Source organism: Streptomyces flavotricini (genome assembly GCF_020639365.1).
In the GTDB taxonomy this organism is placed as follows: Bacteria; Actinomycetota; Actinomycetes; order Streptomycetales; family Streptomycetaceae; genus Streptomyces; species Streptomyces flavotricini.
Window position 1 is genome coordinate 355,772 of the sequence record NZ_JAINUL010000001.1, and the last position, 54,709, is coordinate 410,480.

At 72.4% G+C, this 54,709-nt stretch carries 54 protein-coding genes and 3 pseudogenes (2 of these 57 cut by a window edge); 30 read left to right on the forward strand and 27 right to left on the reverse strand.

Annotated elements, in window-relative coordinates:
* Positions 1-1,440, forward strand: the 3' portion of a protein-coding gene (locus K7B10_RS01865; protein WP_372481350.1) for an FMN-binding glutamate synthase family protein. 144 nt of this gene lie to the left of the window's left edge; 1,440 of the gene's 1,584 nt are visible here — the last part of the coding sequence; its start codon lies off the left edge, out of view; it ends in the stop codon at positions 1,438-1,440.
* A gap of 48 nt (positions 1,441-1,488) precedes the next feature.
* Positions 1,489-3,216: a thiamine pyrophosphate-dependent enzyme gene (locus K7B10_RS01870; protein WP_229334198.1), complete on the forward strand. Its 1,728-nt coding sequence runs from the start codon at positions 1,489-1,491 to the stop codon at positions 3,214-3,216.
* Positions 3,217-3,256: 40 nt separating this feature from the next.
* Here K7B10_RS01870 and K7B10_RS01875 read toward each other — a convergent pair whose 3' ends face one another.
* The 5 genes from K7B10_RS01875 to K7B10_RS01895 form a co-directional block, all read right to left on the reverse strand.
* Complete coding sequence (locus K7B10_RS01875; protein WP_229334199.1) at positions 3,257-3,934, reverse strand: HAD family hydrolase; 678 nt, start codon at positions 3,932-3,934, stop codon at positions 3,257-3,259.
* A 159-nt stretch (positions 3,935-4,093) separates the two neighbouring features.
* On the reverse strand, positions 4,094-5,059 hold the full coding sequence (locus tag K7B10_RS01880) for an LLM class F420-dependent oxidoreductase (protein ID WP_229334200.1): 966 nt from the start codon (positions 5,057-5,059) through the stop codon (positions 4,094-4,096).
* Positions 5,060-5,123: 64 nt separating this feature from the next.
* Positions 5,124-5,612, reverse strand: coding sequence for a flavin reductase family protein (locus tag K7B10_RS01885; protein WP_229334201.1), 489 nt, complete (start codon positions 5,610-5,612; stop codon positions 5,124-5,126).
* A gap of 21 nt (positions 5,613-5,633) precedes the next feature.
* Positions 5,634-5,807, reverse strand: coding sequence for a hypothetical protein (locus tag K7B10_RS01890; protein WP_229334202.1), 174 nt, complete (start codon positions 5,805-5,807; stop codon positions 5,634-5,636).
* Positions 5,808-5,951: 144 nt separating this feature from the next.
* Positions 5,952-6,161 (reverse strand): hypothetical protein, encoded by a 210-nt coding sequence (locus K7B10_RS01895; RefSeq protein WP_229334203.1) that lies wholly within the window; start codon positions 6,159-6,161, stop codon positions 5,952-5,954.
* A 237-nt stretch (positions 6,162-6,398) separates the two neighbouring features.
* On the opposite strand from K7B10_RS01895, the gene K7B10_RS01900 reads away from it, so the two are divergent.
* A complete protein-coding gene (locus K7B10_RS01900; protein ID WP_267501611.1) occupies positions 6,399-7,226 on the forward strand; it encodes a YhjD/YihY/BrkB family envelope integrity protein in 828 nt (275 codons plus the stop codon).
* Between the two features lie 100 nt (positions 7,227-7,326).
* On the opposite strand, the gene K7B10_RS01905 is transcribed toward K7B10_RS01900, so the two are convergent.
* Positions 7,327-7,830, reverse strand: a complete 504-nt coding sequence (locus tag K7B10_RS01905) for a hemerythrin domain-containing protein (protein ID WP_229334204.1) — start codon at positions 7,828-7,830, stop codon at positions 7,327-7,329.
* Between the two features lie 198 nt (positions 7,831-8,028).
* On the opposite strand from K7B10_RS01905, the gene K7B10_RS01910 reads away from it, so the two are divergent.
* The 5 genes from K7B10_RS01910 to K7B10_RS01930 all read left to right on the forward strand — a co-directional run bounded on the left by K7B10_RS01910 (position 8,029) and on the right by K7B10_RS01930 (position 12,554).
* Complete coding sequence (locus K7B10_RS01910) at positions 8,029-8,571, forward strand: hypothetical protein (protein ID WP_229334205.1); 543 nt, start codon at positions 8,029-8,031, stop codon at positions 8,569-8,571.
* 1 nt (position 8,572) lies between these two features.
* Entirely contained in the window at positions 8,573-9,052 is a 480-nt protein-coding gene (locus tag K7B10_RS01915) for a hypothetical protein (protein WP_229334206.1), read from the forward strand.
* Between the two features lie 89 nt (positions 9,053-9,141).
* Positions 9,142-11,565 carry a SpoIIE family protein phosphatase gene (locus tag K7B10_RS01920; protein WP_229334207.1) on the forward strand — a complete coding sequence of 808 codons (2,424 nt, stop codon included), beginning with the start codon at positions 9,142-9,144 and terminating at the stop codon, positions 11,563-11,565.
* Between the two features lie 180 nt (positions 11,566-11,745).
* On the forward strand, positions 11,746-12,108 hold the full coding sequence (locus K7B10_RS01925) for an STAS domain-containing protein (protein WP_229344698.1): 363 nt from the start codon (positions 11,746-11,748) through the stop codon (positions 12,106-12,108).
* Between the two features lie 14 nt (positions 12,109-12,122).
* Positions 12,123-12,554, forward strand: coding sequence for an ATP-binding protein (locus K7B10_RS01930; RefSeq protein ID WP_229334208.1), 432 nt, complete (start codon positions 12,123-12,125; stop codon positions 12,552-12,554).
* Positions 12,555-12,601: 47 nt separating this feature from the next.
* On the opposite strand, the gene K7B10_RS01935 is transcribed toward K7B10_RS01930, so the two are convergent.
* Positions 12,602-13,087 carry a DUF6328 family protein gene (locus tag K7B10_RS01935; protein ID WP_229334209.1) on the reverse strand — a complete coding sequence of 162 codons (486 nt, stop codon included), beginning with the start codon at positions 13,085-13,087 and terminating at the stop codon, positions 12,602-12,604.
* A gap of 303 nt (positions 13,088-13,390) precedes the next feature.
* On the opposite strand from K7B10_RS01935, the gene K7B10_RS01940 reads away from it, so the two are divergent.
* From K7B10_RS01940 to K7B10_RS01960, 5 genes are all read left to right on the forward strand, one after another.
* Complete coding sequence (locus K7B10_RS01940; protein WP_229334210.1) at positions 13,391-13,723, forward strand: hypothetical protein; 333 nt, start codon at positions 13,391-13,393, stop codon at positions 13,721-13,723.
* Positions 13,724-13,816: 93 nt separating this feature from the next.
* Positions 13,817-14,572, forward strand: a complete 756-nt coding sequence (locus tag K7B10_RS01945) for a TetR/AcrR family transcriptional regulator (protein WP_229334211.1) — start codon at positions 13,817-13,819, stop codon at positions 14,570-14,572.
* Positions 14,573-14,723: 151 nt separating this feature from the next.
* The gene (locus tag K7B10_RS01950) at positions 14,724-15,038 is read left to right on the forward strand and encodes a hypothetical protein (RefSeq protein WP_229334212.1); all 315 of its coding nucleotides are present in this window, start codon (positions 14,724-14,726) and stop codon (positions 15,036-15,038) included.
* 10 nt (positions 15,039-15,048) lie between these two features.
* On the forward strand, positions 15,049-16,122 hold the full coding sequence (locus tag K7B10_RS01955; RefSeq protein ID WP_229334213.1) for a M14 family metallopeptidase: 1,074 nt from the start codon (positions 15,049-15,051) through the stop codon (positions 16,120-16,122).
* Positions 16,123-16,202: 80 nt separating this feature from the next.
* A complete protein-coding gene (locus tag K7B10_RS01960; RefSeq protein ID WP_229334214.1) occupies positions 16,203-17,201 on the forward strand; it encodes an endonuclease/exonuclease/phosphatase family protein in 999 nt (332 codons plus the stop codon).
* Positions 17,202-17,335: 134 nt separating this feature from the next.
* Here the strand turns inward: K7B10_RS01960 and K7B10_RS01965 are convergent, their stop codons facing one another.
* Both K7B10_RS01965 and K7B10_RS01970 read right to left on the reverse strand, forming a co-directional pair.
* Positions 17,336-18,193, reverse strand: a complete 858-nt coding sequence (locus K7B10_RS01965; RefSeq protein WP_229334215.1) for an SGNH/GDSL hydrolase family protein — start codon at positions 18,191-18,193, stop codon at positions 17,336-17,338.
* 5 nt (positions 18,194-18,198) lie between these two features.
* Entirely contained in the window at positions 18,199-18,930 is a 732-nt protein-coding gene (locus K7B10_RS01970; protein ID WP_229334216.1) for a hypothetical protein, read from the reverse strand.
* A gap of 68 nt (positions 18,931-18,998) precedes the next feature.
* Here K7B10_RS01970 and K7B10_RS01975 point away from each other — a divergent pair, with 68 nt between their 5' ends.
* A complete protein-coding gene (locus K7B10_RS01975) occupies positions 18,999-19,499 on the forward strand; it encodes a MarR family winged helix-turn-helix transcriptional regulator (RefSeq protein WP_229334217.1) in 501 nt (166 codons plus the stop codon).
* Between the two features lie 138 nt (positions 19,500-19,637).
* Here the strand turns inward: K7B10_RS01975 and K7B10_RS01980 are convergent, their stop codons facing one another.
* Positions 19,638-20,027 carry a hypothetical protein gene (locus K7B10_RS01980; protein WP_229334218.1) on the reverse strand — a complete coding sequence of 130 codons (390 nt, stop codon included), beginning with the start codon at positions 20,025-20,027 and terminating at the stop codon, positions 19,638-19,640.
* A 256-nt stretch (positions 20,028-20,283) separates the two neighbouring features.
* A complete protein-coding gene (locus K7B10_RS01985) occupies positions 20,284-20,469 on the reverse strand; it encodes a hypothetical protein (RefSeq protein WP_229334219.1) in 186 nt (61 codons plus the stop codon).
* Positions 20,470-20,981: 512 nt separating this feature from the next.
* On the opposite strand from K7B10_RS01985, the gene K7B10_RS01990 reads away from it, so the two are divergent.
* The 3 genes from K7B10_RS01990 to K7B10_RS02000 all read left to right on the forward strand — a co-directional run bounded on the left by K7B10_RS01990 (position 20,982) and on the right by K7B10_RS02000 (position 24,061).
* Positions 20,982-21,599, forward strand: a complete 618-nt coding sequence (locus K7B10_RS01990; RefSeq protein ID WP_229334220.1) for a hypothetical protein — start codon at positions 20,982-20,984, stop codon at positions 21,597-21,599.
* Positions 21,600-22,013: 414 nt separating this feature from the next.
* Entirely contained in the window at positions 22,014-23,384 is a 1,371-nt protein-coding gene (locus K7B10_RS01995; RefSeq protein WP_229334221.1) for an MFS transporter, read from the forward strand.
* A gap of 176 nt (positions 23,385-23,560) precedes the next feature.
* Positions 23,561-24,061 carry a hypothetical protein gene (locus K7B10_RS02000; protein WP_229334222.1) on the forward strand — a complete coding sequence of 167 codons (501 nt, stop codon included), beginning with the start codon at positions 23,561-23,563 and terminating at the stop codon, positions 24,059-24,061.
* Between the two features lie 18 nt (positions 24,062-24,079).
* Here the strand turns inward: K7B10_RS02000 and K7B10_RS02005 are convergent, their stop codons facing one another.
* The 4 genes and pseudogenes from K7B10_RS02005 to K7B10_RS02020 form a co-directional block, all read right to left on the reverse strand.
* On the reverse strand, positions 24,080-24,901 hold the full coding sequence (locus tag K7B10_RS02005) for a DUF1295 domain-containing protein (protein WP_229334223.1): 822 nt from the start codon (positions 24,899-24,901) through the stop codon (positions 24,080-24,082).
* The gene (locus K7B10_RS02010; RefSeq protein ID WP_372481351.1) at positions 24,898-26,271 is read right to left on the reverse strand and encodes a class I SAM-dependent methyltransferase; all 1,374 of its coding nucleotides are present in this window, start codon (positions 26,269-26,271) and stop codon (positions 24,898-24,900) included. Before K7B10_RS02010 ends, K7B10_RS02005 begins: the two co-directional genes overlap by 4 nt.
* Positions 26,268-27,011, reverse strand: a complete 744-nt coding sequence (locus tag K7B10_RS02015) for a DUF1365 domain-containing protein (RefSeq protein WP_229334224.1) — start codon at positions 27,009-27,011, stop codon at positions 26,268-26,270. The genes K7B10_RS02010 and K7B10_RS02015 overlap by 4 nt, the downstream gene beginning before the upstream one ends.
* Positions 27,012-27,109: 98 nt before the next feature.
* Positions 27,110-27,535: pseudogene (locus K7B10_RS02020) on the reverse strand (FAD-dependent oxidoreductase); the annotation flags it as partial.
* Positions 27,536-27,712: 177 nt separating this feature from the next.
* On the opposite strand from K7B10_RS02020, the gene K7B10_RS02025 reads away from it, so the two are divergent.
* The 3 genes from K7B10_RS02025 to K7B10_RS02035 all read left to right on the forward strand — a co-directional run bounded on the left by K7B10_RS02025 (position 27,713) and on the right by K7B10_RS02035 (position 29,606).
* Positions 27,713-28,636: an oxygenase MpaB family protein gene (locus tag K7B10_RS02025; RefSeq protein WP_229334225.1), complete on the forward strand. Its 924-nt coding sequence runs from the start codon at positions 27,713-27,715 to the stop codon at positions 28,634-28,636.
* Positions 28,637-28,664: 28 nt separating this feature from the next.
* Positions 28,665-29,021, forward strand: coding sequence for a UBP-type zinc finger domain-containing protein (locus tag K7B10_RS02030; RefSeq protein ID WP_229334226.1), 357 nt, complete (start codon positions 28,665-28,667; stop codon positions 29,019-29,021).
* A gap of 87 nt (positions 29,022-29,108) precedes the next feature.
* Positions 29,109-29,606 carry a DUF427 domain-containing protein gene (locus K7B10_RS02035; protein WP_229334227.1) on the forward strand — a complete coding sequence of 166 codons (498 nt, stop codon included), beginning with the start codon at positions 29,109-29,111 and terminating at the stop codon, positions 29,604-29,606.
* Between the two features lie 395 nt (positions 29,607-30,001).
* Here the strand turns inward: K7B10_RS02035 and K7B10_RS02040 are convergent, their stop codons facing one another.
* Positions 30,002-30,973: an L-threonylcarbamoyladenylate synthase gene (locus tag K7B10_RS02040; RefSeq protein ID WP_229334228.1), complete on the reverse strand. Its 972-nt coding sequence runs from the start codon at positions 30,971-30,973 to the stop codon at positions 30,002-30,004.
* Positions 30,974-31,488: 515 nt separating this feature from the next.
* On the opposite strand from K7B10_RS02040, the gene K7B10_RS02045 reads away from it, so the two are divergent.
* The 4 genes from K7B10_RS02045 to K7B10_RS02060 all read left to right on the forward strand — a co-directional run bounded on the left by K7B10_RS02045 (position 31,489) and on the right by K7B10_RS02060 (position 37,720).
* On the forward strand, positions 31,489-33,012 hold the full coding sequence (locus K7B10_RS02045; protein ID WP_229334229.1) for a xanthine dehydrogenase small subunit: 1,524 nt from the start codon (positions 31,489-31,491) through the stop codon (positions 33,010-33,012).
* A complete protein-coding gene (gene xdhB / locus K7B10_RS02050; protein ID WP_229334230.1) occupies positions 33,009-35,408 on the forward strand; it encodes a xanthine dehydrogenase molybdopterin binding subunit in 2,400 nt (799 codons plus the stop codon). The genes K7B10_RS02045 and xdhB overlap by 4 nt, the downstream gene beginning before the upstream one ends.
* A gap of 1 nt (position 35,409) precedes the next feature.
* Positions 35,410-36,219, forward strand: coding sequence for a xanthine dehydrogenase accessory protein XdhC (gene xdhC, locus K7B10_RS02055; protein ID WP_229344700.1), 810 nt, complete (start codon positions 35,410-35,412; stop codon positions 36,217-36,219).
* 85 nt (positions 36,220-36,304) lie between these two features.
* Positions 36,305-37,720, forward strand: a complete 1,416-nt coding sequence (locus K7B10_RS02060; protein ID WP_229334231.1) for an amidase — start codon at positions 36,305-36,307, stop codon at positions 37,718-37,720.
* 15 nt (positions 37,721-37,735) lie between these two features.
* Here K7B10_RS02060 and K7B10_RS02065 read toward each other — a convergent pair whose 3' ends face one another.
* Together K7B10_RS02065 and K7B10_RS02070 are read right to left on the reverse strand one after the other, a co-directional pair.
* On the reverse strand, positions 37,736-38,788 hold the full coding sequence (locus K7B10_RS02065; protein ID WP_229344701.1) for an aldo/keto reductase: 1,053 nt from the start codon (positions 38,786-38,788) through the stop codon (positions 37,736-37,738).
* 206 nt (positions 38,789-38,994) lie between these two features.
* Positions 38,995-39,735 (reverse strand): dienelactone hydrolase family protein, encoded by a 741-nt coding sequence (locus K7B10_RS02070; protein WP_229334232.1) that lies wholly within the window; start codon positions 39,733-39,735, stop codon positions 38,995-38,997.
* Between the two features lie 243 nt (positions 39,736-39,978).
* Between K7B10_RS02070 and K7B10_RS02075 the strand changes: the two genes are divergently transcribed.
* Positions 39,979-40,839, forward strand: coding sequence for an MBL fold metallo-hydrolase (locus K7B10_RS02075; RefSeq protein WP_229334233.1), 861 nt, complete (start codon positions 39,979-39,981; stop codon positions 40,837-40,839).
* Here K7B10_RS02075 and K7B10_RS02080 read toward each other — a convergent pair.
* Both K7B10_RS02080 and K7B10_RS02085 read right to left on the reverse strand, forming a co-directional pair.
* A pseudogene (locus tag K7B10_RS02080) lies at positions 40,736-41,965 on the reverse strand (hypothetical protein); the annotation flags it as partial. The gene K7B10_RS02075 and the pseudogene K7B10_RS02080 sit on opposite strands and share 104 nt — an antisense overlap.
* 153 nt (positions 41,966-42,118) lie before the next feature.
* A complete protein-coding gene (locus K7B10_RS02085) occupies positions 42,119-43,099 on the reverse strand; it encodes an IPT/TIG domain-containing protein (protein ID WP_229334234.1) in 981 nt (326 codons plus the stop codon).
* Between K7B10_RS02085 and K7B10_RS41510 the strand changes: the two are divergent.
* A pseudogene (locus K7B10_RS41510) lies at positions 43,091-43,303 on the forward strand (ATP-binding cassette domain-containing protein); the annotation flags it as partial. The gene K7B10_RS02085 and the pseudogene K7B10_RS41510 sit on opposite strands and share 9 nt — an antisense overlap.
* A gap of 90 nt (positions 43,304-43,393) precedes the next feature.
* On the opposite strand, the gene K7B10_RS02095 reads toward K7B10_RS41510, so the two are convergent.
* The 3 genes from K7B10_RS02095 to K7B10_RS02105 are packed head-to-tail and all read right to left on the reverse strand — an operon-like array spanning position 43,394 to position 45,784.
* The gene (locus K7B10_RS02095; protein WP_229334235.1) at positions 43,394-44,449 is read right to left on the reverse strand and encodes a tartrate dehydrogenase; all 1,056 of its coding nucleotides are present in this window, start codon (positions 44,447-44,449) and stop codon (positions 43,394-43,396) included.
* Between the two features lie 57 nt (positions 44,450-44,506).
* Positions 44,507-45,400, reverse strand: coding sequence for a LysR family transcriptional regulator (locus K7B10_RS02100; RefSeq protein WP_229334236.1), 894 nt, complete (start codon positions 45,398-45,400; stop codon positions 44,507-44,509).
* A 3-nt stretch (positions 45,401-45,403) separates the two neighbouring features.
* Entirely contained in the window at positions 45,404-45,784 is a 381-nt protein-coding gene (locus K7B10_RS02105; protein WP_229334237.1) for an MBL fold metallo-hydrolase, read from the reverse strand.
* 70 nt (positions 45,785-45,854) lie between these two features.
* Between K7B10_RS02105 and K7B10_RS02110 the strand changes: the two genes are divergently transcribed.
* Together K7B10_RS02110 and K7B10_RS02115 are read left to right on the forward strand one after the other, a co-directional pair.
* The gene (locus tag K7B10_RS02110) at positions 45,855-47,351 is read left to right on the forward strand and encodes a carboxylesterase/lipase family protein (protein WP_229334238.1); all 1,497 of its coding nucleotides are present in this window, start codon (positions 45,855-45,857) and stop codon (positions 47,349-47,351) included.
* Positions 47,352-47,475: 124 nt separating this feature from the next.
* The gene (locus K7B10_RS02115; protein WP_229334239.1) at positions 47,476-48,327 is read left to right on the forward strand and encodes a class I SAM-dependent methyltransferase; all 852 of its coding nucleotides are present in this window, start codon (positions 47,476-47,478) and stop codon (positions 48,325-48,327) included.
* A 27-nt stretch (positions 48,328-48,354) separates the two neighbouring features.
* Here K7B10_RS02115 and K7B10_RS02120 read toward each other — a convergent pair whose 3' ends face one another.
* Entirely contained in the window at positions 48,355-49,704 is a 1,350-nt protein-coding gene (locus tag K7B10_RS02120) for a lipase family protein (protein ID WP_229334240.1), read from the reverse strand.
* A 377-nt stretch (positions 49,705-50,081) separates the two neighbouring features.
* Positions 50,082-50,588, reverse strand: a complete 507-nt coding sequence (locus K7B10_RS02125) for a MarR family winged helix-turn-helix transcriptional regulator (protein ID WP_229334241.1) — start codon at positions 50,586-50,588, stop codon at positions 50,082-50,084.
* A gap of 143 nt (positions 50,589-50,731) precedes the next feature.
* Between K7B10_RS02125 and K7B10_RS02130 the strand changes: the two genes are divergently transcribed.
* On the forward strand, positions 50,732-52,006 hold the full coding sequence (locus K7B10_RS02130) for an MFS transporter (protein ID WP_229334242.1): 1,275 nt from the start codon (positions 50,732-50,734) through the stop codon (positions 52,004-52,006).
* A gap of 130 nt (positions 52,007-52,136) precedes the next feature.
* Here the strand turns inward: K7B10_RS02130 and K7B10_RS02135 are convergent, their stop codons facing one another.
* On the reverse strand, positions 52,137-52,505 hold the full coding sequence (locus tag K7B10_RS02135; RefSeq protein WP_229334243.1) for a winged helix-turn-helix transcriptional regulator: 369 nt from the start codon (positions 52,503-52,505) through the stop codon (positions 52,137-52,139).
* A 91-nt stretch (positions 52,506-52,596) separates the two neighbouring features.
* On the opposite strand from K7B10_RS02135, the gene K7B10_RS02140 reads away from it, so the two are divergent.
* Positions 52,597-53,436: an SDR family oxidoreductase gene (locus tag K7B10_RS02140; protein WP_229334244.1), complete on the forward strand. Its 840-nt coding sequence runs from the start codon at positions 52,597-52,599 to the stop codon at positions 53,434-53,436.
* A gap of 29 nt (positions 53,437-53,465) precedes the next feature.
* Here the strand turns inward: K7B10_RS02140 and K7B10_RS02145 are convergent, their stop codons facing one another.
* Positions 53,466-54,709 carry the 3' portion of a carboxylesterase/lipase family protein gene (locus K7B10_RS02145; RefSeq protein WP_229334245.1) on the reverse strand. Its footprint extends 394 nt past the window's final position, so only the last 1,244 of its 1,638 coding nucleotides appear in the window; its start codon lies beyond the right edge, outside the window — the gene reads right to left on this strand; it ends in the stop codon at positions 53,466-53,468.

Genomic DNA, 54,709 nt, shown 5'->3' on the forward strand with positions numbered 1-54,709 from the left:
CAGCGGCACTCGATCCTGCGCAACTACCCGCTGCTCGGGCACCTCCGCTTCGCCCTGGAGGCCCTGCGGCCGGAGGTCCAGCAGTACTTCATCGAGCGGAACTTCGACGGGCGCCCCTTCGACCGGGACACCCGGAGCATCGTCTACGAGCGGGCCAAGGGGACCGACGCCGAGGAGCCGTTCGGCACCGAGCTCGACCTGTACCGGCCGGGCAGCGAGTACCTCACCCCGTCGATGGCGCCGCGGGCGGTGCGGACGGATCCGCCCCGGATAACGGTCGGCGGACCCGACTGCACCCGCCCGTACGACATGGCCCTGCTCAACGTGTCGGCGATGAGCTTCGGCTCGCTGTCGGCCAACGCCGTACTCGCCCTCAACACCGGCGCCCGGGCGGGCGGGTTCGCCCACGACACCGGCGAGGGCGGGCTGTCCGAGTACCACCTGCGCCCGGGCGGGGACCTCGTCTGGGAGATCGGCACAGGCTACTTCGGCTGCCGGACCGACGAAGGGGGCTTCGACGAGGGGCAGTTCGCCGAGAAGGCCGCGCACGAGCAGGTCAAGTGCGTGTCCTTGAAGATCAGCCAGGGCGCCAAGCCGGGTATCGGCGGTGTCCTGCCGGGAGCCAAGGTCGACGCCGAGATCGCGAAGGTCCGCGGCGTCCCTCAGGGCAGGACGGTCGTGTCGCCGCCCTTCCACCGCGTCTACTCCACGCCGCGCGAGCTGGTGCGCTTCCTGGCCCGGATGCGCGAACTCGCCGACGGCAAGCCCGTCGGCTTCAAGCTCTGCGTCGGCTCGCGCCGGGAGTTCCTCGCCGTGTGCAAGGCCATGCTGGAGGAGGACACCACGCCGGACTTCATCATCGTCGACGGCGCGGAGGGCGGAACGGGCGCCGCACCCCTCGAATTCGCCGACCACGTCGGGCTGCCGCTCGGCGAGGGGCTGATGACCGTACACAACGCCCTCGTGGGGACAGGTCTGCGCGACAGGATCCGGATCGGGGCCAGCGGCAAGGTCGCCACCGGCAGTGACCTCGTCAAACGCCTCCTCCAGGGAGCTGACTACACCAATGCCGCCCGCGCCATGATGTTCGCGGTCGGATGCATCCAGGCCCAGCGCTGCCACACGAACACCTGCCCCGTGGGCGTCGCCACCCAGGACGAGCGGCGCGCCCGCGCCCTCGACGTCGGTGACAAGGCGCAACGCGTGCGGCGCTTCCAGGAGGCCACGGTCAAGAGCGCCTTGCAGATCATGGCGGCGATGGGAGTCGACGAGCCGTCCGGGCTGCGCCCGCACCAGCTGCTCCAGCGGGTGGATCCGCATACCGTCCGCTCCTACGCAGAACTCCACGAGTGGCTCACACCTGGACAACTGCTCGCATCAGCGCCCGAGGGCTGGGCATCCGACTGGCGGGCGGCCCACCCGGACCGCTTCACCCACTGACACGCCGGCTCCCGGGACGGGGACGGCACCGGACGGAAGGGCACTCCTGTGGCACGTACCGTCGCCCACGTGATCGTCGACGCACTCAAGGAACTGGGTGTCCGGCACGTCTTCGGCGTTGTCGGGGACGCCTTGAACCCCCTGACCGACGCCATCCGCACCACCGAGGACCTGGAGTGGATCGGCTGCCGGCACGAGGAGGCCGCGGCCTTCGCGGCCTCGGCGCAGTCGCAGCTCTCCGACACCCTCGGGGTGTGCGCGGGCACGGTCGGGCCGGGGTCCGTGCACCTCCTCAACGGGCTCTACGACGCGGCCAAGAGCCGTACGCCGGTCCTGGCGATCTGCGGACAGGTCCCCCTCGCCGAAATCGGCAGCGACTACTTCCAGGAAGTCGACAACGACCTGCTCTTCCGCGACGTGGCCGTCTACCGCGCCACGGTCTCCTCGCCGGACCAGATGCCGCGGATGCTCGAGTCGGCCGTACGCGCAGCCGTCACCCAGGGCGGCGTCGCCGTCCTGACCGTCCCCGGCGACCTGGGCGACCAGGAGCTGGGCGAGGACCGCCCCACGCGGTTCGCCCTCGCGGCACCCCGCACGCGCCCCGAGGACCCGGCCCTCCTCGAGGCGGCCGGGCTGCTGAACTCCGCCTCCCGCGTCACCCTGCTCGTCGGCCGCGGGGCGCGCGGGGCCCGTACCGAGGTGCTCCGGGCCGCGGAACTGCTCGCCGCTCCCATGGTGCTCACCCTCAAGGCGAAAGAGGGCTTCGAAGGCGACAACCCCTTCCAGGTGGGACAGACCGGCCTCATCGGCAATCCCGCCGCCGCGCACGCGCTCGACAGCGGCGACGCGCTCCTCATGCTGGGCACCGACTTCCCCTACCGCGACTGGTACCCGACGGGCTGCAAGGTGGTTCAGGTGGACGCCCGTGCGGAGCACCTGGGCCGCCGGGTCCCGGTGGACGTGGGTCTCGCGGGCGATGTCGGGGCCACCCTGCGCGCCCTGCTCCCGCTGCTGGAGGAGGCTCCCGACCGTACGCACCTGGACGGCGCCCGCGAACGGTTCGCGCACTGGGAAGAGGGACAGCAGCGCCTGGCCGACCCGGGCCACGAGCACCGCCGGTCCGGCAGGCTGCGGGCCGCCCTGGACAACCGGGACCACGAGATCCGCCCGGAGGCCCTGGCCGCCGCGGTGGACCGGTATGCCGACGAGGACGCCGTTTTCACCTCCGACACCGGCATGGCCACCGTCTGGCTGTCCCGCTTCGTCAGCATGCGGGGAAGCAGGCGGCTCGTCGGCTCGTACAACCTCGGCTCGATGGCGAACGCCATGCCGCAGGCCCTCGGGGCGCAGCTCTGGGCGCCCGACCGGCAGGTCGTCGCCTTCTGCGGGGACGGCGGGCTCGGCATGCTGCTCGGCGACCTGATGACGATCAGGACGTACGGGCTCCCGGTGAAGCTCGTCGTCTTCGACAACCGCCGGCTGGGCATGGTCAAACTGGAGCAGGAGCAGGCGGGACTGCCCGAGTTCGGTACGCGACTCGACAACCCCGATTTCGCCGCGGTCGCCACGGCCCTCGGCCTGACGGGGATACGGGTCACCGATCCGGCCGAACTCCACGACGGTGTGCGCCGGGCCTTCGAGACCCCGGGGCCGGTCCTGCTGGACGTGCTGACCAACCCCGAGGAAGTGGCCGTGCCGGGCAAGCCGACCGTGGCCCAGGGATGGGGCTACGCCATCGCCAAGGTCAAGGAGATCCTGCCGGGCCGCGAGGACTGACGAAGAGCCCGCACCGGTGGCCGGCCCCGCCGCTCCGCCCTCAGCGGCCGGGGTCGGTCACCTCGGCGAACGGGCTGTCGTCGAGGTGGGCGAGGAGGTCCGCGGGATGCCGGTACACGGCCCGGGCCCCGGCCCCTTCGAGGTCGCCTCGCGGGATGCCGCCGCACAGGAGCCCCACGCAGGCGACGCCGGCGCGACTGCCCGCCCGCATGTCCCAGACCGTGTCACCGACGAAGACCGAGTCGCGCGCGGACGCGTCGGCGAGGTCGAGGGCGTGGTCGACCGGGTCGGGTGCGGGCTTGCCTTCTTCCACGTCGTCGGCGCTGGCCGTCGCGGTGATGGCGTCGTCGGCGTCGACGGCCCGCCGCAGGGCGTCGAGTTCGGTCTGCCGGGCGGAGGTGACGAGCACCACGCGCCAGCCGCGCCGGTCCAGCTCGCGCAGCAGGTCGGCTGCCGCGTCCAGCGGCGGCAGCCTGTCGAAGTACGTGCCGTAGAGGGTGTCGTGCGCGCTGGTCAGCGCGTCGTCCTGGTCCGTGTCGCGGTCCTCGCCCAGCAGATGCGCGAGCAGGTCCTCGCCGGGCAGACCGATCGCGCGGTGGATGTCGTGCATGGCGACGTCGTGGCCGCCTTGACGCAGCGCCTCCCACCAGCACGTGACGTGCAGGTGGTTGGTGTCGGCGAGGGTTCCGTCGACGTCGAACAGCGCGGCCCGGTTCATGCGCGCCTCCCGCCGGTTCGGGATCCTCGGGGCATGACGAACTCCTCTGTGCGATGGGTGGCCGACGCGGTGGACCCTGGATCATGTCGGGCGTCTACCCGCTCCTTTCCTTCGCACTCTTCGCGCCCCGGCGCCCTCCGTGATGCCCACGAGGCCGTTTCACAGCTCCCTCAGGGCCGGCAGCAGTTTCCTCGCGGACCAGTCCAGGAAGGGCTCCTGCCGGTCGCCGCCGATCTGGATGAGGGCGATCTCGGTGAATCCCGCCTCGACGTAAGGGCGCACCGCTTCGACGAAGGCATCCACGTCGTCGCCGCACGGAACGGCGTCGGCGACGTCCTGCGGCCTGGTGTGCCGCGAAGCCTGGGCGAAGCCCGCTGGACCGGGGAGTTCCGCGTTGACCTTCCAGCCGCCGAGCGCCCAGCGGAACTGGTCGTGCGCCCGGGCCACCGCCGCGTGCCGGTCGGTGTCGTAGGCCACCGGAAGCTGGCCCACGCACGGCTTTCCGGAGCCTCCGTACCCGCCGAACGCGGTCAGTAGCTCCGGTTTCGGCTCGGTGGCGATGAGCAGGTCGCCGTAGCGGCCCGCGACCTGGCAGGAGCGGTCTCCGGAGACGGCGATCCCGATCGGGGGCGGAGGGTCGGGGAGGTCCCAGAGTCTGGCGTCCTGCACGTGGAAGTGGGTGCCGTGGTGGCTGACGTACCCGCCGGCGAACAGGGAGCGGATGATTCCCACGGCTTCCTCGAGCATCTCCAGGCGGACGTGGGCGGCGGGCCAGCCCGCGCCGACGATGTGCTCGTTGAGGTTCTCGCCCGAACCGAGTCCCAGGCGGAAGCGCCCCTGGGACAGGAGCTGCATCGTGGCCGCCTTCTGCGCGATCACCGCAGGGTGGTAGCGGAAGGTCGGGCAGGTCACGTACGTCATGAGCGGGATCCGGGAGGTGGCCTGCGCGGCGGCCCCCAGGACGCTCCACGCGTACGGCGCGTGCCCTTGGGCCTCCAGCCAGGGGAAGGAGTGGTCGGAGATGACGGAGAAGTCGAACCCTGCCCGCTCCGCGCCCAGCACGTGGTCGACCAGTTCGCGGGGCCCGGCCTGCTCGGTCATCATCGTGTACCCGATGCGCACCATGCCGGGCGCCTTACCGCTTCTGCCCCGCTGAAACGTGTCGGCCCGTCCGGGCGAGGCGGTGGCCTCAGGCCGGGTGACCGGGTTCCAGGGGCCGCAGCTCCCGGTACCGGAGCAGCGGGGGCGGCGGGCCCTCGCTCCGGGGGCATACCGCCGCGGGTACCAGGAGGAAACCCACGTGGTCGCCGCCCTCGATACGCCCTTCGATCCGGCCGGTGAACCACGTGGAGAGCTGCTCCAGGACCGGGCTGTGCGCTTCTCCCGGACGCCATCCGACCCGCGCGAACTTGTCCCCCCGGTCGCCGGTCTCCCCTCCGAAGAGCTCCGCCAGTACCCGGTCGTCCCGGTGGAGCAGGTGGACGGTGAGGTACTCGGCCCCGCGTGCGACGCGATAGGTGTGGTTGGCGATGGACAGCCAGACGACGAACCTCGGTGGGTCGATGGAACACTGGGAGGCGAATCCCACGAGGCAACCCGCCCGCTCGCCGCGAGATGCGGCGGTGACCACGTACATCGGGCCGTCGAGCACGTCGGTGAAGGGGTCGAGCTCCGTCAAGGCTCCTCCTGGGCGGGGTGCTCACAGACCGAGGTCGAGGAGGGCGTTCTCCGCGGCCCCGGTGAGTGCGGGTTCTGCGTCGAGACGGCCGAAGACCCGGTCGCGCGCCGCGCGCCAGCGCACCGCTCTCAGCTCGGCGTCGACGACGGCGTTCCCGGATCCCGCACCGATGACGACAAGATCGCGATGGCGCACCGCGCCACCCTACGAGGCCCTGCGCCAAGCCGGCGCCCCGGCACGCCGTCCCCCACCGACCGGGACGCCGAGGGTCGTGCGCACCGGTCGCGGCACGCATTCGGACCGGTTCACACCGGCCTCACCTCACCCCGTGTGCGCTTCTCAGTTGCTGGGCGGGCGGGTCTGCTCTTCACGACCGATGCCCGGACGGTGGCGCTTGGCGCGGTGGCCCCCGGCATCCGTGTCGTCCTGCGCCCTCCCCCGCACGACGGCATCGTCCGCCTGGCGCCTGGCCTCGGGGTCGCCGCTCTCGCCCACGGCCTCGGACGGCGTGGTCCGCGGGTGTCGCCCGGACTTCTCTTGGTCCGCCATCTCGTCCTCCTTCGAGGTTCCTGTCCCCCGCGCCTACCCCACACCATCGCCCCGAAGCGTGCCGGTCCGTGAGCGGCTCGAGGGCGCAGCCGGAGGGACCGCCCGGGCCCTGCACGCCGCCCGTGCGGCGTGCAAGGCCCGGGTACCGTGGGAACCAGCAGCAACTGGAGCGGCCATGCCCGTGACATCGACCTCGCGTTCTCCGTCCCGGTCGCCGCACCCGCGTACGGGACCGCCATGACCGGCTCCCGCGGGCCGGCCCGGTGGCCGGCGCTCGGACGGATACTCAGCACGATCCGCCGCACGCGGGCCGGCCGACGCTGGGGGCGTGTCCGGGACGTGGAACTGTGGCAGCGCTCGCTGGGCTTCGCCGCGCTCGGCTTCCTGACACTGGTACCGCTGCTGATCGTCGTGTCCGCGGCCAACCCCGTCGGCGGACAGGGGTTCGCGCAGTGGCTGGGGGACGGACTCGGAGTGTCGCCGGCCGCCAGGGCGGAGATCGACCGTCTCTTCGCCCTCCCCGGCGAGGCATGGCGCACGACCACGGCGTTCGGCCTGGCCCTGCTCGCCGTGTTCGGTCTGTCGTTCGGCACGGTGCTGCAGAGCGGCTACGAAAGGATCTGGGACCTGCCTCCGTCGCGCTGGTGGGCCCGCTGGCGGCACGTACTGTGGCTCGGCGCGCTCGTCGCCGTCCTCTACCTGTCGGCGATCACGTCACCGTGGCGCGAGTCCCCCGCCCGGGGGTTCGTCACGGTTGCGATCGGCACCCTGTTCTTCTGGTGGTCCCAGCGGCTGCTGCTCGGCGGCCGGGTCGGTTGGCTCGCCCTCCTGCCCGGGGCGGTGGCCACCATGGTCGGGTTGCTCGGGCTGCGGGTCTTCTCCCGGCTCGTCTTCTCACCGCTGATCGCGTCCAGCGCCGTCACGTACGGCCCGTTCGGGACCGTCCTCGTCATCCAGAGCTGGCTCGTCGGCGTCGGCGTCGTCGTCTTCGGCGGTGCACTGGCCGGCCGCCTCGTCCACGACGAACTGGCGCGCCGCGCTCAACCGCCGGCCCCCGGCAACTGAGGCTGCCGGACCTCCCCGGTACCGCCACTCCCCCGTCGCCGTCGCCGTCGCGGGTGGCGCCGCCGGGCTGCCCCGCCCGAGCCCGTCGCCGCCGCCTTCGTCACCCCCGTACGACTGCTCGCACGTTTTCGATGCTGCCGCAGTCGGCCGCGAGCAGCCGCTCCCGCTCCCGCAGGAATGCGGTCCCGAGCTCGGCCCTCCGCTCGTCGGGCACGTTCTCCCTGGCGTCGTTGAGGATCGTCCGCTCCTCCTCGTCGAGGTGGTGGGAGACCGCCTTGGCCAGAGCCTCCAGGCGCTCGTCCCATTCGTCGGACCCCACGTCGGACACCTCGAGCAGTGCCAGGAGGGCCTCATTGCCCTCGGCATGCTCCTCGGCGCCGTGTTCGACCTCCTCGTTGTCCACGTCCTTGAACCTCTTCAGCGCGCCGTACACCTCGGCCTCCTCGGCCTCGCCGTGCGCGATGAGCAGCGCGGAGAACTTCGAGAGGGCGTCGGCCCGGTCCGCCTCCACGCTGCGCATCCGGCGGAAGAGGTCCTCCATCGTGCGGTGGTCCTTGAGGATCGCGGCGACGACGTCCTGATCCTTCTGCTGCTCCGCGGCCATGCCACGTACCTCCTGCTCCCGATCTTCCTTCGCTTCGGGTGACGCCTGCTCGGTGGCGGTGGGTTCAAACCCATGGGTTCAAACCTGTGGGTTCAAACCCGGCTGCGAGGGTCGGCACCACCCGCACGTGTTTCCGCAGCGCCCACCGGGGCAGCCGCGAGGCGAGATGCGAAGAGCCCCCGGAACGGAGGCCTGAAGATGTCAACCAATTCACTGATAGCCGTCATCGTGGTGGCGGTGGTCGTCGTGCTCGCGCTCACTGCGCTGCTGTGGACGCTGGCCCGCCGGCGCCACCTGCGCGAGCGGTTCGGTCCGGAATACGACCGAACCGTCGAGGAGCAGGGCGGCACACGCTCCGCCGAGCGCGATCTGCGCGCCCGGGAGGAGCGGCACGACCAGCTCGACATCAAGCCGTTGTCGCCCGAGCGCCAGCGCCAGTACGCAGACGAGTGGACGCGTGTGCAGCAGCAGTTCGTGGACCGGCCGGAGAGTTCCGTGGCAGGGGCCGACGATCTTCTGACCCGGCTGATGGGTGAGCGCGGCTACCCCACCGAGGGGTACGACGGCCAGCTGCGGGACCTGTCGGTGGAGCACGGGCGCACGCTCGAGGAATACCGGGCCGCGCACGCCGTCAAGGTGCGCAGCGGCGCGGGAGAGGCCACGACAGAGGAGCTGCGCGGGGCGATGGTGCACTACCGCGCCCTGTTCGAAGAGCTGCTCGCCGACCAGAGGAGCCGATGACATGCCTGATCACGAAGAGCAGACGGGGCGGGCGTCCGAGCCCGTCCTGACGACGGAAGACCTCGCCCGTCCGGCGCCGTCCCACGACCGGGACGCGGCCGTCTATCCCGGCGAGGCCACCGGCGGCCGGAACGACGACACGACGCGGGCAGCGGCGGACGTGCCTGCCGGCGATCGGGACCAGGAGCCGGGCCGCGGAGCCGAGAGCGAAGAGGAACCGCTGCTCGGCGCCGCTGAGGCGGAGCGGTACCGCACCACCTGGGGCGAGATCCAGGGCCGGTTCGTCGACGACCCCCGGGAGGCGGTCCGGTCGGCGGACGCCCTGGTGGCGGAGGTCATGCAGAGCTTCGCGGGCACCCTCTCCGAGCAGCGGAGCGGGCTGGAGAAGCAGTGGGACCGCGGGGAGCAGGTGGCCACCGAGGACCTGCGTCAGGCACTGCGGGCCTACCGTTCGCTGGTCAACCGGTTGCTGGACACCTGAGCCGCGGATCCGCGTACGAAGGTGCCCCCGCCGGGCGGTGGCCCGGCGGGGCACCTTCGTACGCGCGGCGTACGTGCGATGCTCAAGGGGTGAAGGGCGATGCCGCGGGTGAGGGCGCCTCACCCGAGGTGCTGGCGCTCGCCAAGGTGGTGGCCAGGCTGCGTTCGGAAATCGTGGTCCTGGAAGGTGTCGCCGCGACCACGGCCGTCGTCGAGCGGGCCAAGGGCGTCCTGATGGCCCAGGGGGACGTATCCGCCGACACGGCCTACGAGATGCTTCTCGGCCGCGCCTCGGAGCGGGGCCGCACCCTGCTGGAGGAATGCTGGATCCTCCTGGGGCGGATGAACGCGGGCCCGCCGCCCGCGCATGCACCCACCGCCCCGCCCCCTGCCACCACCGTCTCGGGGACTGAGCCCGCCACCCCGGCCGCCGGCGCCGGACGGCATCTCGCGGGCGGGGCCGCGCTGCGCCCGCTCCTGGCCCGGCTCGCCGACGGCCTGACGACGGCTCGCGGCGGGGACGACGTCGCGGAGCTGCTGCGGACCGTACTCGGCGGGGACGCCGGTGTGGACGCCGTGATGATCTTCTCGCTGACCTCCGCCGGGAGCCTGGAGCTGACCGGTTGCGCCGGCACCGGCGAGGAGCTGGCCGAGCAGTGGCGCCATGTACCCCCGCTCAGCGGCATCGCAGCCCACGAGGCCATCGCCGGGGGCCGGGCCCTGTGGCTGGAGGACCCGGCCGAGGACGCCCTCCGGTACCTGCTCATCGCGGATCCACAGCACCGGTGGCCCTCGCGCGCCTGGATCCCCGTACCCTCCGACGGTCCCGCGACGGCTGCCATCGGCTTCCTGCGGGCGCAGCCGGGTCCCTTCACGGCCGCGACCCGGGCGCTGCTGCGCCGTGCGGCCCGATTGTGCGCGGGCCCGCTGGGGCCGCCGGAGCGCCCTCGCGACGCCGGTGCCGAGGGGCCTCGGGACGGCGTCGACGTGACGTCCGTCCAGCGGGTGCTCGACGCACTGGCCGGGCCCGCGATCCTCCTCACCCCGCTGCGCTCGAAGGCCGGCGAGGTGGAGGACTTCCGCATCGACGCGGCGGCGCCCGAGTCGGTGGACGTGGCCGGGCGGAGCGGCAAGGAGCTCGTGGGCCGCCGGGTCCTGGAGACGTATCCGACCGTGGTGGGCACCGCCCTGTGGGAGGGCTATCTGGAGGCCCTCACCACGGGGACCGGGTACGAGGGTGAGCCGTTCACCTATGAAGAGGTGGTCGCCGGCGTCCCGCGCCGGTCCGTCTACTCGGTCCGGGCGTCCAGGCTGGGAGACCGCCTGGTCGTGTCGTGGATCCGCCACGACACCGGCGAGCGCGAGGCGCGCCGGCTCGCCGACATGCAGCGGCTGGGCACCCTCGGCTGGGGGGACTGGAACCTGGCGACGGGAAGCGTCAGCTGGTCCGATCAGATGTACACCATCTTCGGCCGCGATCCCCGGGACGGGCCGATGACACTGGAGGAGCTGTCGCGGCACCTCCTGCCCGACGATCTTCCGGCGGCCGCCGCGGCCGTGGAACGGCTGCTGACCGAGGGGGAGGCCGTCGACCAGCCGTTCCGGATCGCCACCGGGCACAGCGTGCGGCACCTGCGCTTCGTGGCCGAGGCCCAGACGGACGCCGACGGTGCCCCGGTCGAGGTGCACGGCTTCTTCCAGGACCTCAGCGCACAGCGCGGGGCCGAGCTCGCGCTGCTCGAGAGCGAACGCGCCGTCCTCCTCCAGCGCGGCATGCTCCAGGCCGAACGGGCACTCGCCGCACGTCTCCAGGAGACCCTCCTGCCGGTTCCCGAGCAGTCCATGGAGCTGGCCGGTCTGTGCATCGACGTCGCCTACGTTCCGGTGGACCGGGGGATCAACGTCAGCGGTGACTGGTACAGCGCCATCGAACTGCCGGATGCCAGCGCCCTCTTCGTCGTCGGGGACGTGGCCGGGCACGGTCTGGCCGCCGTCGGCACCATGGCCCAGCTGCGGTTCACCGCGAAGGGCATGACGATCACCGGCTCCCCCCTGCCCGACGTCCTGCGCCGGCTCAACACCCTCCTGCTCCATACCGCGTCGGACCCGTCCGGCAGCACCACCGCCACCATGGTCATGGCCCGGTACCAGCCCTGGGACCGGCGTCTGACCTGGGTCCGGGCGGGCCACCTGCCCCCGTTGCTGGTCCGCGGCGACCGGGCGGACTTCCTCGAACAGCCGGCGGGCGCCCTCCTCGGCGCCAGCTTCGACGCTTCCTACGGGCAGGCCGTCATCGACCTGTTGCCGGGCGACCGCCTGCTGTTCTACACCGACGGACTCGTGGAGGAACCGGGCGAGGCCCTGGACGTCGGGCTCGACCGGCTCGCCGCGGACACCGTACGGCTCCTCCGGGAGGGGCGCGGGGAAACCCTCGCCCGTACGCTCGCCGCGATGCGCCCGGGCAACCGCGACGACATCTGCGTCCTGGACATCCTCGTGCCGGACGACCGGTGAACCGCCGCACACCGGGCAGGCTCCGCGCCATGCGCCCGCCTGCACGTCCGCACCCCCGGTCACTCGCTTGGGCGGCGGGCGACCGGGTAGGCGCGGTACACGCCGAGGAACTCGGACGGGAGAAGCCATGACGACCCCAGCGGTTCATCTGACAGGGCACGGCAAGGGGGTGTGTGCGTGATGCACACGACGGGCGGAGAGCGTTTCACCGTCGAGGCGACGTCCCTCCCGGAGGCCACGGTCCTGGTCACGAAGGGGGAGCTCGACCACGACACGGCCGAGCCCCTGAGGCAGGCGCTGGACTCCGTGTGGCGGGACGGGGGGAGACTGCTGGTCGATCTGAGCCGCCTGGACTTCTGCGACTCCACGGGGTTGAACCTGTTGCTGAGCGGCCGGCTCGCGGTCCGGGAAGCGGGCGGCAGCCTCGAACTGATCGGCCTGCACCCCCCGGTCTCACGCATGTTCCAGATCACGGGCGCGGACCGGCTCTTCCCGGTCCACACCGACCTGGATGCCGCACTCGCACACCCCCGGAGCACCTAGGAGGAGGGCCGCACATGGCCACGGGCCGGTCACCGGAGATGACCCGACACCTCGCGCTGGACGGCGCCGCGAAGGCGGTCACCCGCTGTCGCGACTTCACGCGTCAAACCCTCGCCGAGTGGGGCTGGCCACCGGTCCCCGTGGACGGTACGGCCAGGTCGGAGCTGACCGAAGACGCCCTCCTCCTCGTCTCCGAAGTCATCGCCAACGCCTGCCTTCACGCCGGAGGGCCGACGTCCCTCGTGCTGCGCTGCACCCCCGCCCGGCTGCGGATCGAGGTGACGGACCGGAGTCCCGCCCCACCACGGACCGTGCACCGCTCCGACCCGTCCCGCCCGGGAGGGCACGGACTGCTCATCGTGGAGCGGCTGGGCCGGGACTGGGGGTGGGGTCCCGCGGTCGCGGGCCCGGGCAAGTGCGTGTGGGTGGAGATCGGCCCCCGCTGAGCCGCGCTGAGCCCCCCGTCCGTCACACGGCATGCGGCGCCCGGAGGTCAGTTCTCGGCGGTATAGCGGATCCGCGCCCACAGCGGCAGCGCGAACCAGCACAGCAGGTACCAGGCCAGCACGCCACCCACGAGCCACGGCACGAGGGCGTTGTGCGTCGCCACGCGCAGCACGAGCAGCAGGGCCGCGGTACAGGTGGCCAGCAGCAGGATCAGGCCCGTGAACGTCAGGCGCGCGGCCCACGCGACCGCCTCGGGCTTGATCTGCCGACCCGAGACGATGCGATGGAAGGCGACCGGCCCGATGAGCGCGCCCGTCGCGAGCGCGCCCAGCACCACGGTCACGATGTAGATCGTCTTGTCGGTCTGCGACAGGCCGTGGAAGACGGGGGTGAAGGCAACGGTGAGCAGGAATCCGAACAGGATCTGGACGCCGGTCTGCGCGACCCGGATCTCCTGGATGAGCTCTTGCCACTGCCGGTCCGCGCGCTCCTCCGCGGTCTCGTCCCGTCCGGCCCCGCCGACACCCGGCATGACGCCTCCCTGGAACGCACCGTTGCCCGGCACCTACCCCGGGGCCGCCTCCGCATGCGTACGGAACCCGAGGGGCCCGGACACGGCCCGACCGGGAGTGGCCCCGCTCCGGTGGACCGCGGCCCGGCGGCAGGTCCCGGTCGCACCGCGGGAGGGGCGGGGTGACGATGGAAAGGCGGACCTCGCCCGCGGTCGCAGCCCCGGTCTCCGGCGAGGGGACGGCTTTGCGCTCGCGGAGCGCGGCCAGGGGGCTCCCCGTCGGGCGTACGGACGCGGCCCTGTTCCCACGCGTGAGGAAAGCCCATGAACCGGCGCATACGCCTGATCGTCCTCGGTCCCCTCGCGGCGGCCTCGCTCGTCGCCGCCCCCGCCGCCCTCGCGGCGGCCCCCCAGTCCTCGCCCTCCGCGGTCCCGGCCGCGACGTGTTCGGTCTCCGGCGTGCTCGACAACGGAAAGGTGCACCTCTCCGGCGGCGGCTTCACCCCTGGCCCGGCGTACGTGTACGGGTCGGCCGGCTTCGGCGGAACGGTGGAGATCGCACAGAACGGCGGCTTCCAGATCATGAACGTGCCGCCGGCCCAGTACAGCGTCCGGCAGGGCGGCGAGCTGACGCAGTGCAGCGGCTTCACCAGCTGAGGCGTACGCCGAAATCCGGTCAAATGATGCAATAATGGATTAAATTTACTCCGTATCCTTACATCCGTGGGGACTGCATCCTGAGGCCGGGACATGGACGAGCCGGACACCCCCGAGCGGCGCGGGCGGCTGAGTCGGCCGCGGGTGCTCGCCGCGGCCGTCGCGCTCGTCGACCGTGAGGGACTCACGGCGCTGACCATGCGGCGGCTCGCCACCGACCTGGGTGTCGAGCCCATGGCCATCTACCGGTACACGTCCAGCAAGGAGGCCCTGCTGGACGGCCTGGTCGAGGCCTTCTTCTCCGAGGTCAACGACCGGCTGCGCACCACGGCGGACACGGACGCCGGCCCTTCCCGCGACCCCGTCGGCGCCCCCGTCGGCATTCTCCCGTGGCGCGCCGAGCTGCGCAGGATCGCCCGGGCCTTCGCCGCTGTCGTACACGCCCACCGCGAGATCCTGCCCGTCGTGGCCACCCGCCCGCTCGCCGTGCCCGTGGCACGGCGGCCGGCGCCCGCCCTCCAACTGACCGAGCACATCCTCGCCGTACTCGGGCGGGCGGGCTTCGACGACGCCACCGCGCTCACGATCTACCGCGCCTTCGTGGCCTGGAACCTCGGTCGCCTGCTCGTGGACAAGCGCCAAGTGGTCGACGATCCGGACGAGCCCGACCTCTTGCTTCGGCTGGGCCTGCACCGGCTTCCCGCCGCCGAGTACCCCCGCCTGCGCGCGCTGGTCCCGAAGTTCGCCGAGTACGACGAAGAACAAGAGCTGATCGCCGGTCTCGACAGCCTCCTGAACCGGATGCCCGAGCCGCCGCTTGACTCGTTCTATGACGGAAGCGCACGCTGAGGATACGAGGTACATATCGGATGTAAGCGTCACATGGCCAGTTGTCTGTGTACGCGATCCGCCCACTCGTTCCCATCGTCGTGAGCGCGCCGCCCCGGGCCGGGTCGGCCCCGCCGGTCCGATGCCCGACGGCGCCCGAGAGGGGCCCGTCATGCCCACCGCTTACACCATCCTCCGCGTCCGCGTCACGGCCCAGGACGCCGACACCCTGCGCGCCCTGCTGCGCGACGCGCGTCCCGACGTCGGCGGCCGCATCGGCCAGAACCCGGACGGCAGCCTCAGCTTCGACGCCTACGTCTCCCCGGAGCAGGCCCAAGACCTGGCTCGCGAGGGCGTTTCGGTCGAGACGATCGAGGACGCCACCGCCAACGGGCGTGCCCGCCAGGCCGAGGTGGGCGAAGGCGACCGGTTCGCCGCCGAGGACGCGGTTCCGCAAGGTCTCGCCCTCAAGGTGCAGGACATCTAGGAGGGGCGCCATGCCTTACCTGAACATCAACGAAGTCGAATCCGGCGTGATCAGCCTGGCCGCCGCGTTCCCGAAGGCCGAACTCGTCCAGCTGCCCGAGCCGACCTTCGAGGGCCGCACCTGCCACGCCCTGCGCATCGGCACCCACCGACTGGAGCCGAAGCCCGCCGTCGTCCTGATCGGCGGCGCGCACGCCCGCGAGTGGGGCAGCAGCGAGATCCTGGTCAACCTCGCGGCCGACCTGTTGCACGCGCACACCGGCGGTACGGGCCTTGCGTACGGCGGTACGAGCTTCACGTCCGCCCAGGTACGCACGATCATGGAGGAGCTCGACGTCGTCGTCTTCCCGCTGGTCAACCCCGACGGACGGAACTACAGCCAGACCGTCGACCCCATGTGGCGGCGCAACCGCAATCCGGCCCGGTCCGGCGGCAATCCGGCGGCCATCGGCGTCGACCTCAACCGCAACTACGACCACCTCTTCGACTACCGGACCGCCTTCCACCCCCTCGCCCCCGTGCGGGTCTCGGACGACCCGGCCGACCCCGACCAGGTCTACCAAGGTCCTGAACCCTTCTCGGAGGTGGAGACCCGCAACGTGCGGTGGCTGCTGGACCGGTTCACCCGCACCCACTGGTTCGTCGACGTCCACAGCTACACCCAGAAGATGCTCTACGTGTGGGGTGACGACCAGAACCAGTCCGTCGACCCGGCCAAGAACTTCCGCAATCCCCTCTTCGACGGCAAGCGCGGCCTGAAGGACGGACTGCTCTACGCCGAGTTCGTCGACGAGGGCGACGCCGATGACTCCGCCGTGCTCGCCGAGCGGTTCTGCGAGGCCCTGAAGGGCGTGCGCGGCACGGAGTACACCCCTGAGCCCGCCTTCGACCTGTACCCGACGTGCGGAACCAGCGACGACTACGCCTACGCCCGCCACATCCTCTCGGACCAGGAGGAGGAGAAGATCCTCGCCTTCACGATCGAGTGGGGAACCGCCTTCCACCCACCGTGGGCGGAGATGAAGAAGATCGTCCTCGACGTCGACGCCGGCCTCGTGCAGTTCTGCCTGACCGCTGCCGCCTAGGACGCCTGTCGGGGGGACGCGCACGTGCTTCACGCCCGAGGCGTCGTGCGGTCCCGCCGAGTCGAGCCTTGGAGACACCCATGACACAGATCCGGATTTCCACATTCAACCTTGAGAACTTCGACGAGACCGCACCGGACGCACACCCGCAACTGGAGGAACGCATCCAGCTGATGAAGCCGCAGATCAGGCGGTTGCGAGCCGACATCGCCTGCTTCCAGGAAGTCCACGGGCAAGAGCGCCCCGGCCAACCGCGTGCGCTGCTGGCCCTCAAGGAGCTCCTCGTGGGGACCAACCTCGACGGGGCCGAGCTGGTGAGCACGAAGCCCGCGGACGACGCGGTGTACGACCTGCGCAACCTGGTCATCGCCACCCACCTGCCGGTCATCAAGCACGAGCAGCTGAAGAACGATCTCGTCGCCGAGCCCCACTACCAGCGGCTCACCGCGGTGCCCCCCGACCCGCAGCCGATCCCGATCGGGATCGAACGTCCCATCCTGCATGCGCAGATCGACACCGATCACGCGGCACCGGGGCGGCTGCTGCACGTCATCACCGTGCACCTGAAGTCCAAGATCCCGAGTGAGATCCCCGGTCAGGTGCTCGACCCCAGGAAGGGCATCTGGAGCAGCGCGGACGCATGGGCCGAAGGCAGCTTCCTGTCCTCCATGAAGCGCATGAGCCAGGCCGTGGAGGTGCGGCGCCTCATCGACCACATCCTCAAGGACGACCCCGACGCACGGATCATCGTCACCGGCGACTTCAACGCCGAGCCGGAGGAAGTCCCGGTCCTGGCTATCTGCGGCAACGTCGAGGACACCAACAACGGTGAACTCGCCCCGAAGGTGCTGGTCCCCATCGAGCGCACCATCCCGAGCGATGCCCGCTACACCCTCTTCCACCACGGTCGCGGCCAGATGCTCGACCACATGCTCGTCACCCGCAACCTTCTCGCCCACTACCGCGGCTCGGAGATCCACAACGAACTACTCCACGACGACTCCCTGGCCTTCGCCACCGACGACAAGTTCCCCGAATCCGACCATGCTCCGGTCGTCGCCACCTTCGAGTTCGACTGAGGCACGGGCAGTCCGCCGGTCGTCCGAGACTTCCGGCACGTCAGCACGTCAGCCTCCTGCGGAGGCCCGCCGCCACGGCCGCCGGGGCAGTCCCCGGCGGCCGTGGGATCCATGCGGCCACGGTGGGCGCCCGGTCACGGCCGTGGCCCCGCCGGGCCGCGGAGGTCCTCCGGCCGGACCAGCCCCGGGCCGAGCGCCTCGAGCACGGCCGCCGCGACGCGCTGTTGACCGGCCGGGGTGAGGTGGACGCCGTCCTCCTCCACGTGGCCGTGTGCGGCGGCTCGGGTGTCGATGGTGGGCTCGGGCTCCGCGAGCAGGAGTTCCGCGACGGCGTCGAGGTCCGCCCCGGCCCATCCGAGTCCCGCCCGCTGGAAGTGCACGTACTGCGCTACCCGCCGGGGATCGACGCCGGTCGGGGTGAGCCAGATCCACCGGGCTCCGGCCCGGCGGACCGTCAGGTCGCGCAGGGCGCGCAGCGCGCGGCGGGTCTCGGCGGCGGCGACCAGCGGGACCCCGTCCAGCCGTTGGACGTCGTTCGCCCCCAGCATGCACATGACCCAGTCGGGGCGCTGGAACGCGAGCAGCGGGACGTTCGCCAGGGCCTGGGCCGTCGTACTGCCGGACACGGCCAGGTTGGTGCAGCGGACACCTTCCGGGAGCAGGTGCCGCAGGATCTCGAACCAGGAGAGCCGGTCGGCGGTGGTGCTCTCCCCCACGGCCACGACGTGCTCGCCCGGCCGGAACGGCAGCCCGGCCAGACGGGCGGCCGTCCCGGGCTCGGCCGCGAGCGCGGCGGCGGCCGCCCGGTTGCGCTCCTCGAACCGGTCCAGGTACCTCCGGTAGCCGACCGGGTCGAGCCCGAACAGGGCTGCGAGCGTGGCCTCGTCGGGCGCGCCGCGGAGGTGCCGCAGGACCTTCTCGGGCTGGTGGAAACGGAGCATCCGTTCCGCCGGGTCCTGGGCGGGGGCGGTGGCGGTGGTGGGGCTCGTCATGGCGGTCAGCCCTCCGCACGGACACGTCGGCGCGGCAGCAGGAAGCCGGCCGCGATCAGCCACAGCAGCCCGGCGAACCGGGCGACCGGCAACAGCAGGGCGGCGCCGTCGGCCAGGAGGACCAGCGTGGACAGCTCGGCGACCGCGGCGACGGCCAGGCCCGCCACGGCGAGGGCGCGGGGAAGCAGGCCGGCGAGCAGCCCCGGTACGGCGATCCCGGCGACCAACAGCCCCAGCAGGACGACGTGGGCGGGCCCGCCGAGCCCGAAGGCCAGGTACTGCAGCGCACGTACGGCTTCGGACTGATCGGCCACCTCGGGCCGGGACAGCACCCAGGTGACCAGCCCGGAGCAGGCGAGGAAGGCCGAGGCGAGGACGCCGCCGGCGAGGGCGATGGTGGCACCGGGGGCACGTACCCCGAGCTTGTGCAGCCGCGCCGAGACGGTCGCGGCGTAGATCGCGAGCGGCACCGAGGCCGCGAATTGCAGGGTCCCGGAGACGCGGACCGCACCGGTGTGGTCGCGGAAGTAGGAGGTCACCGTGTCGGTGGAGCCGAAGGGTGAGGGGAAGGCGTCCCCGCCCGCGAGCAGGGTGCTGAGCACGAGCCCCGCGAGGAAGAGGGCGGTGAAGACCACGGCGAGGACGCCGGGCGGGGGCCCGGCCTGCGGGTCGCGGCGGCCGCGTGTCTCCGGGTCGGTGGCGGGGGCTTGGGCGGCGTTGGCGGCGTCGGCGGTCACGGCAGAATCCGTTCTCTCAAGTTAATCGTTCACCGAGCAGAATCATTTCGCTTGGCTACGATAGGCCGGTGAACAGCTCCCGGCAACCGCATACGACCGACCCCGCCCCGGCCGCCGGGCCGCGCGGGGCCGCGTTCCTCCTCGCCCAGATCGGCGCGCACGCGGCCGGACTCTTCGCCGAACGCATCGGCCACCTCGGACTCACCCCGGCGGACGTCGGACTGCTGCGCATGGTCGCCGGGCAGCCGGGACGCAGCCAGCGGGCCCTCGCCGAGGACCTGGGCGTCGTACCCAGCCGTGTCGTCGCGCTCATCGACGCCCTGGAGGGCAAGGACCTCGTCGAACGGCGGCGCAGCGCCGAGGACCGCCGCAACTACGAACTCCACCTCACGGCGCAGGGCAAACGCGCCCTCGGCGCGGTCTCCCGCGCGGCCGCGGCCCACGAGGACGCCCTGCTCGCCGCCCTCGACCCGGAGCAGCGCACGCACCTGCGCGGCCTCCTCGAGCGCGTGGCCGCCGAACAGGAACTGACACCCGGAGTCCACCCCGGCTACCGGAACCGCGCCTGAAGTACACCGGGCTCGCGCGGCCCGACACCCTCCCGGCCGCGAGGGGAGGTGGGTGGCGGGTGGCCGTCGTCACCGCGCGGGCGAGCAGGTCGTACTCGCCCGCGCGGCGCGGCTCCTCCGGTTCGGGGGCGGTTGGGGTCAGGCGAAGTACTGGAGGCTGACCCTGACCGCAATGTCCTGCGGCCAGCCCGAGTCCACGCGGATCCGGACCTGCTCCCCGTCGAGCGGCACCACGTTGTGCACCGTCATGACCGCGCCTCCCATGAACGGCTTGCCGGTGGGCGGGTACACCTCTGCGACGCTGGCGCACACGTTGGTGTAAGCCGCTACGCCGGGCGCCTCCAGCAACCGTTCGAAGACACCGTGGCTGCGAAGGGTGTAGTAGTAGCCGATCTGTTGGAAATCCGCCCGCGCCTCGCCCCGGCTGCCGCCCCCGCTGGGCGGGATCGCCTTGTCGGGCGCGGTGTTCCCGTTGCCGGCGCCGGCCGTGTTCCCGGTCGCGGGCTCACGGAGATCGGTGTTCGTCATGTCCGTCTCCCTTCGGTGAAGTGGGGATCCCGGCACGGCGACGGGCCCGTGGCGGCGTCTGCGCCTCCGCGCCCGGCGTCTGGGGGTTCTCCGGGGTGGGCCGGTCCGTGCGTGTCGGCGGTGCGGGAAGTGGCAATCCCCGCTCTCCGGCTCTGCCGGGCGGCCGCCCCGCACGTTCCGGTTTCCCCTCCCATGGTGGGCCCGCCCGGCGCCGCCGCGACCCCCTGAAGTGGGCGATGGACAGGCTGCCGACCGGTCACGTAGCGGCGCAGGGCGGCGACGAGCGCCGGTCCGAGCCGGGCCGCCGCTGGAGGTCGTCCGGGCCGAAGGGGCAGGCCCCGGCACAGCGCAGCAGCCCGAGCGCACCCCACACCCCGTGCCGGTCCTGGAGGAGGAGCCGCAGCTCGGAGCCCGCCCCGTTCGCCGTGAGGATCTCACGCACCCGCGCGTCCGAGGGACCGTCGCCCGCCGGCCCCACGACGGTGGCCGGCTCCCGAGGCCGAGCCCCGTCGCCGGATCGGTGGCCACCAGGCTGAGCCCGTCGTGGGGCAGCAGCGGGGCGAGCACCCGCGAGATCCCGGCCCCCCGCCCGCCCCGGCCCGCGTCCTGGCCGGCGGCGGCGTACAGATCACGCGTCAGCCGCCCCGCATCGAAGAACATGAGCGCCACGAGCCCTCGTTATCCCGGCGGACCCGGCTCCGCGCACGGGCGTGGTCCCGGTGCGCTGACCCGCAGGATCGAAGCGGCGCCGAGGGACGGCGGGCCGGTTCGCCGCCCGGAGGGAGCGCGTCCCCTTTGGTGGTGTTTGCCATTTTTCGGTCATTGGCAGCGGATTTCGGTCGTTGAGATCGAAGATCCGGCCGCACGGGGTACGGGCACCCCACCCTGGAACGGAGTCCCGTCCCGACCAGGGCGGGACGTCTCGATCGAGACAAACAGGGGGAAGGGGAAACCATGGGGGTACGTACACGGCTGCGCGCGGGCCGCGTCGTGGTGGGAGCCGCGGTGCTGGCGGTCGGAGTGGCATCGGGTCCGGCGTCGGCTGCCGACCAGTGGCGGCCGAGGCCGGGCACCCTGTACATCTCCGATCTGCCGAAAACCGAGTCGTGGCGCGCCAACCCGGTGGCACGGGGTTGGGGCGACGCGTACGTCTGCCCGGCGGGCTGGTCGGCGGAGCCGGCCACGGTGAACGTCTGGAACCGGGACTTCACCACCGCGGAGACCGCGTTCGCCCAGCAGAAGGTGGCGGTGTTCGCCACGGAGGCCGAGGCCATCGCGTTCGCGGCCAAGGCCCGCCAGGACTACGTCGACTGCGCGAACGCCCCGCAGCCGCCGGGCGTGACTGCGACCTACTACGACCACGGCACGGTGAACGTCGAGGAAGGTGCCACCCTCCAGGGGATGTACACCTTCGACTCCGAAGCATCCGAGCGTCCCGGCTTCACCTACCTGTGGGGCGTGGGCCGCGACGGCGACACCGTCACGCTGGTCCTGTGGCAGAGCTACTGGGGGGATCCGCCCGTGACCCAATGGAAGAACACCCTGCGGACCGCGGTGAACAAGCTGTACTGAGCGCGATCAGGGGCGTCGATGAGCGCTCCGGCTTCGTACCGGGGCCGTCTCGGTATCGACCGGCCGGACACGACGCCCCTCTGGGCAGACGGAGAGGTTCCGGCGCTCCCCCGGCGCAAAGCCGCGGAGGACCGGTGGCGAGCGCGCGAGCGGACGGTGACCGTGCGGCGCTCGCGGTCCGCACCCGCGCCCGCGGTGCACACCTCATGGCGGTGGAACCCGGCCCCGGACCGGGAACGACCTGACCGATGTCAAGATCATCCACCTCGACGGCGATGCGTCGGACGTACGTTCAACTGGTTCACGCTCACCACCGGTGCCGGGTCGCCGCTACCGCATGCCTCCGGCCCAGCTCCCCCTGTCCACCGGGCCGGCGGAACCAAACCCGTCCGCTCACACAACCGGGGCTCACGAATGAACACCTCACAGCAAAGACGGATCAGCCGGCAGCACCGCTCGACGCTGCGCTGGATCCTCGCCATCACCACCATCGCGCTGGTCTTCGACGGCTATGACCTGGTCGTCTACGGAACCGTGGTGCCCAGCTTCCTGCGCGACCCGAGTCAGATCGGCCACCTCTCCGTCGCCCAGGCCGGCGCGCTCGGCTCCTATGCGCTCATGGGCGTCATGGTCGGTGCGCTGACCGCCGGAGCGGTCGGCGACCACACAGGACGGCGCCGCATCATGATCGCGGGGATCGTCTGGTTCTCCGTCGCCATGGGGCTGAGCGCATTCGCCACGAGCATCACCGTGTTCGGCGTCCTGCGCTTCCTCACCGGCGTCGGGGTGGGCGCCCTGGTGGCCACCGCCGCCGCGATCATCGCGGAGTTCGCGCCGCCCCACCGCCGCAACGTCTACAACGCGATCGTCTACAGCGGCGTCCCCGCCGGCGGTGTCCTCGCCGCGGTCATGGCGCTCCTCACCTCCGGTGGGGACAGCTGGCGCACCCTGTTCCTCTTCGGTGCGGCGCCCCTCGTGGTCCTCCTGCCGGTCACGCTGCTGCGCCTGCCCGAATCTCCCAAGTGGCTGCTGGCGCGCGGGCACACCGAGCGGGCCCGGCTGCTCTCCGAGCGCACCGGAGTCACCCTGGGCGAGGCGCCCCGGGCAGTCGAAGACGAGAAGGTCGGCTTCGCGGCTTTGGCGAGCCGCCGATACGCCCTGCCCACGGTGCTGCTCGGCCTGATGAGCTGCTCCGGTCTTCTGCTCACCTACGCCCTGAACACTTGGCTGCCCGAAATCATGGGGCAGAGCGGATTCGGCAAGTCCTACGCACTGGTCTTCCTGCTCGCTCTCAACGGCGGGGCGATCATCGGTGGGGTACTCGCCTCCCGGGTCGCCGACCGGACGGGTCCGCAGCGCGTGATCACGTCGACGTTCGTGCTGGCCGCCGTCTCCCTGACGCTCCTCACGCTGGGGCTGCCCCTCGGTGTGCTGCTGGCCCTCGTCGCGGTGGCCGGAATCGGCACGATCGGCACCCAGGTCCTGGTGTACGGCTTCGTCGCGAACTACTACGACACACGGGCCCGGGCTGCCGGAGTGGCCTGGTGTGCCGGGTTCGGCCGGCTCGGCGGCATCGGCGGGCCGCTCGTCGGCGGAGCCCTCGTGAGCGCCGGGATCTCGCCGCACACCGCGTTCTACGCCTTCGCCGGCGTCGCCGTCTTCGGGGCGCTGGTGAACCTCTTCGTACCGCGCCGGAGCGCTGAGGCGGACGCCGTCCCCGCCTCCGTACCCGGCCGGCCCTCGGCGGAGACGGCCGGCGTACTCGCCTACGAATCACTGCGTTGAGCTGCGGCGGCGTCCGGGTGGGCGGGCCGGCGGCGGCGCCGGGCCGGTCCGGCCACTCAGGCGGGTTTGTTGCCGTTCAGGTGCATTGGGGCGGAGCGGTGGCGGGGAAGGATTCCCCGACCCGGTCCCGCTCGGAAGGGACGGGCGACCAACCGGAAGGGCGGAACCCACCCACCATGCTCACCAGCCGCACGTACGCCGCACTCATCGCCGCCGCCACCTCGGCGGCCATCGCCTGCGCCGGCACCGCACAGGCCGCAGCGGCGGGCGGCAGCGCCCCGTCGGCCTGCCGCCCGGCCAACCACCTCGCGAAGATCCGCCCGGACCAGGCCAGTTCGGGGCACCTCCACTTCCGTGTCACGCTGACCGCGCCGAAGGGGTACGCGTCGTGTCGTCTCGCGGGTTCCCCGATCGACGTGGGTTTCACGCACCTCGGCGCGCCGCTCGGCGTCAAGGCCGGTCGGTACGGTGACCAGACCACCTCGGTGACGTTCGGACCGGGACGCCCCGTCCACTTCGACATCCAAGTCCCCAACCAGGGCCACCTCATCCCGGCCGACGAGGCGTCGTTCACGCTCAGGGCCCCGGGCGGCGAGATCCCGGGCACTTCCGTGGCCCAGGGCGCCTTCCGGATCGCTGCCGGCACCGTCATCGGCCCCGTCCGGTCCGGAGCCTGACCCTGGCGTGTGCACCGCCTACCTCCCGTGCCGCAGGACGGCGCGGCGGGGCGGGAGGGGGAAGAAGCCACTGGTGCGTGCGGTGTACGCGGCGTATCCGGGGCGGTCCGCCATGTGCTTCTCCAGGAGGCGCTTGCCGCTGCCGACGGTGAGCAGCAGGGTCATGAGGACCGGGGAGACGAGGACGGCGAGGGCCGGTTGCCAGGCGGTGCAGGCGAGCAGGTACAGGCCCCACCAGACGAGGCTGTCGCCGAAGTAGTTGGGGTGGCGGGTCCAGGCCCACAGGCCCCGGTCCATGATCCGGCCCCGGTTGGCCGGGTCCGCCTTGAAGCGTGCCAGCTGGTGGTCGCCCACGGCCTCGAACCCGAGCCCGAGCGCCCACACGGCGATCCCGCAGAAGGCGAGGAGATCGAGGGGTTCGTGACTGTAGGAGGCGGCCTGGACCGGCAGGGAGATCAGCCAGACGAGGCCGGCCTGGCCGAGGTAGACGGTGCGCAGCGCGTACCGGGTCCGGCTGCCGGGTGCTTTGTCGAGGAGGGCGGTGTAGCGCGGGTCCTCGCCGTGGCCGCGGGAGCGTCGAGCGATGTGTGCCGACAGCCGCAGCCCCCACACGACGGTCGCCGCGGTGACGAGCAGGCGCCGGCCGTCGTCTCCGTGTCCGGCGGAGAGCAGCCAGGTGACGACGGCGACGGCGCTGAAGGCGATTCCCCAGGCGATGTCGACGATGCGGTGCAGGTCACGGCGTACCGCGACGGCGAACGTGGCGAGCAGCACCGCCGCCGCGGCGGCCGCGGTGACCGCGAGGTTCACGGCGAGGGCACCCCAGTCGGTGCCGTTCACGACGCGCTCACCGGGGCGCCGCGGTCGGTGAGGAGGAGCTGGCGTACGTCGAGGTAGCGGGAGCGGAATCCGGCTTCCGAGTAGGCGAGGTAGAACTCCCACATGCGCTGGAAGACGGTGTCGAAGCCGAGGGCGGTGACGAGGTGGCGGTTGGCGGTGAACCGCTCGCGCCACAGGCGCAGGGTCTCCGCGTAGTGCTCGCCGTACCCGTCATCGGCGACGGTGAGCAGACCGGCGGCGGCGGAGTGTTCGGCGATGGCGCGGCGGGAGGGGATCAGGCCGCCGGGGAAGACGTACTTGCTGATCCAGGTGTGGGTGGCGGCCGTGTGGAGCATCCGGCGGTGGCCCATGGTGATCGTCTGGAGGGCGATCCTGCCGCCGGGGGCGAGCGAGCGCCGCAGCGCCGCGAAGTAGGGGTTCCAGAACTCGGCGCCGACCGCCTCGATCATCTCGACGCTGATCACGGCGTCGTGGCGGCCTTCGGCGTCGCGGTAGTCGCGCAGCTGGACCTCCACCCGGTCGGCGAGACCGGCCGCGGCGATGCGTTCGCGGGCGAGGGCGGCCTGTTCGGCGGAGAGGGTCAGGGTCGTGACCCGGGCACCGCGGGCGGCGGCCCGCAGGGCGAGCTCGCCCCAGCCGGTACCGATCTCCAGCAGCCGTGTGCCGTCGCCGACTCCGGCGAGGTCCAGGAGCCGGTCGATCTTGCGGTGCTGGGCCGGCGCCAGGGACTCGGACCGGGCGGGGAGGCCGGCGAAGACCGCGGAGGAGTAGGTGAGGGTGGGGTCGAGGAAGGCGGAGAACAGCTCGTTGGACAGGTCGTAGTGGCGCTGGATGTTGACGCGGGCTCCGGCACGGGTGTTGCGGTCGGCGACGGGGCGGGCGGACACCCACAGGCCGCGGAGCCGGCGCAGCGGGGCGGGCACCAGCTCGTCCACGTGCCCGGCGAGAACGGTCAGTACGCCGGCCAGGTCCTCACTGTCCCATTCACCGGCCATGTACGACTCGCCGAAGCCGATCAGGCCGTCGCGGCCGATGCGCCGGTGGAAGGCGTCCGGGTCGTGGAGGGTCAGCATCGGGCCGGCGGCGGCAGCCGGGGAGGATCCCGCGGTGGGCGCGGTCAGGGAGAGCCGGTCCAGGGCGCGGCCCACCAGGTGCCTCGCCACGGCGGTCCGGGCGCGTCCGGTGGACGGCGGTCGGGCCACGTCCGGCCAGCGGGCCGCGTCGGCGCCGGTACGGTGGACGGCCGGCGCGGCGGGACCGGCGCCGTCGGCCGGCGGCGGCTGCCTCGACGTCTGTGTCTGCGGGGGGACCGCGCCGCGGCGGCCGGACTGCCGGGCGGGGGCGTGGGACGTGGTGGCGGGCTGGGTCACGAGGGCATGCCTTCCTGCGGGGTGGACCGGGGACGGGGGTGTACGGGCAGGCCGCGCAGGAGCAGGTGGACGCCGTGGCGGCGGATGCCGGCCCAGACGGCGACGGTCGACCACGGCCTGCGGGCGGCCGCGGACAGCAGGGCGGGCACGGTGGCGGGCCGCCGACGGCCCGAGACGACCGCGGTGAACACCCTGCCGTCCTCGTTCTCCAGGTGAATCGACAGCGCCAGGCGTTCGCCGGGCAGCGGGAGCCGCATCCGGTAGCGGCCTTCGACCGCGAAGAAGGGCGAGACGTAGAACTCCTTGTCCACCTCCGCCTCGCCCGCGTCGTCCGTCCGCAAGAGGTAGCAGTGGCGCTGCCCGTAGGTGTTGTGGACCTCCGCGACGACGCACACCAGGGCACCGGAGGGGTCGTGGCACCAGTACACGCTGAGCGGGTTGAAGACGAACCCGAACACCCGGGCGTGCGCCAGCATCACCACGCGCCCGCCGCCCAGGTCGACTCCGTGGGCAGCGAGGAAGGCGTCGAGTCCGGCGCGGAGGGACCCGGCGCCGCCGGTGAAGTGGTCGCGGGCGTCGAACCGGGCGAGCGGACGCACCGGCCGGGGCAGCACCGGTATCCGGTCGAGGTCCACGCACCACAGGTAGGTGCGGTGCCGGAAGGAGTGGCGCAGCGGTGCGACGCGGGCGTGCCCGATCACGCACTCGTACAGGGCCGGGGTTGCTTCGGTGCGTCTCACCAGCGCACCCCCAGCGACCGGGCGGCCTCGGCGCCGGAGCGGCAGCCGTCCTCGACCGAGGCGGGGGTGTACACGGGGTACGCGTAGACCGGTCCGCCGGCGAGGAGGCGCCGGGCGCGGCGGTGGAAGAGCGGGACCTCGGCCAGCAGTCGCGGGTGGCGGCCGCGCAGCGTGTGCGCTGCCCGCGAGGCGAACAGCCCGGCCTGCCCGCGGGCGCCGGCGTACTGCGGACCGCAGCCGTCGCACCGCACCGACACGCTCATCTCGGCGTCCTGCGTGCCGATGCCCAGCTCCCGGAAGAGGCACAGCAGGGTGGGGTAGGTGCGCTCGTTGTGCACGATGAAACCCGGGTCCACGGCCACCGGGCGCCCGCCGGGTCCGGCCAGCTCGTGGGTGTGGGCGTGGCCGCCGAGCCGGCTGTCCGCCTCGCACAGGGTGACCTCGTACGAGGTCGCGAGGATGTGGGCGGCGGTCAGACCCGCCACCCCGGCGCCGACGACGGCCGCTCTGCGGTGTTCCACCACGACCCTCCCGCCGTCCGGCGCGCCGCGGGCGCGGCGCGGTCCACCTGTGCTTCGGTCCACCTGTACTTCGGAGCGGAACGGCGATCGGATGCGTCGCGGAGCGACGGAAATCCGGGCGGGCGTACGCCTGCCCTTCGCCGTCCCGCCGAAATGCGCCGCGAGCGGGATGATGGGTCCATGTTCTGGTTGCCCCCTCCGCTCACCGAGCTCCGAGCCCGGGCAGGGGAGGAGCTCTTGCGCCGCGTCGCAGGCCCTTCGGCGCAGCACAAGCGCGCTCGCATCCACGGCGCTCCGGGACCGCGCTGGTTCGGTCCGGGCAGTGCGATCCGGCTCGTGCACGCGGACGCGTCGATGTACGTCGGCGGGCTCGCCGCGCTGCTGCTGCAATCGCTGCACCCCGAGGCCATGGCGGCGGTGTGGGCGCACTCCGGGTTCCGGGGCGATCCCTGGGGCCGGCTCCAGCGCACCAGCACCTTCCTGGCCGTCACCACGTTCGGGACGGACCAGGACGCCCGTCAGGCGGTGCTCCGGGTGCGCGGCGTCCACGACCGGATCAGCGGAGTCACCTCGGAGGGAGTGCCCTACCGCGCTTCCGATCCGCACCTGCTGGCCTGGGTCCACGTCGCCGAGGCGGAGTGCTTCCTGCGGGCCTACCAGCGCTACGGGCGCCGCCCCCTGGACCGGGCCGGACAGGACGCCTACGTGCGTGACATGGCGCTGGTCGCCGGTCGGCTGGGCGCCGAGGAACCGCCCGGGACCCGCGCGGAGCTGTCCGCCCGGCTCGCCCGGTACCGCGGAGAGCTCAGGTCCACCGCGGAGTCGCGCGAGACGACCGCGTACCTGCTGTCGCGTCCGCCGTTGCCCTGGGCCGTACGGATCCCGTACGCCTTCCTGGCCGCCGCGGCCGTGGACCTGCTGCCCCGATGGGCGAGAGCACAGCTGTCGCTCCCCCTCACATCGCGGTTCCTGCTGCCTCTGGCCGTACCCGGAGGCCGCGCGGTGATCGCCGGGATCCGGTGGGCCACGCCGCCTCTGCCCCCGTCCGCGGAACGCGCCGGAAGCGCCGGAAGCGCCGGAAGCGCCGGAAGCGTCCTGCCATGAGCGTCGCCCGACCCGGAGGAGCCCCTTGATGCCACGTGCCGGCCGCGACGCCGAGGGCTTGCCGGGGCAGGTCTCCCCGTGGACGGTGTCGCCTGATGGAGGGCGCCCCGACGGGCGTGCCTGTTCCCACCTGGCGGCGCTGCCCGACGCGCCGCGGACGCCGGACGAGGTGTGCGGGCCGTGCCGTGCCCGCGGATGGTCCTGGGTCCGGCTGCGGTGGTGCGCCGCGTGCGGGCACGTCGGATGCTGCGACAGCTCCCGGGGCCGGCACGCCTACGCCCACCACGTCCGGACCGGACACCCCGTGGTCCTGTCCCTGGCCCCTGACGAGTCGTGGGCCTGGTGCTTCGTCGACGAGGTCTTCCTCGTCCGCCGGGTACCGTAGGGCGCGGGCGGGCCTGCGGCGCCCCCACGGCGGTCCGCCGCATCCGCCGCGGCCGCCATCGCGGAAGGACAGGTGGAGGTGCCCGCGATGAGTGATGCCCCGCACCCGCACGGACCGGTGCCGAAGGAATCCGTCTGGGACTATCCGCGACCGCCGCGCGTGGAACCCGATGCCCGGCGCGTCGTGGTCCGGCACCGGGGAGTGACGCTCGCCGACTCCCGGGCGTGCCGCCGCGTCCTGGAGACGAGCCATCCTCCCGTCTTCTACGTGCCGCGCGAGGACGTGCGCTCCGACCTGCTGTCCCGGTCGCCGGGGGCGACGGTGTGCGAGTGGAAGGGCGCGGCCTCGTACTGGACGCTGGTCGTGGACGGGCACACCGTGCGCAACGCGGCCTGGAGCTACGAGGATCCCGCGCCGGAGTACCGGAGCATCGCCCACCACTTCGCCTTCTACCCGGGCCGGGTCGACCTCTGCCTGGTGGACGGGGAGCGCGTACGGGCGCAGGCCGGTGATTTCTACGGTGGCTGGATCACCGGCGAAATCCTGGGGCCCTTCAAAGGCGGTCCGGGCTCCACCGGCTGGTGATGACGCGGGGTGAGGTGTGCCGGGCGCCCGGTCTCGGGCGGCTGCCGCTCAGGTGACCCGGGTTCGGGCCAGTGCGCCGGGCCAACGGGCGCGCGGGCCGATGTCGACGACCAGGGCGGGAACGAGCAGGGACCGAGCAGGAGCGGCACGGCCCAGTAGGCCCGGCGCGGCGTCTTCTTCGCGGACCCCAAAGGTTGGCTACGGCTGCACACCAGGACTTCCGGCCCACGAACCCATCGGGTTGCAGTCCTTCGCGGTCTTCTCGCACCCCGTGAACCCGCGCCGGTTTCGGTGACGGCGAACTGGCCGTGGTCCTCCGCTTCATCAGCAGGATGGACCGCCGACCGGTCCTCGTCGGACGACGAGGGCCTGATCCCGGTGACCGCGTCCGTGCGTCACGGCCGGGGTCCTGCGGCGCGGCGGAGCCGGTTCGCGACCGCCAGTCCGAGCCCCTCCTCCGCGGGCAGGGACGCGACGATGAGGTCGCACCCCCGCTGGTCGAGCTCGCGCAGGAACCCGTACAGGCCGCGCGCGTACGCGGCGACCGAACCGGGAACGGCGACCACGGCGTGCGCCTTCACCGGGGCCCCCGCGCAGGAGGCGGGCAGAAAGACTCCCACCCGGTGCCCCAGCTCCCCCGCGCGCTCCGCTTCGCCGACCACCTTCTCGGGCTCCACGAGGACCACGCGCGCACGCGGCGCGTAATGGGACGGATGCTGACCCGGCACCCGGACGTGGCTGCTCGACGGAACGGAGAGCGCGTGCCCCAGCACGGCTTCGAGGTCCTCGCGCACCACCCCGCCGGGCCGCAGGATCGTCGGGAGCTCGCCGGTGACGTCGACGATGGTGGACTCGACACCGACCGCGCAGGGACCGCCGTCCAGTACGCGGTCGACAGCGTCACCGAGCTCCGCACGCACGTCGTCCGCGGTGGTGGGACTGACCTGGCCGAAGCGATTGGCGGACGGAGCCGTGACGCCGCCGCCGAAGGCCGCCAGCAGCGCGAGGGCCACGGGGTGGTCGGGCACGCGCACCGCCACCGTCTCCAGGCCGCCGGTCGCCTCCAGCGGCACCCGGCGACCACGCCGCAGCACCAGCGTCAGCGGCCCCGGCCAGAAGTGTCCGGCCAGCAGCCTCGCCGCCCGGGGCACGTCCTCGACCCAGTCGTCCAGCTGCTCGGCGCCACCGATGTGGACGATCAGCGGGTGGGAGGGCGGACGCCCCTTCACCTGGAAGATCCGCGAAACGGCGGCGGGGTCTTCGGCGTTGGCGCCCAGACCGTAGACGGTCTCGGTCGGGAGGGCCACCAGACCGCCGGCGCGCAGCACACCGGCCGCCTCCTCGATGTCACTGGTTCGTGCCTTCACCTTCGCGTCCTCCCGCCGTTGCGCTCGCGCCCACTTCGTGGTCCCCGCGCACAACGAGGACACCGCGGCCGAGGACACCGCGGCCGGGGGCGCCGGCAAGCCGGCGTGCTCCGCCCGCACTGCCGGCGACGGCGGCTTGCGGGCGCGCTCGGACCAGCTCGGGGTCTTCGCGCGGCGGCTTGACCGGGGGACCTGCGGCGACGTAGCTTCGGGCGCACCGACTCGTGAGCTGATGGAAGGGGGCGAAACCGGATGTCCACCGTCTCCGCACTGCTTCGCCTCGCCCACCAGGTCGCCTGGGCTCCGGGTCGTGTCGCACACGGCTGCTAGCGGCCCCCTTTTCCGGCGTGCCCGATCACGGCCCCGGCATCGTGCAATTTCTGTCACCGCCTCGGCACCTGATCGCGTGCCGACGCGCGCACTCCGGGTTCTGGAGCTGCGCCAACGAAACAGAAGGCTCCTGAAATGGCGACTAGGACGACCTGTTCCACCGCGCACCGAAACGAGGACGTGCCATGGTAGCGGCGCGGATCACGGTCAACGGAAAAGAAGCACCCATCGCACCGGTGAAGCCCCACACCACGGTGTTGGACTTTCTGCGCGAGCGCGGCCTCACCGGCACCAAGGAAGGGTGCGCCGAGGGTGAATGCGGCGCCTGTTCGGTCCTGGTGGCCCGTCCCGGGGTGAACAAGCCCACTGACTGGGTGGCGGTCAACGCCTGCCTCGTCCCGGTCGCGGCGCTCGACGGTCAGGAGGTCATCACCTCCGAGGGTCTCGCGACGGCCGGCGAGCCCGGAACGCCGTCCACGCTGCACCCGGTGCAGGAGGAGATGGCCGCCCGCGGAGGATCCCAGTGCGGTTACTGCACACCGGGATTCATCTGCAGCATGGCCGCCGAGTACTACCGTCCCGACCGCTGCACGGACTCGCACTCGGGCTCGGGTTCGGGCTCGGGCGGGGACTCAGGCGAGGCCGAGGGCAGCGACCCCGAGCACGGGCCGAACGGTTTCGACCTGCACGCGCTGAGCGGAAACCTGTGCCGGTGCACGGGCTACCGGCCGATCCGCGACGCCGCGTTCGCCGTCGGATCGCCCACCCAGGACGACCTCCTGGCGCGGCGCCGCGAGCGACCCGCGCCCGAACCGGTCGCCACCGAATACACCCAGGACGACAGCGCGTTCCTGCGGCCGAGCACCCTGGCCGAGGCCCTGCGGCGACTGCGCGAGCGCCCCGACGCCGTAGTGGTGGCCGGAAGCACCGACTGGGGCGTGGAGGTGAACATCCGCTCCCGCAGGGCGAACTGCGTGGTCGCCGTCGACCGGCTACCCGAATTGCGGGAGCTGCACGTCGAATCCGACCACATCGGGATCGGGGCGGCGATGACCCTCACCGAGATCGAACGCCGCCTGGACGGCGGCGTCCCCCTGCTCGCGGATCTGTTCCCGCAGTTCGCGTCCCGGCTCATCCGCAACAGCGCCACCCTCGGCGGCAACCTCGGTACCGGCTCCCCCATCGGTGACAGCGCGCCGGTGCTGCTCGCACTGGAGGCGTCGGTGGTGCTCGCCGGCGCGGACGGAGAGCGCGAGGTCCCCCTCCGCGACTACTTCACCGGCTACCGGCAGAGCGTGCGCCGTCCCGGTGAACTGATCCGCTCGGTGCGCATCCCACTGCCGCTGGCGCCGGTCACGGCCTTCCACAAGATCGCCAAGCGGCGCTTCGACGACATCTCCAGCGTGGCGGTCGCATTCGCGCTCGACATCGAGGACGGGACCGTCCGCAAGGCACGCATCGGCCTGGGCGGGGTGTCCGCCACCCCGATCCGCGCCCTCGCCACCGAGGCCGCCCTGGAGGGCCGACCGTGGGCGGCGCGGACCGTCGAAGCCGCGGCCCGGGTACTCCAGGCCGAGGGCACACCGATGGACGACCACCGCGCGAGCGCCGCGTACCGCTGCGCGATGCTCCGCCAGAGCCTGTTGAAGCTGTACGCACAGACCACCGAGCAGACCACCGAGCAGACCACCGAGGCCGTGCCGTCATGAGCCACTTGTCCCAGCGTCCCGAAAAGCCCGTCGTCGGTGTCCCGATGCCGCACGAGAGCGCCGGCCAGCACGTCACCGGCTCGGCGCTCTACACCGACGACCTGGTCCACCGCACCAAGGACGTGCTGCACGCGTACCCGGTCCAGGTCATGAAGGCCCACGGCAGGATCACCGCGCTGCGCACCGAGTCCGCCCTCGCCGTGCCCGGTGTGGTGCGCGTGCTCACCGGCGCCGACGTGCCCGGTGTCAACGACGCCGGAATGAAGCACGACGAACCGCTGTTCCCCGACGAGGTCATGTTCCACGGCCACGCGGTCGCCTGGGTGCTCGGCGAGACCCTGGAGGCGGCCCGGCTCGGCGCGGCGGCCGTCGAGGTGGAGCTCGACGAACAGCCCTCCCTGATCACACTGCAGGAGGCGATCGCGGCCGACAGCTTCCACGGCGCCCGGCCCGTGATGCTGGCCGGTGACGTCGACGCCGGCTTCGCCGACTCCGCGCACGTGTTCACCGGCGAGTTCCAGTTCTCCGATCAGGAGCACTTCTACCTCGAGACGCACGCGGCGCTGGCCCTCGTCGACGAGGCCGAGCAGGTCTTCGTACAGAGCAGCACCCAGCACCCTTCGGAGACGCAGGAGATCGTCGCGCACGTGCTCGGCCTGCACAGCCACGAGGTGACCGTCCAGTGCCTGCGGATGGGTGGCGGCTTCGGCGGCAAGGAGATGCAGCCGCACGGTTTCGCGGCGGTCGCCGCGCTCGGTGCGAAGCTGACCGGCCGGCCGGTGCGGGTGCGGCTCAACCGGACCCAGGATCTGACCATGTCCGGCAAGCGGCACGGGTTCCACGCCACGTGGAAGATCGGCTTCGACGCCGAGGGCCGTATCCAGGCCCTGGACGCCACCTTGACCGCGGACGGCGGCTGGAGCCTGGACCTGTCCGAGCCGGTGGTCGCCCGCGCGCTGTGCCACATCGACAACACCTACTGGATTCCCAACGCGCGCGTCGCCGGCCGCATCGCCAAGACCAACAAGGTCTCCAACACCGCTTTCCGCGGGTTCGGCGGACCGCAGGGCATGCTGGTGATCGAGGACATCATGGGCCGGTGCGCACCGCTGCTCGGCCTCGATCCGATGGAGTTGCGGGAGCGCAACTTCTACCGGCGGGGCCAGTTCACGCCGTACGGACAGCAGGTCGGCCAACCCGAACGGATCGCCGCCGTCTGGCAGCAGGTCAAGGACGGCGGCCGCCTCGCCGATCGGCGGCGCGAGATCGAGGCCTTCAACGCCGCGCACCCGAACACCAAGCGGGCCCTTGCGCTCACCGGCGTCAAGTTCGGCATCTCGTTCAACCTCACCGCCTTCAACCAGGGCGGCGCACTGGTGCTGATCTACAAGGACGGCTCGGTCCTGATCAACCACGGCGGCACCGAGATGGGCCAGGGCCTGCACACCAAGATGCTGCAGGTGGCCGCGACCACGCTGGGCATCCCGCTGCACAAGGTGCGCCTGGCCCCGACGCGCACCGACAAGGTGCCCAACACCTCCGCCACCGCCGCCAGCGCCGGCGCGGACCTCAACGGGGCGGCAGTGAAGAACGCCTGCGAGCAGTTGCGCGAGCGGCTGCTGCAGGTGGCCGGCACCCTGCTGGGCGCGAACGCCTCGGACGTGCGCATCGTCGGGGGTGTCGCACGCGTCCTCGGCAACGAGACGGAGCTGGCCTGGGACGACCTGGTGCGCACCGCGTACCTCCAGCGGGTTCAGCTGTCCGCGGCGGGTTTCTACCGGACCGAGGGCCTGCACTGGGACGCGAAGGCGTTCAGGGGCTCGCCGTTCAAGTACTTCTCCCACGGCGCCGCCGCGACCGAGGTGGAGGTGGACGGCTTCACCGGCGCGTACCGCATCCGGCGGGTGGACATCGTGCACGATGTCGGCGACAGCCTCTCCCCGATGATCGACATCGGTCAGGTCGAAGGCGGCTTCGTACAGGGCGCGGGCTGGCTCACGCTCGAGGACATGCGCTGGGACAGCGGTGACGGGCCCGGCCGCGGCCGGCTGCTCACCCAGGCGGCGAGCACCTACAAGCTGCCGAGCTTCTCGGAGATGCCCGAGGAGTTCAACGTCACGCTGCTGCAGAACGCCACCGAGGAAGGCGCCGTCTACGGGTCCAAGGCGGTGGGTGAGCCTCCGCTGATGCTGGCGTTCTCGGTACGGGAAGCGTTGCGGCAGGCCGCCGCGGCCTTCGGGCCCGCCGGAGTCAGCGTGGAACTCGCCTCGCCCGCGACGCCGGAGGCGGTGTACTGGGCGATCGAGGCGGCCCGCGGTGGCGACGTGCGGTGCGGCGGCCAAGGCCGCGACGGCGGCGAAGTCACCGACGAAACGAGCGCTTTGAGCCATGCCTGACATGAGCTGGGTGGCCGCGGTCGCGCGGTTGCGAGCCCGCCGGGAGCCCGGCGCGCTCGTGACCGTCGCGACCGTGCGCGGCCACGCGCCCCGCAGGGCCGGTGCCAAACTCGTCGTGGGACGGACCGGGACCTGGGGTTCGATCGGCGGCGGCAACATCGAGGCCGTCGCCATCGACCGTGCCCGCGAGGTGATCGCAGTGCCCGATCCGGAACCGGAGTTGATGGAGTTCGCCCTCAACGACAAGGTGACCGGCCGGCACGGCGTGCAGTGCTGCGGCGGGACCGTCAGCGTACTGCTCGAACCGCTCCCGGTGGTCCCGGCGGTGGCGGTCTTCGGCGTGGGGCACGTCGGCTGGGAGCTGGCACGCATCCTGGCCCGCCACGACCTCGATCTGCACCTGATCGACACCCGCCCCGAGCAGCTCGCGGACGAACGGCTCGGTGTGCTCGCCGATGCGGTGGCGCAGGTCCACGTGCACCACACGCCGCTGCTTCCGGAGGACGTGCTCGCGAAGCTGGCACCCGGGACCCACGTCCTGATCATGACCCACGACCACGCGGAGGACGCCGCCCTGTGCGACGCCGCCCTGCGCACCGACGGACTCGGCTCGATCGGATTGATCGGCTCGGCCGCCAAAGCGGCGCGGTTCCGGCATCGCCTGACCACCGAGGGCGGCCACGAGGCCGCCGCCGTCGACCGGATCAAGACTCCGATCGGAATGACCGGGATCACCGGCAAGGAACCCGCCGCCATCGCCGTGAGCGTCGCGGCAGACCTGCTCCTGACCTTCGAACGCGGCAAACGGTGAACGGTGCGGCCGAGAACCCTCGCGTGTTACCCGGCGGTAAGGAATGATGGCGGCGACCATCCACGAGGCCGGGGGCTGAGACAGCGTGACGAGTTTCGACGAACAGACCATCGTGCACGCCTTCTCGGACGACGCCCTGGGAGAGCACGACGCCGTCGGTCTCGCCGCGGCGATCCGGCGGGGCGAGGTTTCCGCCGCCGAAGCCGCCCGGGACGCCGTGGGGCGGGTACGGGCGGTCGAGGCGCGGCTGGGCGCGGTCCAGGCGCACGTCGACAGCCCGGCGCCCGCTGCCGCACCGGGCGGTGTCTTCGCCGGGGTGCCGACCTTCGTCAAGGACAACACCGACTACCTCGGCCTGCCCACCGGGCACGGCAGCGCGGCCTTCCGTCCGAGCGCGGCACGGCGGCACGCGCCTTTCACCCGGCAGTTCCTGAGCAGCGGTGTCACGGTGCTGGGCAAGACCCGGCTGCCCGAGTTCGGCTTCAGTCCGACCACCGAGTACGAGGGCGCCGAACCGGTTCGCAACCCGTGGCACACCGGGTACTCGGCGGGTGGTTCGTCGGGCGGCAGCGCGGCCCTCGTCGCGGCCGGAGCGGTGCCGATCGCACACGCCAACGACGGCGGCGGCTCGATCCGGATACCGGCCGCCTGCTGCGGACTGGTCGGCCTGAAGCCGACCCGGGGCCGGGTCATCGCGAACGCCCAGAGCCGTCAACTGCCCCTCGACCTGGTCAGCGACGCGATCGTGAGCCGCTCCGTGCGGGACGCCGCGGCGTTCCTCGCCGCCGCCGAGAAGTACCGGCGCAGCCCCGGGCTGCCGCCCCTGGGCCTGGTCGAAGGCCCTTCGGGGCAACGGCTGCGCATCGGGTTCCTGCTCGACTCGCCGAACGGGGTCCGCTCCGACCCCGCAACGCGCGCGGCGGTCACCCGGACCGTGACCGCCCTCGAGCGGCTCGGCCACAGCGTGGAGCCCGTGGAGTTGGCCATCGATCCGAGTTTCACCGACGACTTCCTCGCGTACTGGGGAATGCTGTCCTTCCTCGTCGGCGTCACGGGCCGGACCCTCGGCTCGGACTTCGACCGGCGCCGCATGGACGGCCTCAGCCGGGGGCTGCGCGAGGAGTACGTGCGGAACTGGCGGCGCACCCCGGGAGTGCTGCGGAGGCTGAAGCGCACGAAGGAGGCGTACGCGGCCTCGTTCCGCGGGATCGACCTCGTACTGTCCCCCGTACTCGCCCACACCACGCCGCCGATCGGCCACCTCAGCCCGACCGTCCCCTACCCGACCCTGATCGAACGGATCCTCGCGTACGTGGCGTTCACACCGGTCGACAACGTCGTCGGCACACCCTCGATCTCGGTGCCGTCGGCGAGCTCCGCGGAGGGCGGGCTGCCCATCGGCGTCATGTTCTCCGGCCGCCCCGGCGCCGAGCGGAAACTCCTGGAGGTCGCGTTCCAGCTGGAGGCCGACCGCCCGTTCCGGCGCATCCAGGACCTCTGACGCCGCGACACGGCGCTACTGGCCCGCCGCGCGGTCTCCCGGTGCCCGGCGCCGCTGCGCGGTGTCGGCCAGGGCCGGCGGGCGCCACACGCCGTCCGGGTGGTAGAGGTTCGTCCCCGGCGGCACGATCTCGTCGATCCGGTCGAGCGCCGCGTCGTCGAGGACCAGTCCGGCGCCCTTGACGAGCGAGTCCAGTTGGTCCATGGTCCGCGGACCGAGGATCACCGAGGTGACCGCGGGATGTGCGACCGGGAAGGCGACCGCCAGCTCGGGCAGGGTGCAGCCGATCCCGTCGGCGAGCTCGACGAGTTGTTCCACGGCCTCCAGCTTCGCGACGTTGCCGGGGATCGCCGGGTCGAAGCGCGCGGGTGTCAGCGCCGCCCTCCCCGCGCTCAGGTCGACGGGCCCGCCGAGCCGGTACTTGCCGCTGAGGAAGCCGGATGCGAGCGGGCTCCAGGTCAGTACGCCCATCCCGTACCGCCGGGCAACGGGCAGCACGGCGGCCTCCACCCCGCGCGCGAGGAGCGAGTACGGAGGCTGCTCCGTACGGAACCGCGGCAGGGCCCGCCGCTCGGCGACGTGGTGCGCCTCGACGATCTCCTCGGCGGGGAAGGTGGAGCAGCCGAAGGCGCGGATCTTGCCCGCCCGCACCAGGTCGCCGAGGACCGAGAGGGTCTCCTCGACGTCCGTCGAGTGGTCGGGGCGGTGCACTTGGTAGAGGTCGATCCAGTCGGTGTCCAGCCGCCGCAGACTGTCCTCGACGGCCTGCAGGATCCACCGCCGCGAGTTCCCGCCGCGGTTGCGCCCCTCCCCCATCGGGAAGTGGACCTTGGTGGCGAGCACGACGTCGTCGCGCCGCCCCTTGAGCGCCTTGCCCACTATCTCCTCGGACTCCCCGGCGGAGTACATGTCGGCGGTGTCGACGAAGTTGATGCCCTGATCGAGTGCGGCGTGGATGATCCGCGCGCACTCCTCGTGATCCGGGTTCCCCACCGCTCCGAACATCATCGTGCCGAGGCAGTGCGTGCTGACCTCTATGCCGGTCCCACCCAGAGTGCGGTATCTCATGGTCATGGGGCGCACTGTAGGAGTTGGAGTGCGCTCCAGCGCAAGCACTCCGTGACGGTTCACGACTTCGTACGGCACGGGCCCCTGCCGGGAGTTCGGCAGGGGCCCGCGGTGCGGAGGGCTTCGGCGCGCGGGACCGGTTCGCGACGAGCCCGGTCCCGGGGCCGATGCGACCTAACGCCTGCCGCCCGTGCGACGGCCCGGCCTCACTTCAGGTGTCGGGTGAAGAACCGGGCCGCCGCGTCTCCCGCGAACTGCGGGACGCCGGTGTGCCCGCCCATGTTGGCGTGCAGCGTCTTCTCCCGGGAACCGAAGGCATCGAACAGGTCGAGGGCCGCCTGCCGGTCGTTCCCTTCGTCGTCCCACTGCAGCAGGACGTGCAGCGGAATGGTGACCCGGCGGGCCTCCTCGAACATGGCGCGGGGGACGAGACTCCCTGCGAACAGGACCGCGGCCGAGATCCGCGGCTCGACCACCGCCAGCCGGGTCCCGATGGAGATCACTCCTCCCGAGTAGCCGACCGGGCCGCCGACCTCGGGCAGCACGAGGAGGGCGTCCAGTGCGGCCTGCCATTCCGGGACCGCCCTTTCGACGAGCGGGAGGACGAGGGCATCGACGATCCCGTCGCCGACCGGCTCGCCGGCCGCCATGGCCCGGCGCAGGTCGGCGCGGGCCTGGTCGGCGGCGGCCCAACGGGGCCGGTCGCCGCTGCCGGGGAGCTCGATGGTGGCGGCCGCGAAGCCGTCCGCCGTGGCGTGCCGGGCCCGCTCCGCCAGCCGGGAGTACATCTTGTGCAGTCCGAGCGGGGGGTGACCGAGCAGGATCAGCGGCGCCGGTGCGGATGCGGACGCCGATGCGGGCGTCCACAGGATGCCCGGGATCTCGCCGAGGGTGAAGGCGCGCTCGAGGACGCCGTCGTCGAGACGTTGTTCAGAGGTGAAATGCATGGTCGTGCCTTTCGGGAGTGCTGTGGAACGGCGCTCCCGGACGACCTACCGCCCGACCGTGACCCCGGAGGAGAGCACCCACGTGAATACGTTCACGGGTACCACCTCCTCGTTCTCTCGCACGGCCTCCGGAAGGCTAGCAATGCGCCCCGTGCCCGGCCAACAGGTTTGTGCGAGCCGAACGCGATCGGACGTGTCCTCCTGCTCGCTCGCCCGCGCGAAGCCAAGGGGTAGGTTGGACGCGTGATCGACTTTCTGCGCGGTGCCCCGGTCTCAGGCAGTCTCGACGTCATCTGGCACGCGGGCTGGCCCTCCCCGAAACACGACCCGGCCCCGGAGATCCAGGTCCACGCCTACTCCGAACACACGGTGCTCCTGCGCCAGAACAAATCCGTGCACTACGAAGCCCCTTTCCTCTTCCTCCTCTTCGGCAATGACCGCGCGCTGCTCCTCGACACCGGCGCATCCGCCGACCCGGCCCACTTCCCCCTGCGGGAAACGGTCGACCGGCTCGTCGCGGACTGGCTGGAACGGCATCCGAGGCCCGCGTACCCGCTGCTGGTCGCGCACACCCACGGACACGGCGACCACACCGCGGCGGACCCCCAGTTCGCGGACCGGCCCCTGACCACGGTCGTGAGCCCCGGGCTGGAGGAGGTCACGGCGGCGTTCGGCCTCACCGACTGGCCGCACCGCACCGGCGCACTGGACCTCGGCGGCCGCGTCCTCGACGTGATCCCCGGTCCCGGCCACCAGCGGGCCGCCGTGGTCTTCCACGACCGCCACACCGGTCTCCTGCTGACCGGCGACTCCCTCTATCCGGGGCGGCTCTACATCGAGGACCGGACCGCCTACTCGGCCACCGTCGACCGGCTGCTGGACTTCTGCGCCACCCGTCCCGTCCGCCATGTCCTCGGCTGTCACATCGAGATGACCACCACGGCGGGCGAGGACTACCCCCGCGGCACCACGTACCAGCCGGACGAGCCGCCGCTCCAGCTCACCACAGGCCATCTGCGCACCCTGCGCAATGCCCTGGACGAGACGGCGGACCGCCACGGCACCCATCCCTGCGGGGAGTTCGTCCTCGTGTACCAGGACTGACGGTGACGGCTGCTGCCCACATGCTTCCGTCCGCACCGGCCGCGCCCGCGCCCTGACACCGGGGCCGGAAGACTCCGAGCCGTCCGCCCCCCACGTGCTGTCCTTCGGATCGATGGCCGCCGCCGGTGGGGCAGCAGCCGTCGCGGAGCATCTGGTCCAGGACCGCGCGCCAGTCCTCGGCGGGCGTGGCGGTCCTGGTGCCGGGGCAGGTGAAAGCGCGCTCCAGGGCGGCGCGTTCCCGGACGGATCCGCCGCGCTGGGTTCGTACGCGGACCAGGTCCGCGAAGTCGGTGAACGGGTCGCCGTCGACGAGGGTGAGGTCGGCGATGCGGCCCTCGCGCTGCAGGGCATTGCTCTGCTCCGCGCTCGGCGGCTGCCCGGCGGCGGTGCGGACGGCCGACACGTCCCGGGGCGGCAGCAGGGCGGTGACCGGGGGGCGTCGGCGAGCACCGGATCGGCTCCGAGCGGCGGCAGGGCCGTGAACGGCGTGGCGATGAGGTCGAAGCCGGCGTGCGTGTAGACCTCCACGGTGTCCTGGTACGTGTGCCCGCCCGGGGTCGCGCCGTGGCCGTACTCGGCGCGCTCGGTCGCCACCAGATGGGTGGTCAGGTCCTGACCGGACAGGACGCCCTGGGAGCACAGGTGGGAGCCGCGCGGACGCCGAGCCGCTCGTGGGCGAAGCGCGCGGCGTCCTCCATCCACGCGTACGGGCGCGGACGTAGGTCTTGGCGAAGTCCCAGTCCAGGGCCTCGGCCCGGGCCAGGGAGCGGGCGCACCCCGCCCGGGTGAGGTGGGCGCACCCCATCGTGCAGGCGACGCGGGAGCCGTCGAGGAGCTCGCCGCCCGCCAGCATGCGGGGTGCGGCGAGCCGGCCGGCCCGGATGTCCTCGCGCAGCCGGGCCTGTTCGTAGGCGGAGCCGCCGAGGGAGGCCGTGGTCGTGACCCCGTAGGCGAGGTGCAGCGCGCCCTGCCGGGCCCCGTAGGTGTAGGGGTAGGGGTGGACGTGGGAGTCCCACTGTCCCGGCAGGACGGTGGCGTCGGAGGCGTCGACGGTGCGCGCGGCCCGACGGCCGCGCCGGTGCGGCTCGACGGCGGCGATCCGTCCGCCGTGGATGAGGACCGAAACCACCGTGACCGTCCGTCAGCCACCTGAACGAAACGAGCGGAGCCCGTATCGGAAACGGCGGCGCCGGCGGCCGGTCGGGCGCGGGAACCGGCGGCGCGGGGGGGGCGGGGCGGGGTCCGTACCGGGAGAGGGGACCCCGCCCCGCACAGCGCGTCAGGGGCAGGTGGCCACGAGGACGGAGACGACCGTGCAGGTGGCGGTCGCGCTGTCGTTGAGCGGGTTGGGGTCGGCCGGGGCGGACACCGTGCGGGTGGCGGCGACCGTGACGCGGCCCAGCGAGAGCAGGTTCAGCGGTACCCGGAAGGTCTTGGCCGAGGCGCCGCCGGCGGCGATGGTTCCGTAGGCGCAGGTCACGCTGGTGCCCAGGGCGGTGCATCCCGGCGCGAGCGAGGTGGCCGAGGAGCCCGGCGGCAGTGTGGCGATGAGGGTCGCCGAACCGAGCGTGCCGGGGCCGGTGTTGTGGGCGGTCAGGGTGTAGGTGAGGTACGGGACGAGGAGGCTCAGGCCCGGCTGCGCGGCCAGGTCCACGTCGATGTCGGCGGGCGGGAGCTGGTAGGTGTAGCGGCCCGCGGGGGTCGCGGCACTGGTGCCGCCGGGGGTGGTGACCTGCACGTCGACCGGGCCGGCGGCGTGCGCGGGCGCGGTGGCGGTGCAGGTGGTGGCGGTGCAGGACAGGGCGCCGGCCGGGTTGCCGGGGCCGAAGGTCAGCGCGGTGGCCCCGCCGAGGCCGGTGCCGTGGAGGGTGACGACGGTTCCGCCGTCCGTGGTGCCGGAGGCGGGGCTGAGCGAGGTGACCACGGGGACGGGGAGGTAGGTGTAGCGGGTGGCCGGGGAGGCGGGGCTGGTGCCGCCGGGCGTGGTGGCCCGGACGTCGACCGTGCCGGTGCCGGCCGGGGCCGTGGCGGTGCAGGAGGTCGGGGTGCAGGTGACGCCGGTGGCGGGGTTGCCCGGACCGAAGCTGAGGACGGCGCCGGCCAGGTTGGTGCCAGTGACCGTGACGGGCGTACCGCCCGCGGCGAGGCCGGTGTCCGGGCTGACGCCGGTGACCGTGGGTGCGTCCGGGAGGAAGGCGAACACGATGCGGCCGTCGCCGGCGTTGGCCCCTTCGGTCAGGGTGACCGGCGAGCCGGGCACGGTGCCGGAGACCAGGCTGGATCCGCCGCCCCCGCCGCCGCCCCCGCCGCCCGTGGTCCCGTACCGGCCGCCGGCTCCCTGGACGACATCAGCCTCGATGTCGCCCCCGGCGAGTTCGTCACCATCCTGGGGGCCTCGGGCTGCGGCAAGTCCACCCTGCTCAACCTGGTCGCCGGACTCGACAAACCGACCACCGGCACCATCGGCTTCCGCGTGGCCGCGGACGACTCGACGGAGGCCGGCGGCGTCGAGCGCTTCCTCGCGTGACCGTTGCCGGTCGGGGGCAGCCCCGTCTCAGAGGTGCCGGAGGATCTCGGCCGTGAACTCGGCGGTGGAGGCGGAGCCTCCGAGGTCGCGGGTGCGCACCGGCGTGGTGGCCAGGACGCGGGCGATGGCGTCGGTGATCTCAGCCGCGGCCCCGGGGTGGCCGAGGTGGTCGAGCATCATGGCGGCGGACCAGATCGCGCCGATGGGGTTGGCGATGCCCTGCCCGGCGATGTCGGGGGCCGATCCGTGGACCGGTTCGAACATCGAGGGGTGTTCGCCCTCCGGGTTGAGGTTGGCGGACGGAGCGATGCCGATGCCGCCGGCGACCGCCGCCGCCAGGTCGCTGAGGATGTCCCCGAAGAGGTTGGAGGCGACGACGACGTCGAAGCGTGCGGGGTCGAGGACGAACTTGGCGGCCAGCGCGTCGATGTGCTCCTGGTTCCACTCGACGGCGGGGTGCGCGGCGCCGCGCTCGGCCACCAGCTCGTCCCAGAAGGGCATGGTGTGCACGATGCCGTTGGACTTCGTCGCCGACGTGAGGGGTCCGCCGCGCCGCTCGGCGAGGCCGAAGGCGTAGTCGAGGAGCCGGGTCACGCCCGCCCGGGTGAACACGGCCTGCTGTACGGCCATTTCACCGGGGAGGCCGCGGTTCATCCGGCCGCCGATCTCGCTGTACTCGCCTTCGGTGTTCTCCCGGACGACCACGAAGTCCACCTCACCGGTCACGGCCGCGCGGACGGGGCTGGGAAGACCGTCGAACACGCGGATGGGGCGGAGGTTGACGTACTGGCTGAAGGCCCGGCGGATCGGGATGAGCAGCCCCCACAGGGAGACGTGGTCCGGCACACCCGGGTAGCCGACCGCGCCGAGGAGGATCGCGTCATGACGACGGAGCCGTTCCAGTCCGTCCTCGGGCATCATCGATCCGTGGCGGAGGTAGCGCTCGCAGGACCAGTCGTACCGCTCGTAGGTGAACGTGATGCCGTGGCGCGTCCCGATGCTGTCGAGGACCTCGCGTGCCGCCGGGAGGACCTCGGTGCCGATGCCGTCACCGGGGATGAGGGCGATGCTGTGGTTCGTCATGGTCGGCATTCCAGCAATCGGGGGTCCTCCGGGTCCAACACGTATCGCCGATGTGCCTCATAGGCCGGTCCTATGAGCGGGTGGGCGGGCGATCTCCAGGAAGGCGCCGGCCGCCGGTGTCAGCCGCCCCTTCCGGCTCACCAGGAAGCTGTGCTGGACGCGGGCCGGCTCCAGATCGAGTACGAGGGCGCCGGAGCGCTCGGACAGGCCTGCCCAGGACTGCGTCACGACGGCCAGCCCGACTCCCCCGAGCACCAGGGGCAGGAAGGCCATGCGGTGTTCGGTCTCCACCGCGATCCGGACGTCGACGCCCTGCGCCTTCAGGTCGTCGACGTAGGCGCGGATCCCGGTGCCCCGCTGTCCCACGATCAGCCGGTGTCCTCCGAGCTGCTCGGCCCGCACCGCCCGGCCGGGTGGAAAGGGGCCGTCCGGCGGGGTGACCAGTACGAGCCGGTCGTCTCCGACGTGGTGCGCGACGACGTCCCGGTCCGGCAGCGGCGAGGAGGTGATCAGCAGCCCGAGTTCGCAGCCCCCGGTGCGCACCGTCTCGATCACGGCCTCGGGGGTGAGGGCTACGCGCAGGCTGAGCGACACCGCGGGAAAGCGCTCGGTGAAGCACTGGACCATGGTGCTGAGGGGTTCGATGGTGGGTGAGGCCATCGTGGCCATCTCCAGGCGCCCTCCGCGCAGTTCACGGACGGATCCGACGCCGGCCCTGGCCAGCTCCAGCGCGTGCAGGGCTTCCCGTGCCCGGGGAACCAGTGCGGCACCGGCCTCGGTCAGGACCGCCCTCCGGCCGATCCGGTGGAACAGGCCGGCGTCCACGTCCCGTTCCAGGGTCTGGATGGCCTGTGACAGGGTGGGCTGCGATACGTAGAGTGCCGCGGCCGCGCGGTTGAAGCCACCGTGGTCCACGATGGCGAGGAAGTACGTCAGCTGCCGGAAGTCCACGGTTCAGCGTAGGCCGTCCGCGAAGAAGCGCACGGCCCCGTCCCCGCCGCGCCGGAGCAGGCCCGCCGTGGGGGCGGGGAAGTGCGTGCCGATCACGAGGGTTCCGGTGTCGCGTACCGCTCGACGAATGCCCGCCGGACTCGGGGTGTGTCCGGGAGCGGCCTCCAGGCGCACGCCGTCGCACACGTGGTGATCGGTCGCGACGAAGTCGACGAGACCCCTGTCGATCAACGGCCGCATCGTGTCGCGGAGGTCCACATCCGCTTCGCCCGCCCAGTGGTCCCACTCCAGCACTTTGCGGATCGTCGTCGAACCGATGCGCCACGTCGCCATGCGTCCACCTTCCCCATCAGCCAGAGATCGAACAATATTGACGATCGGCATCGTGGCGCAATATTTTGAGGTGCCCCGATGGCCCCAAGATCTTCGATCCCGTTCTGGAAGGACGCACTGGATGGGTTTCGCTCAGGACCGCACCACGCCCGTCGTGAACACTCGCTCGGGCCCGATCCGCGGCGTCACCGAAGACGGCCTGGCCGTGTTCAGGGGCGTGCCGTACGCGGCGCCCCCCGTCGGCCCCCTGCGGTGGCGCCCCGCGCACCCGCATCCTGGATGGAGCGGCACCCTCGACGCGACGGAGTACGGGCCCGGTTCGCCCCAGGCCGTCCGCGAGGGCGACCCGGTCCTGGGCGGCCACGGCGCCCCTCCCTTCGACGAGGACTGCCTGACGCTCAACATCTGGACGCCCGGCACCGACGACGCGCACCGGCCGGTCCTGGTCTGGATCCACGGTGGCGCCTTCATCTCGGGCTCCGGGGCGATGCCCAACTACTCCGGAGAGACCTTCGCGCGCAACGGCGACCTGGTGGTGGTGAACCTCAACTACCGCCTCGGACCACTCGGCCTGCTGTCCTTCGCCCCGGAGGGCGGCGACGGGTGCGGCAACCTCTGGCTCACGGACCAACTCGCCGCGCTGCGCTGGGTCCGGGACAACATCGCCGCCTTCGGCGGGGATCCCGGCAGCGTCACCGTGGCCGGTCAGTCCGCCGGAGCCCTGTCGACGGCGGCGCTCGCGGGACACGCCGGTGACCGGCTCTTCCGGCGGGCCATCCTCCAGAGCGTCCCGCTCGCCATGCCGCTCGCCACCCCTGCCGAGTCCCTGGCCCGCACCGCCGCCTTCATGGAGATCGTCGGCGTCAAGGACGAGGACGAACTGCGCACGCTGCCGTGGCCGCGCCTGGTCGGGGCCACGGCCGGACTCCTCGCGGAGACCATGGAGTGGGGACACTGGACCGCGCCCTTCATGCCGGCGCTCGACAGCGGAACGGCGCCGCGGCAGCCCGTCCTGAACCTGCTCGACGGTCCCGGCGCGGACATCGACGTCCTCGTCGGCTGGACCCGGGAGGAGTCCGCTTTCACCTTCGCGCTGGGCGAGGCGTACGTGTCGGCGACGAAGGAACAGGTGCTCCGCCGGGCTCGGGACAGCTTCGGCGACGGCGCGGCCGAAGCGTACGCGGCGTACGAGGCCGCCCGCCCGGGCGCACGGCCGGTCGACGTGCTCGTCGACCTGAGCACCGACGAGCTGTTCAGGAAACCCACCCTGGCGTTCGCGGAGGAGCGGGCGGTACGGGGGCGCCCGGTGTGGGCGTACGAGTTCGCCTTCCCCACCCCCGCGCACGACGGGCGCCTGGGCGCACCGCACTGCCTGGACCTGCCGTTCGTCTTCGACAACTTCGACAACTGGTCACACGCGCCGTTCCTGGCGGGAATGGACACGAGGATCAGGGACGGCCTCGCCCGGGCCGTGCACGCGGCGTGGATCGCGTTCGTACGCACCGGCGACCCCAACCACCCGGCCATGCCGCGCTGGGACCGGTACGACCGACCGTCCCGGACGACGATGCGGTTCGACACCGTCACCCAGGCCGTTCCGCACCTCACGCCGCACTGAGCCCCGCACCGGCTGCCGGGAGCCCCGGCGGCCGGTGACGCGGCGGCCGAGGCCGCCCCGCCGCGTCCTGCGGGGCCCCGTCGCCCCCCTGGGCGTATTTTGGGACTCGTAGGTGGTGGTGACGATGGTCAGCGCTCTTCACCCCGATCCGTCCAACGCCGATCAGGCGCGTGCCTGGGACGGGCGGGAAGGCGCGTACTGGGCGGAGCACGCCGACCGGTTCGACCGTGCGGTACGGGCCTACCGCACGGGCTTCCTCGCCGCGGCCGGCGTATCGGACGCCGACCGGGTGCTCGACATCGGCTGCGGCACCGGCGAGACCACCCGCGACCTCGCGAAGCTGGCGGCCGGAGGCCTGGCCGTGGGCGTGGACCTGTCGGCGGCGATGCTGCGGGTCGCACGAAAGCGCGCGGCGGCCGACGGACTGCACAACGCCGACTTCGTCCGGGCGGACGCCCAGGTCCACCCTTTCCCCGCGGCGGCGTTCGACGTGGCCGTCAGCCGCTCCGGGACCATGTTCTTCGCCGCCCCCGTCACCGCGTTCCGCAACATCGGCGGCGCGCTGCGCCCCGGCGGACGTCTCGTACAGCTGGTCTGGCGAGCACTGGCCGGCAACGAGTGGTTCCTCTCCCTGACCGGGGCCCTGGCCGCCGGCCGCCCGTTGCCCACGCCCGCGGCCGGTGCCCCCGGGCCGTTCTCGCTCGCCGACCCCGCGCGGGTACGGACCGTACTCGGCGCCGCGGGTTTCACGGACATCCGGCTGGAGCCGCGCGGCGAGGCGATGTGGTTCGGCGAGGACGCGGCCGACGCGGAGCGGTTCACCCTGGGCATGCTGGGCTGGATGCTCGACGGCCTCGACGAGCGGGACCGGCGTCGCGCCGTCGACGACTTGAGATCCACGCTCGCCGCCCACGAGAGCGACAGCGGCGTCCTCTACGCCTCGGAAGCCTGGATCATCCGGGCGACCCGTCCGTGACGACCTCGCGGGGGACTTCCATCACGGTCACGGCGTGACGGTCGGCTTCTGCGGCTCCAGCGAGTTGCCGGCGGGGATCCTGCCGCAACTGGTGGGTGCGGTCCGGCCCGCGAAGCGGTCGTCCAGCCAGGCCATCGCGCGCGGCGCCCAGTACGGCATGGCGCCCACATGGCTGAGCAGGCCGTACTGCTCGTACGCGATCGAGCCGTTGCCGTTGGCGCAGTACTGCCGGGCCAGCGCCCGCACGTCCCCGGCGACCATGACGCCGTCCCCCGTGCCGATGCCCGGCGGGGTGTTGAACGTGCCTTCGAGCCAGCCCGCGTTGCCCTGCCCGATGAACCCCGGGATGGTCGGGGTGGCGGCCTGGCCCAGATTGATCCTGTTGACCGCCTCGACGAAGGAGGGAATGGAGTTCGGGTCCTTGTACTCCGGTTTCGCCATGTCCTTCCAGGTCATCCCCGGGTGATGGCCCAGCGCGTCGACGATCGAGCCGCGTTCGAGCTCCTTGACGACCGCGAGACCCTTCGCGCTCAGGTACGGGGTCAGATCGATGCCGTACGAACGCGAGACGCCGATGACGGCCATCGGGATCACCCCGTTCCACGCCAGCGCGCCGTCGACGTACGTGAGGTTGTGCGCGGGGGCGACGAGCAGCCCGCCCTCGGCGAAGCCGACCAGCTGCCTGTTCACCTCGGGCGCGTACGCGGGGGCGAGGGCCGAGGTCCAGTTGGTGGCGATGGCCCCGCCCGAGTAGCCGAACAGGCCGATCCTCGTACCCGCGTGCAGGCCGGTCTCCGGGGCGCGGCCGGCGGCGCGGATCGAGTCCAGCGTGTTCGTGCCGTATTCCGGACCGGCCGCGAAGTCGGCGTTCTGGCCTTCGGTGTCCGGGATGACCAGGTCGTAGCCCTTGGCCAACAGCGGTGCCAGGATGAGGGATTCGGCGTTCGCGATGACGCCGCCGAGGGAAACGTCACCGGCGATGGCACGGGAGGGCCCGTCCTCCGGGCTGAGGGAATCGTAGAACGACTGGTACGACACCGCCTTGCTGCCGTCGCCGTGGGGGCTGCGGACCACGGTGGTCACGTTGGCCGAGGGCCTGCCCTGGGCGTCGGTCGTGCGGTAGAGCAATTGGACGGCCTTCAGCGGTGTCGGGATCCCGAAGACGTGGTAGTTCAGCGTGCGCTTCTTCAGAACGTCGCCCGGCCGGTACGAGGCCAGCGGCTTGCCGCCGTCGTAGCGGTAGAACGGGTCGGCCGTCGCGCCGGCCACCCGTGCGCCCGCAGCGGGTGCGGCTGACGCCGACGGTGCCGCGGCGACGCCGGCACCGACGGCAGTCACGATGGCGGCAGACAGCACAGCCGTGGTTCTCCGGTTCATTACTCCCCCGTACGTCGAGCCGCAGTGGCTTTACCTGGCGGTAACTTACTGGAGGTAACGCCGTTTTCCATAGGCGCGTCACCTTGATTTCCGGAGTCCATCCGACCGGGGGCCGCACGACTGCGCGGCGGGACGTCACGCAGTCGCAGGCGCCCGGGGTGCGCGCTTGCCGGACCACCCTCCCCGACAGCGGGAGGGGCGAAACCGGCCACATCGGGCGGAAGAGGGGCCGACGGGGCGGCGGCCGGCGCGCGCCCGCTGCGCGGAGGGGAGGATTCCAACTGGCCTCCGCACACGACGTCTTCGCAGATCAGGGGTGGTGCGTACGTGGCGTGGCCGGATCTGTGGGGGCGACCTGACACAACGCCCGAAGGGCCCTAGCCGATCGAGGTGTCCCCGTGGGATTCCAGGAGGGTACGCAGCGCCGAAGCCACCGCGTCGCAGGTGTCGCGGTCCAGGGGAGCGAGGAGGGAGGCGAAGTGCTGCAGATGCTCCGCCATCACCTTCTCCGCGACCTCACGACCGTGGTCGGTCAGGCGAACACGGACCGAGCGGCGGTCCTGGCCGTCACGGATCCGCTCGACCAGCCCCTTGACCTCCATCCGGTCGATGCGGTTGGTGATGGCTCCCGAGGTGACCATCGCGGCCGGGATGAGCGCCCCGGCGGTGAGGGTGTACGGCGGGCCCGAACGCCGCAGCGTCGTCAGGATGTCCAGCTCGCCGACCTCCAGGTCGCGTTCGGCCACGAAGGCCTTGAGCTGCTTCTCGATGATGCGGTTCATCCGCTGGATCCGGGCCAGGACCTCGATGGGCCACAGCTCGTCCGTCAGGTCGGGCCGCTGCGCCGCCCACTGGCCGACGATCACGTCCACCGCGTCACTCATCAGGTCTCCGTCCGTCTCGCTCGCTCGTGCCGGATCCAGCATAACCGAATGCCTCAACGTTAAGAGACTTGACGTTCAGGGGCTTGCGGTGCTTTTATTTCAACGTTGAGATTGTTAACCTTCAGATTGATTGGAGCGGCGCCATGACCACCGCGCCCGCAGGCACAGACACCGGCATCCGTGCCGGGACCGGCACGTCCGCCACCCGCACACCGGGAGCCCCGGCCGCCCCCGGCCGCCCAGCGGCCCGCGGACCCGTCCCCGCCTTCTGGCTCGCGCTGCTCGCCACTCCCATCGCCGCCGGGGCCAACGCCCCGGTCCTGATCCTGCCGGACATGGCCCACTCGCTCGGGGTGTCCACCTCCACCGCGTCGTGGCTGGTCTCCGCGTTCGCCTGGGCCATGGCCGTCGGCACCCCGCTGCTCGCCGGACTCCTGCGCCGCACCGGCCTGCGGCCCATACTGCGCCTCGCCTCCGCGCTCGTCATCGTCGGCACCCTGCTCGTCGCAGTCTCCCCCTGGCTCCCGCTCACCCTGGCCGGCCGGGCCGCCCAGGCCGCGGGGGGTGCGGGACTCGTCGCGGCCGCGATGAGCCTGGCCGGCACGGCCCGCCGGATGGGTGTCATCAGCGCCGGGTTCGGCATGCTCGGGGCGGCCGGCCCGCTCCTCGGCGAACAGCTCGCGCACGCCGCCTCGTGGCGGCTGTCCCTCTCCGTGTCGGTGGTCGCGGTGCTCGCGGTGCCGGCCGTGCTCCGGTACGCCGGGGCCATCACGCCCTCGGCCGACCGCTTCGACGGCCGCGGCGCCGCCCTGCTGACCGTGCTGGCCACCGCCCTGGTCACCCTCCCCCACGCCCCGTCGGCCGCACTCGGCGCGGCCCTCGTCGCCGCCGTCCTGCTCGCCCTGCACATCCGCCGCCGCCCCGAGGGGTTCGTCCCGGCCACCCTGCTGCGCACACCGGTCTTCCTGACCTCGGGACTGCTGGCGCTCGTCCTGTCGGGGTCGTACTTCACCCTGCTCTTCGCGGTGCCGCGGCTGCTCGGCGACCGGGCCGGCTGGGACACCGGCTCCGCCGCGGCCGGCCAGCTCGTCGCGCTGCTCGTCGGATCGGCCCTGTCCTGGCTGCTCGCCGCGGCCTCGGCCCGGATGGGCCGCCCGGCCGTACTGGCCGTCCTGATCGGCGTCGGGGCACTGGCCGCTGCCGCCGCGGCCTTCTCCGGCTGGGGCCCGCTCCTGCTGGCGGCCACCGTCGGCGGGGTCTTCGCCGCCACCGGCGCCAACGCCTGCCTCTCGATGCACGCCGCGGCCGGCGCCCCCGAGCACCAGCGGCCCACCGCCATCGGCCTGTTCGCCCTCTGCTACCAGCTCGGCGGCGCCTTCGGCCCGGCGATCGCGGCGGCCCTGGTCCTCGGTTCCTGACGCGGCGTTTGACCTGCGACTGCCCCGCGCACCGGTTCACCGGTGCGCGGGGCAGAGCTGTGAAGCCTTCGGCGCTCTCGGGCACCGGTCAGGCCGGATGCGCCGCACGGCCGGCGAACACGGCCTCGGCCTAGCGGCCGTCCGGGGACAGCCGTCGGGTGATCCGGTCGAAGAGGTCCGTGAGCGGCTCGCCGATGTCCCGGCCGAACTCGGTCAGCCCGTAGGTGACCTGAGGCGGCGTCGTCGGCTCGACCTTCCGCCAGACCAGGCCGTCCTCGACGAGCGCACGCAGGGTCTGGGCGAGCATCTTCTCGCTGATGCCCCGGATGCTCTCGCGCAACTCGTAAAACCGGAGGTCGTTGCTCCGCAAGGAGATCAACACCCAGATCCCCCACCTGCTGGTCACGTGGTCGACCACGTCGCGCGCGGGGCAGTCCGTGTGAAACACGTCATACCGATCGCCCGGCTCGGTCCGTGTGAACTGCACGCTTCCCGCCATGTGATGAGCTTACCTTCAGGTACGTCCTTACTGAAAGTAAGCCCGCCTCCTAGCGTGGACCTCGTCGAGTACGGCGAACAAGGAGCGGATCATGATCGTGGTGACCGGGGCGACCGGCAATGTGGGACGGCCGTTGACGCGGGCGCTGGCCGAGGCGGGCCGGCAGGTGACGGCGGTGTCGCGGCACGCGGCAGCAGCACCGGACGGTGTCCGTCACGTGGTGGCCGACCTGAGCGAGCCGGCCGGCCTCGAGCCCGCGCTGGCCGGGGCGAAGGCGCTCTTCCTCCTGCTCTCCGGCGACTTGCACGCCACAGGGGCCAGGCCGGCCGACATCATCGACCGGGCCGCGGCCGGCGGGGTCCGCCGGGTCGTCCTGCTCTCCTCGCAGGGCGTGGCGACCAGGCCCTTCGGCACGACGCGCCTCGCGATACGGGCGGTGGAGGACTCACTGCGGGACTCCGGCATGGACTGGGCGATCCTGCGGCCGGGCGGCTTCGCCTCCAACGCCCTGTGGTGGGCCGAGTCCGTCCGCACGCGGCGGGTCGTCGCCGCGCCCTTCGGCGACGTCGGACTGCCGATCATCGACCCGGCGGACATCGCCGAGGTCGCGGCGGCCTGCCTTCTGGACGACCGGCACACCGGCGGCGTGTACGAGCTGACAGGCCCGGAGTTGATCACGCCGCGCGGGCAGGCGGATGCCATCGCCGCCGCGCTGGGGTCGCCGGTGCGGTTTGACGACCTCACCCGCGGCGAGGCCAAGGCCGCCATGACCCGGAGCCTGCCTGCCGAACTCGCCGACGACACCCTGGACATCCTCGGGTCCCCGAACCCGGCCGAACTGCGCGTCAGCCCGGACGTGCAGCGGATCCTCGGCCGGGCCCCGCGCCCCTTCGCCGACTGGGCCGCCCGCAACCTCGCCGCGTTCCGCTGAGAGCCGCCTTCCGCCGGGCGGGTTGCCGGTCACCGAGGCAGGCTGCCCCAGAACGAGCAGTGGTGAGCGGACTCCACGTCGACGGGCCGGATTCCGCCCGGTCCGGGAGCCAGAGACTGCACCGACCTCACGTCAGGTGACGAAGGGCGCAGGACGGGCCAGGCCGGGGCCCCGGGGCTGTTCGGGTCTCCGGTGCGCGCGAAGTGCGTCCAGTATCCGGCCATCCGGTCGGACAGAGCGCGTTGGGCGTCGCTCAGCGGCTTCTCCGTGGGGAAGGGGGCGAACAGGAACGGCATCTCGAAGCCGTGTGCCGCGCCGTAGGGGAATCCCGGGTTCGCCGGCAGGCCGGCGAGGACGGGAGCGTCCGGATCGTTGAACTCGTAGCCGTAGAGCGGGAGTCCGGGGGCGTGATCGGACATGGCCCGGGCTGACGCCAGTGTGGTGCACGTGAGGGATCGATCGGTCAGCACCGCGGCCCAGGCCAGTGCGGGTGTCGGGTGGTGCGCCGCCGGATACTCCGCCTCGACGGCCGGGGCCGCGGGCCCGAAGGCGTCCATCAGGCGGGCGCGGTAGTCGCTCGCGGTGCGGATCGGGAACGCGGCGAGCGACAGCCCGACGAACATCCGCATCTCATCGTGGTTGGTGCCCAGCATGACCGGCACCCGGTGGAAGCGTCCCGACGTCAACGCCAGGTCCGGCGCCACCGGAAGCAGCGCGTTGCCGAAGGCGGGCCGGTTGAAGGACTGCATCAGCTGCGCGGTGGCGAGTCGTCCGGTGCTCTGCCCGCGCAGGCACAGCAGCACTTCGTCCCCGCTCCCCGTTGCGCAGCCCAGCTGCCGGGCGGCTTCCGTACCGGCCGCTTGGACATCACTCTGGGATGCGAACGGCTCGTACGCCGGCGTTCCGGGCCCGAGAGCACCGCGCGGAAAGGACATGAGGCAGGAACCACTCTGGAGGACGGCCCGCTGGAAGAGGCCGACGGCCGTCGGCGAGGTGAGGTGCGCACAGATGCCGAGGGCACCCGCGGACTCCCCGAACAGCGTGACGTTGGCCGGATCGCCGCCGAAGCGCCCGGCGTTCGACCGCACCCACCGCAGGGCCGCCTGCTGGTCGGCCAGGCCGAACGGTGGGGCGGAGCCCAACCCGGGGTGGCCGAAGTAACCGAAGATCCCCAAGCGGTAGTTGACCGTGACCACGACCGCGTCCCCCCGGAGCGCCAGTTGTTCGGCCTGGTAGTCACTGCCGGAACCGCCCAGGAACGCACCGCCGTGCA

Bases quoted from the DNA above. Each gene is read 5' to 3' on its own strand.
- K7B10_RS01950 (WP_229334212.1), top strand. From the start codon at position 14,724: ATGCCCACCGCTTACACCATCCTCCGCGTCCGCGTCACGGCCCAGGAC.
- K7B10_RS01875 (WP_229334199.1), bottom strand. From the start codon at position 3,934: ATGAACCGGGCCGCGCTGTTCGACGTCGACGGAACCCTCGCCGACACC.
- K7B10_RS01940 (WP_229334210.1), top strand. From the start codon at position 13,391: ATGAACCGGCGCATACGCCTGATCGTCCTCGGTCCCCTCGCGGCGGCC.
- K7B10_RS01995 (WP_229334221.1), top strand. From the start codon at position 22,014: ATGAACACCTCACAGCAAAGACGGATCAGCCGGCAGCACCGCTCGACG.
- K7B10_RS01960 (WP_229334214.1), top strand. From the start codon at position 16,203: ATGACACAGATCCGGATTTCCACATTCAACCTTGAGAACTTCGACGAG.
- K7B10_RS02065 (WP_229344701.1), bottom strand. From the start codon at position 38,788: ATGAGATACCGCACTCTGGGTGGGACCGGCATAGAGGTCAGCACGCAC.
- K7B10_RS02135 (WP_229334243.1), bottom strand. From the start codon at position 52,505: ATGGCGGGAAGCGTGCAGTTCACACGGACCGAGCCGGGCGATCGGTAT.
- K7B10_RS01895 (WP_229334203.1), bottom strand. From the start codon at position 6,161: ATGGCGGACCAAGAGAAGTCCGGGCGACACCCGCGGACCACGCCGTCC.
- K7B10_RS02095 (WP_229334235.1), bottom strand. From the start codon at position 44,449: ATGACGAACCACAGCATCGCCCTCATCCCCGGTGACGGCATCGGCACC.
- K7B10_RS01980 (WP_229334218.1), bottom strand. From the start codon at position 20,027: ATGACGAACACCGATCTCCGTGAGCCCGCGACCGGGAACACGGCCGGC.
- K7B10_RS01935 (WP_229334209.1), bottom strand. From the start codon at position 13,087: ATGCCGGGTGTCGGCGGGGCCGGACGGGACGAGACCGCGGAGGAGCGC.
- K7B10_RS01930 (WP_229334208.1), top strand. From the start codon at position 12,123: ATGGCCACGGGCCGGTCACCGGAGATGACCCGACACCTCGCGCTGGAC.
- K7B10_RS01965 (WP_229334215.1), bottom strand. From the start codon at position 18,193: ATGACGAGCCCCACCACCGCCACCGCCCCCGCCCAGGACCCGGCGGAA.
- K7B10_RS02110 (WP_229334238.1), top strand. From the start codon at position 45,855: ATGGGTTTCGCTCAGGACCGCACCACGCCCGTCGTGAACACTCGCTCG.
- K7B10_RS02070 (WP_229334232.1), bottom strand. From the start codon at position 39,735: ATGCATTTCACCTCTGAACAACGTCTCGACGACGGCGTCCTCGAGCGC.
- K7B10_RS02045 (WP_229334229.1), top strand. From the start codon at position 31,489: ATGGTAGCGGCGCGGATCACGGTCAACGGAAAAGAAGCACCCATCGCA.
- K7B10_RS02030 (WP_229334226.1), top strand. From the start codon at position 28,665: ATGCCACGTGCCGGCCGCGACGCCGAGGGCTTGCCGGGGCAGGTCTCC.
- K7B10_RS02115 (WP_229334239.1), top strand. From the start codon at position 47,476: ATGGTCAGCGCTCTTCACCCCGATCCGTCCAACGCCGATCAGGCGCGT.
- K7B10_RS01955 (WP_229334213.1), top strand. From the start codon at position 15,049: ATGCCTTACCTGAACATCAACGAAGTCGAATCCGGCGTGATCAGCCTG.
- K7B10_RS01945 (WP_229334211.1), top strand. From the start codon at position 13,817: ATGGACGAGCCGGACACCCCCGAGCGGCGCGGGCGGCTGAGTCGGCCG.
- K7B10_RS02025 (WP_229334225.1), top strand. From the start codon at position 27,713: ATGTTCTGGTTGCCCCCTCCGCTCACCGAGCTCCGAGCCCGGGCAGGG.
- K7B10_RS01905 (WP_229334204.1), bottom strand. From the start codon at position 7,830: ATGGCCGCGGAGCAGCAGAAGGATCAGGACGTCGTCGCCGCGATCCTC.
- xdhC (WP_229344700.1), top strand. From the start codon at position 35,410: ATGAGCTGGGTGGCCGCGGTCGCGCGGTTGCGAGCCCGCCGGGAGCCC.
- K7B10_RS02140 (WP_229334244.1), top strand. From the start codon at position 52,597: ATGATCGTGGTGACCGGGGCGACCGGCAATGTGGGACGGCCGTTGACG.
- K7B10_RS01910 (WP_229334205.1), top strand. From the start codon at position 8,029: ATGTCAACCAATTCACTGATAGCCGTCATCGTGGTGGCGGTGGTCGTC.
- xdhB (WP_229334230.1), top strand. From the start codon at position 33,009: ATGAGCCACTTGTCCCAGCGTCCCGAAAAGCCCGTCGTCGGTGTCCCG.
- K7B10_RS02130 (WP_229334242.1), top strand. From the start codon at position 50,732: ATGACCACCGCGCCCGCAGGCACAGACACCGGCATCCGTGCCGGGACC.
- K7B10_RS02120 (WP_229334240.1), bottom strand. From the start codon at position 49,704: ATGAACCGGAGAACCACGGCTGTGCTGTCTGCCGCCATCGTGACTGCC.
- K7B10_RS02125 (WP_229334241.1), bottom strand. From the start codon at position 50,588: ATGAGTGACGCGGTGGACGTGATCGTCGGCCAGTGGGCGGCGCAGCGG.
- K7B10_RS02000 (WP_229334222.1), top strand. From the start codon at position 23,561: ATGCTCACCAGCCGCACGTACGCCGCACTCATCGCCGCCGCCACCTCG.
- K7B10_RS02105 (WP_229334237.1), bottom strand. From the start codon at position 45,784: ATGCCGATCGTCAATATTGTTCGATCTCTGGCTGATGGGGAAGGTGGA.
- K7B10_RS01990 (WP_229334220.1), top strand. From the start codon at position 20,982: ATGGGGGTACGTACACGGCTGCGCGCGGGCCGCGTCGTGGTGGGAGCC.
- K7B10_RS01900 (WP_267501611.1), top strand. From the start codon at position 6,399: ATGACCGGCTCCCGCGGGCCGGCCCGGTGGCCGGCGCTCGGACGGATA.
- K7B10_RS01925 (WP_229344698.1), top strand. From the start codon at position 11,746: ATGCACACGACGGGCGGAGAGCGTTTCACCGTCGAGGCGACGTCCCTC.
- K7B10_RS01915 (WP_229334206.1), top strand. From the start codon at position 8,573: ATGCCTGATCACGAAGAGCAGACGGGGCGGGCGTCCGAGCCCGTCCTG.
- K7B10_RS01880 (WP_229334200.1), bottom strand. From the start codon at position 5,059: ATGGTGCGCATCGGGTACACGATGATGACCGAGCAGGCCGGGCCCCGC.
- K7B10_RS02035 (WP_229334227.1), top strand. From the start codon at position 29,109: ATGAGTGATGCCCCGCACCCGCACGGACCGGTGCCGAAGGAATCCGTC.